Raw genomic sequence first — 56667 nt, forward strand, 5'->3', positions numbered from 1 at the left:
GTGCTGGATCAGACGCTTGATGTAGTTGGTCACCACTTGCTCGGGGCTGATCAGCACATCGACCGGAATCGCTTCGTTCTGAAACAGCTGTTCTTCGCGATTGAGGTAGGACGCTTCGCGCACCCGGGCGATTTTGGTCGGGGTGTGGAACAACGTATGGGCGACCTGGCACGCGACCATGTTGGTCTCGTCGCTGTTGGTCACCGCCACCAGCATGTCGGCATCGTCGGCGCCGGCCTGACGCAGCACCGATGGCAGCGAACCGCGGCCCTGCACGGTGCGGATGTCGAGACGGTCGCCGAGGTCGCGCAGGCGTTCGCCATCGGTGTCGACCACGGTGATGTCGTTGGCTTCGCTGGCCAGGTGTTCGGCCAGCGAACCGCCGACCTGCCCCGCACCGAGGATGATGATTTTCATCCAGTCACTCCATTGAATCCGTTTAGCCGCGCGCGGCAGCGATCTTGATCAGCTTGGCGTAGTAGAACCCGTCATGGCCGCCCTGCTGGGCCAGCAATTGGCGACCATGGGGCTGTTTGATCCCGGCCGTGGTCGCCAGGTCCAGTTCGCGGGCACCCGGCGTGCGTTCGAGGAACGCGGCGATGACTTCGGTGTTCTCGGTCGGTAGCGTCGAGCAGGTGGCGTACAGCAGGATGCCGCCGACTTCGAGGGTTTGCCACATCGCGTCGAGCAACTCGCCTTGCAGTTGCGCGAGGGCGACGATGTCGTCCGGCTGACGAGTCAACTTGATGTCCGGATGACGGCGGATTACCCCGGTGGCCGAACACGGTGCGTCGAGCAGAATGCGCTGGAACGGCTTGCCGTCCCACCAGGTCGCGGTATCGCGGCCATCGGCAGCGATCAGCTCGGCACTCAGGCCCAGCCGCTCGAGGTTTTCCTTCACCCGCACCAGTCGCTTGGCTTCCAGATCCACCGCTACCACGCCGGCCAGTGCCGGTTCGGCTTCGAGGATGTGGCAGGTCTTGCCACCCGGGGCGCAGCAGGCATCGAGCACCCGCTGGCCCGGCGCCAGATCGAGCAAATCGGCGGCCAGTTGCGCGGCTTCGTCCTGCACGCTGATCCAGCCTTCGGCGAAACCCGGCAGGCTGCGCACATCGGCGGCGGCTTCGAGAACGATGCCGTCGTGGCTGTAAACGCATGGCGCGGCGGCGATGCCGGCGTCGCTCAGCAAACCGAGGTAAGCATCGCGGCTGTGATGGCGGCGGTTGACCCGCAGAATCATCGGCGGGTGCGCGTTGTTCGCGGCGCAGATCGCTTCCCACTGTTGCGGCCAAAAGGCTTTCAGGGATTTTTGCAGCCAGCGCGGGTGAGCGGTGCGCACTACCGGGTCGCGTTCCAGCTCGGCGAAAATCGTCTCGCTTTCGCGCTGGGCGTTGCGCAGCACGGCATTGAGCAGGCCTTTGGCCCAAGGCTTTTTCAGCTTGTCGGCGCAACCCACGGTTTCACCGATGGCGGCGTGAGCCGGCACGCGGGTGTAGAGCAATTGATAGAGGCCGACCAGCAGCAGCGCTTCGACGTCGGCATCCGCGGCTTTGAACGGCTTTTGCAACAGCTTCTCGGCCAGTGCCGACAGACGTGGCTGCCAGCGCGCGGTGCCAAACGCCAGATCCTGGGTGAAACCGCGATCACGGTCTTCGACCTTGTCCAGTTGCGTCGGCAGCGAACTGTTCAGCGAAGCCTTGCCGCTGAGCACAGCGGCGAGTGCCTTGGCGGCGGCCAGACGCGGGTTCATTGCGCGTCCACCACGGCGCCGAGCACGGTGCCGACGGCGAACTTCTCACGGCGGCTGTTGAACAGGTCGCTGAAGTGCAGCGCCTTGCCGCCGGGCAGTTGCAGGCGGGTCAGGCACAGCGCCTGCTCGCCGCAAGCGACGATCAGGCCGTCCTTGCTGGCGCTGAGCACTTCGCCGGGCGCGCCTTTGCCTTGCGCGAGCGTTGCGGCCAGTACTTTCAGTGCTTCACCGTTGAGGGTGCTGTGGGTGATCGGCCATGGATTGAAGGCGCGGACCAGACGCTCCAGCTCGACCGCAGGGCGGCTCCAGTCGAGGCGCGCTTCGTCTTTGTTCAGCTTGTGGGCGTAGGTGGCGAGTTCGTCGTTCTGTACTTCGCCTTCGAGGGTTCCGGCCGCCAGGCCGGCAATCGCCTGGACCACGGCGGGCGGGCCCATTTCGGCGAGGCGGTCGTGCAGCGTGCCGCCAGTGTCTTGGGCACTGATCGGGGTGACGACCTTGAGCAACATCGGGCCGGTATCCAGGCCCGCTTCCATGCGCATCACGGTTACGCCGCTTTCGGCATCACCGTGTTCCACGGCGCGCTGGATCGGCGCGGCACCGCGCCAGCGAGGCAGCAGCGACGCGTGACTGTTGATGCAGCCCAGGCGCGGAATATCCAGCACCGCTTGCGGCAGGATCAGGCCGTAGGCGACCACCACCATCAAGTCCGGCTTCAGCGCGGCCAGCTCGGCTTGAGCGTCTGCGTTACGCAGAGTCGGCGGCTGTAACACCTGGATATTATTTTCCAGCGCCAACTGTTTAACCGGGCTCGGCATCAGTTTTTGCCCACGACCGGCCGGACGATCCGGTTGGGTGTAGACCGCAACGATCTCGTAAGGGCTGTTCAGCAGGGCCTTGAGGTGCTCGGCGGCGAATTCCGGGGTGCCGGCAAAAACGATGCGCAGTGGCTCAGTCATGAAAGGAGTCTCATAAAAAGAAAAAGGCTTGCCGCAGCAAGCCTTTGAAGAGGGGCATCAAGCGTTCTGGCGATGGAGCTTTTCCAGTTTCTTCTTGATCCGGTCGCGTTTGAGCGTGGACAGGTAATCGACGAACAACTTGCCGTTGAGGTGGTCGCATTCGTGCTGGATGCACACCGCGAGCAGGCCTTCGGCGATCAGTTCGTAGGGCTGGCCGTCGCGGTCCAGCGCCTTGATTTTGACCTTCTGCGGGCGGTCGACGTTTTCGTAGAAACCCGGTACCGAGAGGCAGCCTTCCTGGTACTGATCCATCTCGTCGGTCAGCGATTCGAACTCGGGGTTGATGAACACCCGCGGTTCGGTGCGGTCTTCGGAAAGGTCCATCACGACGATACGTTTGTGCACGTTGACCTGGGTCGCGGCGAGGCCGATGCCTGGCGCTTCATACATTGTTTCAAACATGTCATCGACCAACTGACGCACTTCGTCGTCCACTACAGCCACAGGCTTGGCGATAGTACGCAGACGCGGGTCCGGGAATTCGAGGATGTTTAAAATGGCCATAGGCTGATTGCTGCACGTATTGAGTAAAGTCGGGTCGATGGCCTGGCAGGTCCGAAGATGCAGGCTACCGTTGTGAAGCGTAGCTAATGCATTTTGCAGTAGCGAGCCACGGGGGCTCTGACGGTTCACGCGAACGCACATGATAAAGGGATTCGCTGCATGAGGAAAACACTACTCGCCCTGCTGCTTCTGGCTTCGACCGGTGCTGCGCAAGGGCAAGTGCAACTCAGGGATGGTTTTCCACAGCAATACACCGTGGTTTCGGGAGATACCCTCTGGGACATTTCCGGCAAATACCTGCGCGAGCCGTGGCAGTGGCCACGGCTGTGGCGGGCCAATCCGCAGATTGCAAACCCCAACCTGATCTACCCCGGCGACACGCTGACACTCAGCTACGTCAATGGCCAGCCGCAACTGACCCTCAACCGTGGCGAGTCACGGGGCACGATCAAACTGTCGCCGCGCATTCGCACCAGCCCGGTGGCCGAGGCGATTCCGAGCATTCCGCTGAAATCGATCAACAGTTTTCTGCTGAGCAACCGCATCGTCGACAAGGCCGAAGACTTCGACAAGGCGCCGTACATCGTCGCGGGTGACGCCGAGCGGGTGCTCAGCGGCACGGGTGACCGGATCTTCGCCCGTGGCCATTTCGACCCCAACCAGCCGGTGTACGGCATCTTCCGCCAGGGCAAGGTTTACACCGACCCGCAGACCAAAGAGTTCCTGGGGATCAACGCCGACGATATCGGTGGTGGCGAAATCGTCGCCACCGAAGGCGATGTCGCCACGCTCGCCCTGCAACGCACTACGCAGGAGGTGCGTCTTGGCGACCGCTTGTTCAGCGGCGAAGAGCGCTCGATCAACTCGACCTTCATGCCCAGCGCTCCGAGCACCCAGATCAATGGCTTGATCATCGACGTGCCACGCGGCGTCACCCAGATCGGCGTGATGGACGTGGTCACCCTGAACAAGGGCAAGCGCGATGGCCTGGCCGAAGGCAATGTGTTGGTGGTGATGAAAACCGGGGAAACCGTGCGCGACCGGATCACTGGCCAGCCACTGAAAATTCCTGACGAGCGGGCCGGGTTGCTGATGGTATTCCGCACCTACGACAAGCTCAGTTACGGCCTTGTCCTCAACGCTTCACGCTCGCTGGCGGTGCTCGACAAGGTGCGTAACCCTTAGCAGGCTTAACAAGTTACCAACAGAGTTATCCACAGCTTGTTCCGAATGGTTCGGGACTTATAACGATCAAGGATGATCCACGATGCTGTCTGCCTGTACGTCCGTTTCCCCTGCGGAACTGGAAGCGCGTTTGCGCCTGCACCGTTTGCCGGATGTCGGCCCGAAACGCTTTGCCAAACTGCTCGAAGCCTTTGGCTCAGCATCAAAAGCCATCAGTGCGCCGGCCAGTGCCTGGCGTGCGCTGGGGTTGCCGGCGACGTGTGCCGAAGCTCGGCGCAGCCCCGAAGTGCGCGACGGCGCCAGCCATGCGTTGCGCTGGCTAGAGCGTCCGCACCAGCATTTATTGATGTGGGATCAAGCGGATTACCCGGCGCTGCTGGCGCAGATACCCGACCCGCCGCCGCTGTTGTTCGTGGCCGGGGATCCGCTGATTCTGGAAAAACCGCAACTGGCGATGGTTGGCAGTCGTAGCGCTTCGCGTCCGGGGATGGATACCGCCGCCGCGTTTTCCCGCAGCCTGGCCGGGGCCGGTTTTGTCATCACCAGTGGTCTGGCGCTGGGTATCGATGCGGCCGCCCATCAAGCGGCGCTGGACGTCGGCGGGCAAACCGTCGGAGTGCTCGGCACCGGGCTGGAAAAATTTTATCCACAGCGCAATCGACGACTGGCCGAGGCGATGATCGCTGCCGGCAGTGCGGTGCTTTCGGAGTTTCCTCTGGACGCCGGCCCGACGGCGAGCAACTTTCCGCGGCGCAATCGGATCATCAGCGGTTTGTCCCTCGGCGTGCTGGTGGTCGAGGCGAGTGTCGCCAGCGGTTCGCTGATCACCGCACGGCTGGCGGCGGAACAGGGGCGCGAGGTGTATGCGATTCCCGGCTCGATCCATCACCCCGGTGCGCGCGGTTGTCACCAGTTGATCCGCGACGGTGCGGTGCTGGTGGAAACCATCGAGCACATCCTCGAAGCCCTGCGCGGCTGGCAGCATTTGCCATTATCCACAGACTCGCCGAACACCGATCATCCCTTGCTGAACCTGCTGCATGCCGCGCCGCACACCAGTGAGGCGTTGGCCGATAGCAGCGGCTGGGCGTTGCCCAAAGTTCTGGCAGCGCTCACCGAGCTGGAAATGGAGGGCCGTGCGGTGTGCGAAAACGGTCGCTGGCTGGCCAGGACACGCTAGGTTTTACAGGGAAGATCGGTAAACTGCGCAAAACCTGTTTGCGGAGAGTTTTTTCATGGTCAACAGTTGGCGTGTGCAACAAGCCGCACGAGAGATTCGCGCCGGGGCGGTGATTGCCTATCCAACCGAAGCCGTCTGGGGGCTGGGTTGCGACCCGTGGAACGAAGAGGCGGTGGATCGGCTCTTGGCGATCAAGAACCGTTCGGTGGACAAGGGCCTGATCCTGGTCGCCGACAACATCCGTCAGTTCGATTTCCTGTTCGAAGACTTCCCGCAAGAGTGGATCGACCGCATGTCCAGCACCTGGCCGGGGCCGAATACCTGGCTGGTGCCGCATCAGAACCTGTTGCCGGAGTGGGTGACAGGCGTGCACGACACCGTGGCTCTACGGGTCAGCGATCACCCGCAGGTCCGCGATCTGTGCTCGATGGTCGGGCCGCTGATCTCGACCTCGGCCAACCCGCAGGGGCGTCCGGCGGCGCGCACGCGGTTGCGCGTCGAGCAGTATTTTCGTGGGCAGATCGACCTGATCCTCGGCGGGCAACTGGGCGGGCGCAAGAACCCCAGCGTGATCCGTGATCTGGTGACCGGCAAGGTCATTCGTCCCGACTGATTCCGCCTGAAACGATTGCAATGTGAGTACTCCTCGGCCTGATGGCGAGGAGTCCTACGCGTGCCTGCGATTTATCCTGCAGCAGGGCTTGTTCGCGTGTCGGAAAAGTCGCTAACTGCCCGTATTCATTGACTTTTCCCACCTGATTATCAGACCTCCTTCCGTGGCGGAATTGCCAAAAGCAACCATCCTTTCCCTGCACTCGAAACACTTCGATAAGTTAAGGTCTGCGGAGAAAGAATGGACACTACGGATTTGCAACTCACGGATTACCTGCAGGCGCTTCAGGTGACGCTGAAGAGTCACCATGATGGTTGCCGTATCGTGATGCTTGAAGCGGGGGCGGATACCCAGGAGTTCGATCGGTTTATCGATCGGCAATTTCGACTTCGACTGCAGCACTACATGCTGACGTCGCGGGCGCGGATGCTCGAAACCAAACTGGCAATCAGGTCGCGCAGTACGCATTTTCTGCTGTATCGGCACGATCAGCTGCTGGCGGTATTGAGGGCGACTCCGGCGCCGTTCGAATGGGTATCGCTGGCGCAGCAACATGTTTCTCCGACCGTGGCGTTGTCGCGCCATGTCGAATTCAGTCGCTTGATCTCGTACTCGACCAATCAACTGCCCATCGCGGTCAACGGTCTGCTGGCGGCCGCTGTCGAGTGGGCAATAAAACGTGGTTATCAGGGCGTCACCGCGCTGTGCAGGTCACAACAGCTGCGCTTTTACCAGCGTTTCGGCCTGATGCCGATCGCTTCCAATCCTTTGCATATCGAACAGCGCGCACGCGGTGATTACTGGGTGTTGTCCGCCGAATGGCGACAGATCCTGGCGGCGGTTCAACAGCCTGATCAGGCCACGGTTGGCCATCTGGTGCAAAAACCGCTGGTGTGTCATCCGCCGGGTTTCTGAAGGTGTTCGAACTGTCTTGCCAGCCTGGTTCTGAAACCCTGACTGGCAAGATGCCGAGGGTTTATCAGGGCAGCAGGATGGTCGAGCCGGTGGTGCGCCGCGCCGACAGTTCGGTCTGCGCCTTCGCCGCATCAGCCAGTGAGTAACGCTGGCTGATGTCGACCTTGATCTTGCCGCTGATGATCATCTCGAACAGCTCGTCGGCCATGCGCTGCAGGTTTTCGGCGTTGTTGGCGTAGGTCGCCAGGGTCGGGCGGGTCACGTACAGCGAACCCTTGGCCGCAAGAATCCCCAGATTCACTCCGTCCACCGCACCGGAGGCATTGCCGAAGCTCACCACCAGGCCGCGCGGCGCCACGCTGTCGAGCGAGGTCAGCCAGGTGTCCTTGCCGACGCCGTCGTACACCACCGGGACTTTCTTGCCATCGGTCAGCTCCAGCACCCGCTGCGCGACGTTTTCATGGCTGTAGTCGATGGTCGCCCAGGCGCCGTTGGCCTTGGCCAGATCGGCTTTTTCCTTCGAGCTGACGGTGCCGATCAGTTTTACGCCCAGTGCCTTGGCCCATTGGCAGGCCAGCGAACCGACGCCTCCGGCTGCCGCGTGGAACAGAATGGTTTCGCCAGCCTTGAGGTCATAGGTCTGGCGCAACAGGTACTGCACGGTGAGGCCCTTGAGCATGACCCCGGCTGCGGTGTCGAAGCTGATCTCGTCCGGCAGCTTCACCAGATTGGCTTCGGGCAGGACGTGCAACTCGCTGTAGGCGCCCAATGGGCCGCTGCCGTACGCCACGCGGTCACCAACCTTGAACCGGGTGACGTCGCTGCCCACCGCATCGACGATGCCGGCGCCTTCAGCGCCGAGGCCGGATGGCAAGGCTGGCGGTGCATACAGACCGCTGCGGTAATAGGTGTCGATGAAGTTCAGGCCGATCGCCTTGTTCGCCACCCGTACCTGATTCGGGCCGGGTGCGGCAGGTTCGTAGTCAACATACTCGAGCACTTCGGGACCGCCGTGGGCGCGGAACTGGATACGCTTTGCCATCTGCCTGCTCTCCTTGGGTCGATTGCGAGCCCCCTATCCAACTCCCCTGCTTGATCTTCGTCAACTGCGGCGCGCGGGTCTGCGGTGTTATGCTACGCGCCCATTTGCGCCGACCCCCGCCTGCGGGGCGCCCGCGTAGCTATGCCCTGATTCAAGGTGAAGCCATGACGACCCGCACCGACGCCGTAAAGGCCTATCTGCTCGACCTGCAAGACCGCATCTGCGCCGCACTGGAAACCGAAGATGGCGGCACGCGCTTCGTCGAAGACGCCTGGGCCCGGCCTGCCGGCGGTGGTGGTCGTACTCGCGTGATCGAAAACGGCACGGTGATCGAAAAGGGTGGCGTCAACTTTTCTCACGTGTTCGGCAGCGGCCTGCCGCCGTCGGCCAGCGCCCATCGCCCGGAGCTGGCGGGACGCGGCTTCGAAGCCCTCGGTGTGTCGCTGGTGATTCACCCGCACAACCCGCATGTACCGACGTCCCACGCCAACGTGCGCTTTTTCATCGCCGAAAAGGAAGGTGAAGAGCCGGTCTGGTGGTTTGGTGGTGGCTTCGACCTGACCCCGTACTACGGCAACGAAGAAGACTGCATCCACTGGCACCGCGTTGCCGAACAGGCCTGCGCGCCGTTCGGGCCGGACGTCTACCCGCGTTACAAGGCCTGGTGCGACACCTACTTCCACATCAAGCATCGCCATGAACCGCGCGGCATCGGCGGCCTGTTCTTCGATGACCTGAACGAGTGGGACTTCGACACCAGTTTCGCCTTCATGCGTGCCATTGGCGACGCCTACATCGACGCTTACCTGCCCATCGTGCAGCGCCGCAAGCATGATGCGTTCACCGCCAAACAGCGTGAATTCCAGGAATTCCGCCGTGGCCGCTACGTCGAGTTCAACCTGGTGTATGACCGCGGCACCCTGTTCGGTCTGCAGTCGGGCGGGCGTACCGAGTCGATCCTCATGTCGCTGCCGCCGCAAGTGCGCTGGGCCTACGACTTCAAAGCCGAGCCCGGCAGCGAAGAAGCGCGCCTGACCGACTACTTCCTGCAAGATCGCGACTGGCTGGCCCAGGCCTGAGGACTGCTGATGGATCGTTACGTCGTTTTCGGTAACCCGATCGGCCACAGCAAGTCGCCGATGATTCACAAACTGTTCGCCGAGCAGACCGGGCAACGCCTCGACTACAGCACGCTACTGGCGCCACTCGACGACTTTAGCGGCTGCGCCACGGCGTTCTTCCAGGAAGGTCGCGGCGCCAACGTTACCGTGCCGTTCAAGGAAGACGCCTATCGTCTGGCCAACAGCCTGACCGCCCGTGCGCAACGGGCCGGTGCGGTGAACACCTTGAGCAAACTCGCCGATGGCTCGCTGCTCGGTGACAACACCGATGGCGCCGGGCTGGTGCGCGACCTGACGGTGAACGCCGGGTTCAGCCTGACCGGCAAACGCATCCTGCTGCTTGGTGCCGGTGGCGCAGTGCGTGGCGCGCTGGAGCCGTTGCTGGCGGAAAAACCGGCGTCGGTGATCATCGCCAACCGCACGGTGGACAAGGCCGAGCTGCTGGCCGAGTTGTTCTGTGATCTGGGGCCGGTGGCGGCCAGTGGTTTCGACTGGTTGCGGGAGCCGGTGGACGTGATCATCAACGCCACCTCGGCCAGCCTGACCGGCGAGGTGCCGCCGATTGCACCGAGCCTGATCGAGCCGGGCCAGACCCTGTGCTACGACATGATGTATGGCAAAGAGCCGACCGCGTTCTGCCGGTGGGCCAGTGAGCATGGCGCAGCGGTGGTGATGGATGGTCTGGGGATGCTGGCCGAGCAGGCCGCCGAGGCGTTTTTCCTCTGGCGCGGCGTGCGCCCGGATACGGCGCCGGTACTGGCCGAGCTACGTCGCCAGCTAGCGCAATAATCCTTGTAGGAGTGAGCCTGCTCGCGATAGCGGAGTGTCAGACACAAATGTTTCAACTGATACTCCGCTATCGCGAGCAGGCTCACTCCTACAGGGGTATGCGGTGTTTATTGGATCAATCCTCAAACCGGATCGGGCATTTCTCCGGCCCTTCCAGCTTGCGCAGCTCCTCCACCACCTGCGGCCGTGCCCGGCGCAGGGTCAGGCTGCGATCCTGGCGCAGCAAGCGCCGCGCTTCCTGGTGCAGCATCTCCACTCCCGAATAGTCGATGAAGTTGATGTGCTGCGCATCGATCACCACCCGTGTGCCGTGTAGCCGTTGCAGACGCACTTGCAGGTAATGGCTGGCGCCGAAGAAGATCGAGCCGCCGACCCGCAGTACGTCGTCTTCGCCATCGCGCCAATGCTGAACCCGCGGTTGCGAAGTGCGCTTGAGGTAGAAGAACAGCGAGGCCAGCACTCCGGCATAAATCGCCGTCTGCAACTCCAGCAGCAAGGTGGCGAGGCAAGTCAGAGCCATGACCACGAATTCGGCGTGGCTGACCCGCAGCAACGAACGGATCCCGCGATGATCCACCAGTCCCCAGGCGATCAACAGAATGCTCCCGGCCATGGCCGGAATCGGAATGTGCGAAATCAGTCCGGCGCCGAAAATCGCGAACAGCGCGACCCAGATCGCCGAAAACACCCCGGCCAGCGGCGAGCAGGCGCCCGCTTCGTAACTCAGGCCGGAACGGGTGAACGAGCCGGCCGACAACGATCCAGAGAAGAACGCGCCGACGATATTCGACAAACCCTGTGCGCGAACTTCCTGATTGGCGTCGAGCAACTGCTGCGAACGTGCAGCAATCGAGCGGGCAATCGAAAGACTGGTGACCAGACCGAGCATGCCCACCGCCACGGCACTCGGCAGCAAGCGCAGAATCAGATCCAGATCCAGCGGCAGCGCACTGAACGGCGGCAAACGCCCGACAAAGGCGCTGACAAGATGCACATGGCCGAACATCGACGGCCATAACCACACCACCGCACTGCCCAGCACCAGCGTTATCAACAGGGTCGGCCAACGTGGCAGCAGTTGTTTGAGCACGAAACCGACGACCACCGTGGTCACGCCCAACACCAGCGAAGGCTTATCCACAGCCCGCAGGTGCTGCAGCAGATCCATCAGACTGGCCAGTGCCGTGGCTTTCGCCGGCAGATCCAGCCCCAGCAGGTTCGGCAACTGGCCGATGGCAATCACCACCGCCGCGCCGAGGGTGAACCCCAGCACCACTGAATGCGAGACGAAATTCACCAAAGCCCCGAAGCGCAGCAAACCGAGCAGCCATTGGAAGATCCCGGCGAGCAAGGTCAGCAACAGGATCAGCATGATGTAGTCCTGCGACGCGGGCACGGCCAGCGGGCTGACGCTGGCGTAGAGCACAATCGAAATCGCCGCAGTCGGGCCGCAGATCAGGTGCCATGACGAACCCCACAGGCAGGCGATCAATACCGGGATGATCGCGGCGTAGAGGCCGTACTCGGGTGGGAGGCCGGCGATCAGGGCGTAGGCGATCGACTGCGGTAAGGCGAGAATCGCGCCGCTCAGGCCAACGACCAGATCCCGTCCAACGCTGGCGCGGGTTTGCCGGGGCAGCCAGTTCAGGAAAGGGAAGAGTGAGTGGCGACTGGGGAAGGCCATGGGGGCTCGCGGTTGAGTTTTGCGAAAGATTAACAGAGGACGACACAGACATTGTGGTGAGGGGGCTTGCCCCCGTTGGGTGGCGCAGCCACCCCTGAATCAGGACAGGTATTCAGTCTGTCAGACCTTATTGTGCGCTTTGGGAGGGCTTCGCCCTCCAACGGGGGCAAGCCCCCTCGCCACAGAGGAACTGCAGGAACTGGATCAGAGCTTGGCTTTCACCGCCGCCAACGCTTCTTTGCCATCGGCAGTTTTGACCCCGTCCAGCCATTTATCCAGTACCGCCGGATTGGCCTTGATCCACGCCTTCACCGCATCGGCATTGCTGACCTTCTTGTTCACCACCTCAGCCATGATGCTGTTCTCCATTTCCTGGGTGAATGACAGGTTGCTCAGCAACTTGCCCACATTCGGGCAGGCCTCGGCGTAGCCCTTGCGCGTCAGGGTGAACACGCTGCCGGTGTCGCCGAAATACTTCTCGCCGCCCTTCAGGTAATGCATCTTCAACTGCACGTTCATCGGGTGCGGGGTCCAGCCGAGGAAGGTGACGAATTTCTGTTTCTTCACCGCCCGCGAAACTTCGGCGAGCATCGCCTGCTCGCTGGACTCGATCAGCTTCCACTGACCGAGGTCGAAGTCGTTCTTCTTGATGATCTCCTGCAGCGAGATGTTCGCAGGCGCGCCGGAACCGATGCCGTAGATCTTCTTGTCGAATTTGTCGGCGTATTTGTTCAGGTCGGCAAAGTTGTGCACACCGGCGTCCCACACGTAGTCCGGTACCGCCAGGGTGAATTCGGTGCCGTCGAGGTTCTTCGCCAGTTGCGTCACGTCGCCGGTGGCGACGAATTTGTCGTAGAAGCCCTGCTGCGCCGGCATCCAGTTACCGAGGAACACATCGACCTGACCGTCCTTCAAGCCGCCGAAGGTGATCGGCACCGCGAGGGTGTCGACCTTGGCCTTGTAGCCCATGCCGTCGAGCAAAAAACCGGCGATGGCGTTGGTTGCGGCGATGTCGCTCCAGCCCGGATCGGCCATTTTCACCGTTTCGCAGCTTTGCTCGGCGAATGCCGAGGCGCTGCCCAGGGCCAGCAGGCCAATCGTCAGTGCTGTGGATAACTTGCGCATGGACTTCCCCTTAACATTATTGGTTTTGGCAGGGTTGTGGATAACGGGCCTTGCGCTCCAGATCGTCGAGGTCGATGTGGTTGCGCATGTACTGCTGACTGGCGTCCACCAGCGGCTGGTGATCCCAGCTCTTCAGCTTGCCGAGGGTCAGCGCCTCGGCAACAAAACGACGGCGACGCTGGCTGGCGAGCACATCGCGGTGGATCGCCGAAATGTCCCACTTGGCTCGCGCTTCGGCGAGAAAATCGTCGAACAGTGGGCGATATTGCGGCGACTGGCTGAGTTCTTCGCATTCACGCGGATCGTTGTGCACGTCGAAGAGCAGACAAGGGTCGCTTTCACTGTAGATAAATTTGTACGCACCGCGCCGGATCATCATCAACGGGCTGATCGTGCCTTCGGCCATGTATTCGCCAAACACTTCGTCGTGTCCGCCCTGCCCTTGCAGATGCGCTACCAGTGAACGCCCATCCAGCGGCAGGCCTGGTTCCAGGGTGCCACCGGCCAGCTCGACAAAGGTCGGTAACAGGTCGGCAGTGGACACGGCGGCGCTGACCCGGGAGGCGGCGAACTGCCCCGGTGCACTGATCAGCAGTGGCACCCGCGCGGCCATCTCAAACCAGTGCATTTTGTACCAGAGGCCCTTCTCGCCAAGCATGTCGCCGTGGTCACCGGAGAAGACAATGATGGTGTCATCGATCAACCCGGTTTCATCGAGGGTTTGCAGGAGTTTGCCGACGTTGGCGTCGATATAGCTGCACGCCCCGAAGTACGCCCGGCGTGCGTCGCGGATCTTATCCACAGGCAATGGCTTATCCCACAGGTCGTAGACCTTGAGCAGGCGTTGCGAGTGGGGATCGAGGGAATGTTGATCCGGGGTTGTCGGCAGAGGGATGTCATTGTCGTCATACAAATCCCAGAACGCCTTGGGAATCGTGTACGGGTCGTGTGGGTGGGTCATCGACACGGTCAGGCAGAACGGCTGGTCGCCGTCCTCGCGGATATGGTCGAACAGATACTGCTGAGCCCTGAACACCACCTCTTCATCGAAGTCGAGCTGATTGGTGCGCACGCACGGCCCTGCCTGCAGTACCGAGGACATGTTGTGATACCAGCTCGGGCGCACGTCCGGTTCGTCCCAGTTCACCGCCCAGCCGTAGTCGGCCGGGTAGATATCGCTGGTCAGGCGTTCTTCATAGCCGTGCAGTTGATCCGGGCCGCAGAAATGCATCTTGCCCGACAGCGCGGTGCGGTAGCCGAGGCGACGCAGGTAGTGGGCGTAGGTCGGAATGTCGGCGGGGAAATCGGCGGCGTTGTCGTAGGCGCCGATCTTGCTCGGCAACTGGCCGCTGACCAAGGTGAAGCGCGACGGCGCGCACAACGGACTGTTGCAGTAAGCGGCATCGAACACCACGCCTTGCGCAGCGAGGCGCGAAAGATTCGGCAGTTTGATCGGCGAGGGGCCGTAGATCGGCAACATTGGCGCGGCCATTTGATCGGCCATGATGAAAAGAATGTTCTTGCGCTTCATGTGATCGCGGCATTCCATAGTGAATATTTATGCGACATTGCTGCGATCGAGCATGGAGTCCATGCTCTGTCGGGTAAAGCCCGCGCCGGACAATGACTAGGATAAGCACAGCTTATGTATGAAGCCCTCGGTAATCTGTCCCTCGATCTGTTGCGTGCTTTCGAAGCGGCGGCGCGCCATCGCAGCTTTACCGCTGCGGCGGTAGAGCTTGGCACCACGCAGCCGGCGATCAGCCAACAGATCAAGCGTCTGGAAGAACAACTGGGGGCGCGGCTGTTTGACCGGATCTACCGGGGCATCGAACTGACCGAGGGCGGGACCCTTCTGTTCGAGCAGGTTCAGCTCGGTTTGCAGCATATCGATGCAGGGTTGAGCGCGATCAGCACACAACAGCAGCATGAGGTGTTGCAGGTCGCCACCGACTTCGCCTTTGCTGCGTACTGGCTGATGCCGCGCCTGCATCGCTTCCACGAAGCCAATCCGCAGGTCGACGTCAGCCTGGTGACCAGCGAACGCAACCACAACATGCTGCGCACCGACATCGATGTCGCAATCTTGTTTGGCGACGGGCGCTTCAAGCAGGGCGAAAGCCATTGGCTGTTCAGCGAAGAAGTGTTCCCGGTGTGCAGCCCGCAATTGCTCAAGGACCGGCCCCTGCCCTTGCCCGCCCAGGCGTTGCTGGAGTTTCCGCTGCTGCACCTGCGCGGTGAAAACAGCAGCAACTGGTTTGACTGGAGCGGACTGTTCCGCGAACTGGGCATCACTACCCCGCCGGCACCCGGGCAATTGCGTTTCGACAATTACACGCTGTTGATTCAAGCGGCGATTGGCGGCCAGGGTGTCGCCATCGGCTGGCGGCACCTTGTGGATAACTTGCTGAGCCAGGGCTTGCTGTGCCGGCCTATCGCCGAGACCACCCTGTCGCGTCTGGGGTATTACGTGGTGCTGCCGCAACGCAAACGTCGTGGTGCGTTGATTCAACAGTTTGTCGACTGGTTGATGGCCGAGCAGACCAGCAGCGCCGAATCCCTGACGGGCATGGCGCTCCCGTCGATTGCGGTTTGAAGATCAAAAGATCGCAGCCTGCGGCAGCTCCTACATGGAGTCGCACTTCAACCCGTAGGAGCTGCCGAAGGCTGCGATCTTTTTACGTATCTGACGTCGCCACAAAATTAACATGCTGCCCGACATGCAGATTCAGCCGCAGCTCATCGGCAATCCCCACCGCGACCCGGTTCAGCCGTTCCAGCGGTTCCGCCAGCCCCGGCTCAAGATTGCCGCCGACCTGGCTGAAATGCTCGATGGTCAGCCCCGCTACACCGTGTGGCGCGTTCACCAGCGTCCATTGCAGTGGGCTGCTTTGCAGGGCTTCGCGGATTTCTTCGGCGGCGTGGCGTTGCAGCCCGTCATCCAGATCCGGTTCGTCGAGGACGGCAAAATTCCCTACCAGAAACAGCCGTGACACGTTGGCCGCCTGCAGGCCGTCGACCAACGCATCGACTGCCAGCACCTGTTCCACCGGCCCGAGCACCACGGACCGCTCCACATGGTCGCTGCTGAACGGCAGGCCCGGCGCGTCCAGCAGACAGATCACCGCCGAGCTGCCCGCTACGCTTTGATTGACCCGCTCGGCGTCGAACAGATCGCCGCTCTTGGTGCGCAGGCCGGGACGTGGCGCGAGCACGTTCAAATCGTCGAGAATCGCGATGACTTCGTGCTGCCTGCGCAGCAATTCAGCCATCAACGCGCCGCCCAGGCTGGCCATGGCACCATACAGCACCACTTTCACCGTCGGGGTTTCGGCATTTTTCATGGCTGAGCTCCTGTTCCTGTCATATGGCGTGTGACCCACAGGGAGCGGTGAGGGTTCGAATCGATTCAGAGGCTTGCAGATGCACACGATCAAGGGCTACCACGCCCATATCTATTACGACGCCAGCACCCTTGCTCAGGCCCGAGCCTTGTGCGAACAGGCGGCACAGACCTTTGCCTTGCAGATGGGCCGAATGCACGAGCGCCCGGTCGGTCCGCACCCGGACTGGAGCTGCCAGTTGGCCTTCGGCCCGGCGCTGATCGGCGAGGTGCTGCCGTGGCTGGCGCTCAATCGCAAGGGGCTGGTGGTGTTCCTGCACCCGGACACCGGCGATGATCTGCTCGACCACACCGAGCATGCGATCTGGATGGGGGCGATACGTCCTTTGGATCTGTCTATTTTTTGATCGGGCTTTGGTAAACCTGCAGGGTTTCTTGCGGCTCGCCCGGCAACTGCTCGTCCAAGTGCAGCCAGGGCAACTGACTGTCGGTCCAGATATGCCGCTCGGCCGGCGCCCGCTCCGGGTGATCCAGCGTGGCGATGGTCACATCAATGCTTTCGGGGCTGAGCAGGGTCACCAGCGCCAGCTGCGCGCCGCACTGCGGGCAGAAATATCGCGCGCAACTGTTCGACGAGTCATAGCGCGACGGCGTCCCGGCCAGCCACTGGAAGCTGGCCGCCGGCAGCGTGATCCATGTGGTGACGATGCCGCCGCTGACCTTGCGGCAGATTGAGCAGTGGCAGTGGGCAATGTCGTGCAATGGCCCGCTGAACTGATAGCGGATGTGTCCGCAGTGGCAGCCACCGCTGTGCAATTCACCCATGTCCGCGCCCTCCCGTCCCCGAATTGTTTGACTCTAGCCGCATCCGACGGCCGGTTGACCATTCACCCCAAGCTTTCTTCAGCGAAAGGTAGCTGAAAGGTTGCCCGATTAGGATCGCCGCCACTACCGGCAACAGACCGGTTGGCCAATGCGTGTGATCGCTCGCACGTCAGGCCCAATTAACAACAACAATGGTGATTCTGATGTCCTCTGTAGCCCGCCTTCTCGCTGAAACTCCGCCCGTACGTCTCGTGCTTCCCGTTCTGTGCTGATCCGTCCGATCCGCTCACTCATCTAGCCGCGCTACGCCTGGAGTATTCCCATGCTGACTTTCCTTGGCTTTGCCATGGTCATCACGTTCATGTTCCTGATCATGACCAAGCGCCTGTCTGCGCTGATCGCCCTGATCATCATCCCGATCCTGTTCGCGCTGTTCGGTGGCTTTGCGCCGAAGATTGGCCCGATGATGCTCGAAGGCATCACCAAGCTCGCGCCGACCGGCGTGATGCTGATGTTCGCCATTCTGTACTTCGCCCTGATGATCGACTCCGGCCTGTTCGACCCGGCCGTGCGCAAGATCCTCAAACTGGTCAAGGGCGACCCGTTGAAAGTTTCGGTCGGTACCGCCGTGCTGGCGCTCGTCGTTTCCCTCGATGGTGACGGCGCGACCACTTACATGATCTGCGTGGCCGCCATGCTGCCGCTGTACAGCCGTATCGGCATGAGCCCGCGAATCATGGCCGGTCTGATCATCCTCGCCGGTGGCGTGATGAACATGACCCCCTGGGGCGGCCCGACCGCCCGTGCCGCGAGTGCGCTGCACGTGGACCCGTCGGACATCTTCGTGCCGATGATTCCGGCGATGGCCGCTGGCGTGGTGGCGATCCTGATCATTGCCTACTTCTACGGCAAACGTGAACGGGCGCGTCTGGGTGAATTGCACCTGATCGGCGACGAGATCGACCACAGTGAAATCAGTGTGTCGCAGTTCCCGGATGCCCGTCGTCCGAAGCTGATCTGGTTCAACGGCCTGCTGACCCTGGCGCTGATGTGCACCCTGATCGCCGGCCTGCTGCCGCTGCCGGTGCTGTTCATGGTGGCGTTCAGTATCGCGATGATCGTCAACTACCCGTGCCTGCAAATGCAGAAGGACCGCGTTGCGGCCCACGCCGGCAGCGTGCTGTCGGTGGTCAGTCTGATTTTCGCTGCGGGTATCTTCACCGGTATCCTGTCCGGAACCGGCATGGTCGACGCCATGTCGAAAAGTCTGCTGGCAGTGATTCCGGACTTCCTCGGCCCGTATCTGGCGGTGATCACGGCGCTGGTGAGCATGCCGTTCACGTTCTTCATGTCGAACGACGCGTTCTACTACGGCGTGTTGCCGGTGCTCTCCGAAGCGGCCAGCCATTACGGTATCACCGCCGTGGAAATGGCCCGTGCCTCGATCGTCGGTCAGCCCGTCCACCTGCTGAGTCCACTGGTTCCGTCGACTTACCTGCTGGTGGCTTTGGCCGGTATCGAATTCGGTGACCACCAGCGTTTCACCTTGAAGTGGGCAGTGCTGGTCTGCCTGTGCATACTAGTGGCCGCCTTGCTGCTGGGAACGTTCCCGCTGTTCAGCACGTTGTAACGGCATTCACTCACCAGGACGCCAGCTGCTTGCTGGCGTCCTGGTTTAACATTCGCTCAAAGGAATACACATGGATTGGCTGACCAACCCCGAAATCTGGGTTGCCTTCTTTACCCTGACCGCCCTGGAAATCGTTCTGGGCATCGATAACATCATCATGATTTCGATCCTGGTCAGCCGCATGCCCAAGCACATGCAGCAGCGCACGCGGATCTTCGGGCTTGGCCTGGCGATGATCACGCGGATCCTGTTGCTGCTGTCGATCACCTGGGTCATGCGCCTGACCGCCGACCTGTTCGTGGTGTTCGGCCAGGGCATTTCCGGTCGCGACCTGATCCTGTTCTTCGGTGGCCTGTTTCTCCTGTGGAAGAGCTCGCAAGAGATGTATCACGGGCTGGAAGGCGAAGACGAAAGCGGCGACGAGCCTTCGGGCAAGGGCGGCAACTTCCTCTACACCATCATCCAGATCGCGATCATCGACATCGTGTTCTCGCTGGACTCGGTGATCACCGCCGTCGGCATGGTGTCCCACGTGCCGGTCATGGTCGCTGCAATCGTCGTCGCGGTGCTGGTGATGATGGCCGCCTCGGGCAAGATCAGCGAATTCATCGACAAACATCCATCGCTGAAAATGCTCGCGCTGTCGTTCCTGCTGGTGGTCGGTACCGTGCTGATCGCCGAATCCTTCGATGTGCACGTACCGAAAGGCTACGTCTACTTCGCCATGGCGTTCTCGCTGGCGGTTGAAGCGATCAACATCAAGATGCGCACCGCGATTGCGAAGAAGAAAAAACAGCAGGACCCGGTGAAACTGCGCAAGGACATTCCGGGGCAGTAATCCACTAGTTCACACGCAACATCCCTTGTGGGAGCGGGTTTGCTCGCGAAGGGGCAGGGTCAGTCGACAGAAATGTTGGCTGATCCAGCGCTTTCGCGAGCAAGCCTGCTCCCACAATTGTTCAAGGGCACTGAAAAACTCGGGCAATCCACAAAACCTGTGACATCGGGTTGATGCCAGAGGAGGCGGACGAAGCTGTTTTTCATGACAGTTTTATTTCAATCAGCACTTTAGCTGTGCAATGCTGGCGCCCAGACCGTTAGCCAACTACAGCTTAAGTATCAAAAACGTAGAAACCGCGCGGGACCGTCAACTTGCCCCTCTGGGGCGCTGCAACTACAGGGGGTCTGCATGCTCACCCTGCTCAATTTGCTCTCTGCCGTGGCCCTGCTGATCTGGGGCACGCACATCGTCCGAACCGGCATCCTGCGCGTGTACGGCACCAACCTGCGCCATGTGATCGGCCAGAACATGTCCAGGCGCTGGCTCGCGTTCGTCGCCGGCATCGTTGTCACAGCGATGGTGCAGAGCAGCAACGCCACGGCCATGCTCGTTACTTCCTTCGTCGGTCAGGGCCTGATGGCGCTGACCCCGGCGCTGGCAACCATGCTCGGTGCCGATGTCGGTACCGCGCTGATGGCGCGGGTGCTGACGTTCGACCTGTCGTGGCTGTCGCCGCTGCTGATTTTTCTTGGGGTGATTTTCTTTCTCTCACGCAAACAGACGCGGCTCGGGCAGATGGGCCGGGTGGCGATCGGTCTGGGGTTGATCATTCTGGCGTTGCAACTGATCGTCGAAGCCGCCGCACCGATCACTCACGCCCAAGGAGTGAAGGTGATCTTCGCCTCGCTGACCGGCGATATCCTGCTCGATGCCCTGGTCGGCGCGCTGTTCGCGATGATTTCCTACTCCAGCCTCGCTGCCGTGCTGCTGACCGCGACGCTGGCCGGCGCCAGTGTGATCAGTCTGCCGGTGGCGATCGGCCTGGTGATCGGCGCCAACATCGGCAGCGGCGTGCTGGCGTTCATGAGTACCAGTATGCAGAACGCGGCCGGGCGCCAAGTGGCGCTGGGCAGCCTGTTGTACAAGCTGATCGGGCTGTTGCTGATCATTCCGGTGCTCGATCCGTTGGTGCACTGGATGGACGGTCTGGATTTCAGCCCGCAGGAAATGGTCATCGGCTTCCACCTGCTCTACAACACTGTGCGCTGCCTGATTCTGCTGCCCAGCGTCTCGCCGATGGCGCGCCTGTGCGCCTGGCTGTTGCCGGAGCGCCCGGAGGTCAACGGCACTGCCAAGCCGCGACATCTGGATCTGACCGCGTTGTCGACGCCAAGCCTGGCGCTGGCCAACGCCGCCCGCGAGACCCTGCGCATGGGCGACCTGATCGACAACATGCTCGACGCCACCCTCGACGTGTTGCGCGGCAAGCAGACCGCCGTTACCCAAGAGATGCGCCGTCTGACCGATGACGTCGAAGCCCTGTACAGCGCGATCAAGCTGTACCTGGCGCAAATGCCCCGCGAGGACCTCGGCGAGCAGGACAGTCGGCGCTGGGCGGAGACCATCGAGCTGGCAATCAACCTGAAACTGGCCAGCGACCTGATCGAACGCATGCTGCGCAAGGTGCAGCAGCAGAAAACCTCACAACGTCGCTCGTTTTCCGAGGAAGGTCTGGAAGATCTGGCCGGGCTGCATCAGCAGCTGATCGCCAATTTGCGCCTGGGGCTGTCGGTGTTTCTCAGCGGCGACAAGGAAAGCGCTCGTCAGCTATTGCGCGAAAAACGTCGCTTCCGCGCACAGGAGCGCCGTTTGGCCCATGCCCATGTCAGCCGTTTGCAACGTAAGATCGTGCAGAGTCTGGAAACCAGTTCGCTGCACCTGGAGCTGATTGCGGATATGAAGCGCTTGAATTCGCTGTTTTGCAGCAGTGCTTACGTGGTGCTGGAAACGGCGGATACCGGGGCGCTGGAAGCGGATGATATTGCCGACATTACGCATTCGCCTTGAACGTCTGGGGCTGGGGTCAGTCAGTAACATTGATTCAGCCTTCAGGGCGCTATCGCGAGCAGGCTCACTCCTACAGGGGGAACGCGTTTCAAATGTAGGAGTGAGCCTGCTCGCGATGAGGGCCTGACTGACGACACGGATCTCCAAATCAGCCGTACGGAAGCCTGTTATGCGTTGCCTGTTGTTCGCCTGTCTGTTGCTCGGTTCCCTGCCCGCCTTCGCCGTTGATCGATTTCAGGTCGAAGGCTATGCGCTGCCTAACGGTTTGCAGCTGTTGCTCAAGCCGGGCACCGAACGCGGGCACGTGGCGATCCGCCTGGTGGTGGGCGTCGGTCTCGACGATTTCGATTGCGATGAAAAAGAGCTGCCGCATCTGCTCGAGCACCTGCTGTTCAGCGGCGTCGACGCCACTGGCGAAGGTGGCCTCGAGGAGCGCATGCAGGCGCTGGGCGGCGAGTGGAACGCGTTTACCAGCAACGCCGACACCACGTTCGTCATCGAGGCCCCGGCGAAGAACCAGCGCAAGGTCCTCGACCTGCTGCTCGACCTGCTGACCCAGACCCGCATCGACGACAACGCGATCAACGCCGCCAAACGCGTGGTCGAGCGCGAAGACGGTGGCCATTACACGCGCCTGCAACGCTTCCTCGACCGCCAGGATCTGGGCCACACCGCGAGCAATCAACTGGCAGTGGAGCTGGGCTTGAAATGCCCGCAACGGGCCGAGGTCGGTCACCTGACCCAGCAGCAACTGGAGAAGGTGCGCAAGACCTGGTATGCGCCGAACAACATGTCCCTGATCGTCGTCGGCGAGCTCGACAAACTGCTGCCGGCCTATCTGGAACGTACCTGGGGCGCACTTGAAGCGGTGGACCCGGCCGAACACCGTGAGCTGCCGGACATCCGCACCAGCGCCGCCCATGAGCGCACCCTCACCCGTGGCGTCATCGGCGACAGCGCCAAGTTGCACTGGCTGGTGCCGGAGCCGGTGCTGGACGATCAGTACGACGAGACGTTCGACATTCTCAAGGACTACCTCGACTGGGCACTGTACCGGCAGATTCGTCTGAACCACGGCTTGTCCTACGGGCCGTGGGCCGAGCGCGAAGTGTTTGGCGGAGTCGGCTTCATGAGCCTCAACGCCGACGTGGATCGCGATGACGTCGCTGAAGCCCAGCAGGTGCTGAAAGACCTCAAGGCCGACCTGCTGAAAAACGGCCTCGATCCCGACACCTTCGCCCGGATCAAACAGGCTGCCATCGCCCATCAGGCCTGGGCGGTGCAAGGCAACAGCGCGATGGCTGATTACTACTGGAGCGCGCTGGGCGACTACGAGGACGGGCGTTTTGCCAATCCTGCCCGGGAGCTGCAAGGCGTGACGCTGGAAACGGCGAACAAGGCCATGCGCGAATTGCTGTTGCAGCCGGGGTATCTGCGGATCGAGAAACCGTTGCTGAGTGATGATGAGGTGCTTTGGCTGATTGCCGGTGGTTTGGGCGTGGTGTTGCTGGTGCTGATTGGCTGGCGCCTGCGCCGCCGCAAGCCAGTCGAACATTGAATCTGTAGGAGTGAGCCTGCTCGCGATAGCGGTGTATCAGGCAATATCAATTGTGGGCGTAAGACCGCTATCGCGAGCAGGCTCACTCCTGCAGGGGAATGTGTTGTGTTCAGGTGACCGCCAACCTCGCCACAGACGCCAGCTGACGGTACTCTGTCGGGGTTTTTTCCTACCCAGTCGTGAACCGCCAAAATGCCGAAAATACCCCTCCTGATCCAGCGCATTCTCGAATTGATAAAGCGCTACCCCGGGGTCATTGCGCTCGGCGGGTTCATCTCCGGGGTCGGCAGTTTCATTCTGGTTGATCGTCAGCAAGGGCTGGCGAGCTGGATCACCCTCATCATGCTGCTCAGCTGGATCTGGCTGATGCTGGAAAACACCCTGACCGGGTTGTTCACCCGCATCTTCAAGCGGGAAATCCCCCAGCCGCTGCTGCGTTACGCAACGCAGATGATCCACCAGGAAAGCCTGTTTTTCGTCCTGCCCTTCTTCTTCATCACCACGACGTGGAACAGCGGCCAACTGATCTTCACCGGCCTGCTGTGCATCGCCGCGCTGATCTCGATTGTCGACCCGCTCTATTACAAATGGCTGGCACCACGGCGCTGGGCGTTTCTTGCGCTGCACACCCTGACCCTGTTCGCCGCCCTGCTCACCGCGCTGCCGGTGATCATGCACCTGACCACCGCACAGAGTTTCAAATGGGCGCTGGGCACAGCGGTGGTGCTGTCGTTCCCGAGCCTGGCGTCGATCTTCCCGATCCGCACCGTGCGCAACGCGCTGGCGATCCTGTGCATCACCGTCGGTATCGGCGCGGTCGGCTGGACCCTGCGCTCGTGGGTGCCGCCAGCCACGTTGTGGATGACCGACGTGGCGATCAGCACCCAGTTGCAGGACCGCACCCCCGGCGACAGCCTCGACGAGGTCAGCGCCGAGCAGATCCGCAACGGCGGCCTCTATGCCTACACCGCAATCAACGCGCCGCGTGGGCTGGATGAGCGGATCTACCACGTGTGGCAGTTCAACGGCCAGGAAGTCGACCGTATCGCCCTCGACATCCATGGCGGGCGCAAGGAAGGCTACCGTGCCTGGACCCACAAGCAGAACTTCCCCGGCAACCCGGTGGGCAAGTGGCAGGTGCGAGTGCTGACCGAAGACGGTCAGGTGATTGGCGTGCTGCGTTTCGAAGTAACGGACAGCACAGCGACCAAAGAAAAGTAATCCGGTTCGTGCTATTACGTATGCCAGCGTATTTAGCCGAACAAGCACGGAGCTTATGACCAGCAGCTCGATGACCGGTAATGCCCAACTGGACACGTCGCTCAGCCCTGCCCGCCTGCGGGTGTCCGGGGACTGGACGCTTGCCCATTACGCCGACCTCAAGCACCTGACCGGAAAACTTAACGGCCAGTACGACGCCAATACCGTGGTTGACCTCAACAGCCTCGGCGCCCTCGACACTGCGGGCGCGTCCCTGCTGGTGGAGTTGCTCGGTTCCGAGCGCCTGGGTAAATCCACCGAACACCCCGACTGCACGATTTCCCCGGCTGACCGCGCGTTGCTGCAAACCGTGTATCGCTCGCTGACCGATTTTTGCGTGCCGATCAAGGAGCCGGAAGTCAGCGTCAGCGTGCAACTGTTGTCCCGCATCGGGCGGGCGGTGGAAACGATCTGGCAGGACACCCTGCAAGTGCTGGGTTTCATCGGCCTGATCCTCGAAACCATCGCCCGCAGCCTGTTCCGCCCCAAGCGCTGGCGCATCACCCCCGTCGTCGCACACATCGAACAGACCGGCCTCGACGCCGCCCCGATCGTGGCGCTGCTGACCTTTCTGGTCGGCGCGGTGGTGGCGTTTCTCGGCGCGACGGTGCTGGCCAGTTTCGGCGCGACGATCTTTACCGTGGACCTGGTGGGGTTCTCGTTTTTGCGCGAGTTCGGCGTGTTGCTCACGGCGATCCTGATGGCCGGCCGCACCGCCAGTGCGTTCACCGCGCAGATCGGCTCGATGAAGGCCAATGAAGAGATCGATGCGATCCGCACCCTCGGCCTCGACCCGATGGAGCTGCTGGTGGTGCCGCGCGTGCTGGCGATGCTGGTGGCGCTGCCGATGCTGACGTTTCTGGCGATGCTCTGCGGCATCATCGGGGGTGGCGTGGTGTGTGCGGTATCGTTGGGGATCTCGCCGGCGATGTTTCTCTCGCTGCTGCAAAGCGACATCGGCATCCAGCATTTTCTGGTCGGCCTGGTGAAAGCGCCGGTCTTTGCCTTTCTGATTGCGACGATCGGTTGCCTGGAAGGCTTCAAGGTCAGCGGCAGCGCCGAATCGGTCGGCGCACACACCACGTCCGCCGTGGTGCAGTCGATTTTCGTGGTGATCGTGCTCGACGCGGTGGCTGCGCTGTTCTTCATGGAGATGGGCTGGTGAGTCGTCTACCCCGCGCGCCCTCGGAGGCGGTGATCGAAGTCCGTGGCCTGTGCAATCGCTTCGGCAGCCAGAGCGTGCACGAGAACCTCGATCTGGATCTGTACAAAGGCGAGATCCTTGCCGTGGTCGGTGGCTCCGGCAGCGGCAAATCGGTGTTGCTGCGCAGTATTGTCGGTTTGCGTCGGCCCAGCGAAGGCAACGTGACAGTCTTCGGCCAGAACCTGCCGAGCCTGTCCGAACACGAGCGCTCGCTGGTCGAGCGGCGCTTCGGCGTGTTGTTCCAGAAAGGCGCGCTGTTCTCCTCGCTGACGGTGACCGAGAACGTCGCCCTGCCCCTGATCGAGCACGCCGGCCTGAGCCGCAACGACGCCGAGCATCTGGCGGCGGTGAAACTGGCACTGGCCGGGTTGCCATTATCGGCGGCGGACAAATACCCGGCCTCGCTGTCCGGCGGCATGATCAAGCGCGCCGCACTGGCCCGGGCGCTGGCGCTGGACCCGGACATCCTGTTTCTCGACGAACCCACCGCCGGCCTCGATCCGATTGGCGCGGCGCAGTTCGATCAACTGATCCTGACCCTGCGCGATGCGCTGGGCCTGAGCGTGTTTCTGGTGACCCACGACCTCGACACGCTCTACACCATCACCGATCGTGTGGCGGTGTTGGCGCAGAAGAAGGTGCTGGTCGCCGGCCCTATCGACGTGGTCTCGGAAACCGATGACGCGTGGATTCACGAATACTTCCACGGCCCGCGCGGCCGCTCGGCGCTGGACGCCGCCAAATTGCTCAACGAGGTCTGACATGGAAACCCGAGCCCATCATGTGTTGATCGGCCTGTTCTCGGTGATAGTGGTGGCAGGCGCCCTGCTCTTCGGCCTGTGGCTGGCCAAGTCCAGCGTCGACACCGAGTTCAAGGATTACGAGATCGTCTTCAACGAGGCGGTCAGCGGCCTGTCCAAGGGCAGCCCGGTGCAGTACAGCGGGATCAAGGTCGGCGACGTGGTCAACCTGCGCCTCGACCCGAAAGACCCGCGTCGGGTGCTGGCGCGGATTCGTCTGGGCGGCGACACGCCGGTCAAGGAAGACACCCAGGCCAAACTGGCATTGGCCGGGATCACCGGGACCTCGATCATCCAGCTAAGCGGCGGCACCCCGGAGAGTCCGAAACTGCGCGGGCATGACGGCGAATTGCCGACTATCGTCGCGGCACCCTCGCCCATTTCCCGGCTGCTCAACGACAGCAACGATTTGATGACCGGCATCACCGCACTGCTGAGCAATGCCAACCAGATGTTCTCCCAGGAGAACGTCGAGCGCGTCAGCAACACTCTGGCGCATCTGGAGCAGACCACCGGCTCGATCAATGATCAACGCGGCGACTTGCGTCAGGCCATGCAGCAACTGGCGAGCGTCGGCAAGCAGGCCGGCAGCATGCTTGAGCAAACCTCGGCGCTGATGCGCAATGCCAACGGCCTGCTCAATGATCAGGGCAAGCAGGCGCTGGGCAGTGCCGGGCAAGCGATGAAGTCACTGGAACAGAGCAGCGCCACCATCAACGACCTGCTGAGCAAGAACCAGAACTCCCTCGACAACGGCATGCAGGGCCTCAATGGCCTGGCCCCGGCCATCCGCGAACTGCGCGAGACCCTGACTTCGCTGCGCGCCATTTCTCAACGCCTGGAGGCCAACCCCAGCGGTTACCTGCTGGGCAGTGACAAGAACAAGGAGTTCACGCCATGAAGCTGACTCGCCTCGCCCTCTTCGCCGCCAGCCTCACGCTGCTCAGTGCGTGCTCGATCCTGCCCAAGGCTGAGCCGTCGGACGTTTATCGCCTTCCCGCCGCGCAAGCGCCCGCCTCGGCCAGCTCAGCGGCGACACAGCGCTGGTCGCTGCGCCTGAACAAACTGCAGGCCAGCGAAGCGCTGAACCGGCCGAGCATCGCGGTGATTCCACAGGGTGACGTGATCAGCAGCTACAAGGCCTCGCGCTGGAGCGATCCGGCGCCGGTGCTGGTGCGCAACCGGCTGCTCGATGGCTTTGCGCGTGATGGCCGGGTGACGCTGCTCAGTACCGATGACAGCAACTTCGCTGCGGATCTGGAGCTGGGTGGCAGCTTGCAGGCCTTTCAGACCGAGTATCAGGGCAATCAGGCCAGCGTTGTAGTGCGGGTCGATGCATTGCTGGTACGCGGTTATGACCAGCGGATTCTGGCGAGCCGGCGCTTTGAAGAGCGTCAGCCGCTGAGCGATGTCCAGGTGCCGGCGGTGGTTGCAGGGTTTGGGCAGGCGAGTGATCGGCTCACCGCGAAGGTTGTTGCCTGGGCGGTAGATCAAGGCCAGAAAGTCGCCCCCAGCCCTTAAGCCTCACACAATCCCTTGTAGGAGTGAGCCTGCTCGCGATAACGGACTGACAGTCACCGATGATGGTGACTGATAAACCGCTATCGCGAGCAGGCTCACTCCTACAGTTTTTGATTTGTGGTTAACCGAAGAACCAGTAGCAGACGCCAATCGCGCCGAGCACGCCAGCCAGCTCAGCCAGCAGCGCACACCCCACCGCATGCCGCGCCCGCTGAATCCCCACCGCGCCGAAATACACCGCCAGCACATAGAAGGTGGTCTCGGTACTGCCCTGCACCGTCGCCGCCACCAGCGCCGGGAAGCTGTCTACGCCCGAGGTCTTCATGGTCTCGATCAGCATCGCCCGCGCAGCGCTGCCGGAAAACGGTTTGACCATCGCCGTCGGCAACGCATCGACAAAGCGCGTGTCCCACCCGGCCCACTGCACCAGATGGCGAATGCCATCGAGGCCGAAGTCCAGCGCTCCGGAAGCACGCAGTACGCCAATCGCGCAGAGCATCGCCACCAGATACGGCAGCAGGTTCTTGGCGACATCGAAGCCCTCTTTGGCGCCCTCGACGAACGCCTCGTAGACCTTGACCTTGCGTAACGCGCCGATCACCAGGAACAGCATGATCAGGCCGAACAGCGTCAGGTTGCCGAGGATCGACGACAGCCCGGCCAGCGCCGTGGCCGACATCGTCGCCAGCAACGCCATGAAGCCGCCGAGGATCAGTGCCCCGGGAATCAGATAGGCCAGCACCACCGGGTCCCAGATGCGCAGGCGCTGCATGAACGCCACCGAGAGGAAGCCGACGATGGTCGAGCAACTGGTCGCCAGCAGGATCGGCAGGAACACCAGGGTCGGGTCCGGCGCGCCTTGCTGGGCGCGGTACATGAAGATCGTCACCGGCAACAGGGTCAGGGAGGATGCGTTGAGCACCAGGAACAGGATCTGCGCGTTGCTCGCGATGGTCGCGCTGGGGTTGAGTTCCTGCAGCGCTTTCATCGCCTTGAGGCCGATCGGCGTGGCGGCGTTGTCCAACCCCAGGCCGTTTGCGGCGAAGTTCAGGGTGATCAGGCCCAGCGCCGGGTGACCGGGCGGGACCTCCGGCATCAGCCGCAGGAACAGCGGCCCGAGGACCTTGGCCAGCCATTCGACGATCCCGGCCTTCTCGGCAATGCGCAGGAAGCCCAGCCACAGGGTCAAGGTGCCGAACAGCAGCACCATCACCTCGACCGATAGCTTGGCCATGGCAAAAATGCTTTCCACCATCGCCGCAAAAATCCCGGCGTTGCCGCCGCCCAGCCACTGCACCAGCGCAGAGATGGCTGCCACGACGAAGAAGCCAAGCCACAGGCCATTAAGCATCAGTCAAATCCCCCGGAAGATGCGGCGAATGATAGCGGGGTCGCCAGAAACGACAAACCCCGGATTTCTCCGGGGTTTGTTTGTTCGGCGTGTATCGATCCCTGTGGGAGGACTGTGGCGAGGGGGCTTGCCCCCGTTCGGCTGCGAAGCAGTCGTAAATCTGCTGATACGGTGTGTCAGAAAATGCCAGGTCGCCAATTCTCGGGGGCTCTTCGCACCCCAATGGGGGCAAGCCCCCTTGCCACAGGGATCGGTGCGAGGGTTTGATCTCAGTTCTTGGAGATTTCGCCAGCCGGCAGTTTTTCCTTGCTGCGCCAGTGCGGCAGGGAGTTCCAGTAGCGCTGGCCCTTGGCGTCGTCGTACATGCCTTCCCAACGCGCGATAACCAGTACCGCCAAGGCGTTGCCGATCACGTTCAGTGCGGTACGGGCCATGTCCATGATGCGGTCGACACCGGCGATGAACGCCAGGCCTTCCAGCGGAATACCGACGCTGCCCAGGGTGGCCAGCAGCACCACGAAGGACACGCCCGGTACACCGGCGATGCCTTTGGAGGTGACCATCAGGGTCAGCACCAGCAGCAGTTGCTGGCTGATCGACAGGTCGATGCCGTACAGCTGGGCAATGAAGATCGCCGCGATGGACTGGTACAGGGTCGAGCCGTCGAGGTTGAACGAGTAACCGGTCGGCACCACAAAGCTGCAGATGGCTTTCGGTGCGCCGTAGGCTTCCATCTTCTCGATGACGCGTGGCAGCACGGTTTCCGAGGAGGCGGTGGAGTAGGCCAGGACCAGCTCATCCTTGAAGATGCGCATCAGCTTGATCACCGAGAAGCCGAACAGCTTGGCGATCAGGCCCAGCACCACGAAGGCGAAGAAGGCGATGGCGACGTAAACCAGGATCACCAGCTTGGCCAGCGGCAGCAGCGAGGCGAAGCCGAAGTTGGCGACGGTCACCGCGATCAATGCGAATACGCCGATCGGGGCGTAGTTCATGATCATGTGGGTGACTTTGAACATGCTTTCCGAAACGCCCTGGAACATCTTCACCAGCGGCTCGCGCAGGTCCGACTGCAGGCTCGACAGACCGAGGCCGAACAGCACGGAGAAGAAGATGATCGGCAGCATCTCGCCGCGGGCGATGGCCGCGAAGATGTTCGACGGGATCAGGTTGAGGATGGTCTCGATGAACGCGTGTTCATGCTGCACTTCGGCGGCGGTCGCCTGGTACTTGGAGATGTCCACCGTGCCCAGGGTGCTCATGTCGATGCCGGTACCCGGATGGAACAGGTTGGCCAGCAGCAGGCCGACGATGATCGCGATGGTGGTGACGATTTCGAAATAGATGATCGTTTTCAGGCCGATCCGCCCGAGTTTCTTGGCGTCGCCTACACCGGCGATGCCGACGATCAGGGAGGAGATGACGATCGGGATCACGATCATCTTGATCAGACGGATAAAGATATCGCCTGCCGGTTGCAGGACGTTGCTGATCCACCAGGCTTTCTCGGCGCTGAAATGGTTGAGCAACGCACCAATTGCAATCCCTAAAACCAGACCGATGAGGATCTGCCAGGCGAGGCTGAGTTTTGCCTTCTTCATTATCTTTACCCTTACTTGCGTTTGACTCAGGCACATGCAGGAACTGGAACGCTCTTTAGCGGAAAAGTCTGTGCATCTGCCTCCGTATAAGGTGCCCCGAAGCGCGTGTTTACGGCTCTTCGGCAGGCGAAAAAAGGCGCAACTATTCCGATGCAAGGTTGCGCCGTCTAATGCCGTAAACGCCTACCCTATGCCGAATCGGCATGAGTTTTTTTAAATGAAACAGGCGTCCCAACCGGTTCGATTACGACATTTCAGCCGCCATAAGTGCCGTGAACCGGCCATTCCAGCTTGGGTTGGTTATTTTTTGAACGAGTAAATTTGGCGAAAAATTTAAGAAAAAGCCTACATTTGCAGACTAGAAGTCCCACTGTTTAAAAGGACTCTTTCTCGATATACGGTCACCAGGAAACACGGCGAAATATTTTCGCGCGCAGTCTGAACCATAAAAAGACGAGCAGAACGCTCTAGATCAATGTTTTGTATCGCAAAAAGCTCAGCGCAAGTCCGTCGAGCCGCCGAGGGCCGGCGAACCTGCGTCGCAGCTTTTACCCTGACCCGGCCCTCGCGCAGGCACTCCCTGTACCCGTAGGTCACTCCGACCCTGCAACAGTCAGAACGTCCCGGCCCCCTGGTCATGCGCCGACCTTCCTCGGGCGGGCGCAATAAAGAACAGCAGGGCGCTGTCCTCATGTTCGAATCAGTACCAGTTCGGGTCTTTCTTCAGGGTTTCCATCAACAGATTCTGCATGCCCTGATCCGGTTTGCCGAGGAAGCGGTAGGTGGCATGTCGCGTTGGCGACTTGTCGGCCGGCAGTCCTTCGGGCACATCGACAAGCATGGCGTAGGCATCCTTCTTGTCGAAGCTGAACGCTACGATCAAGCGGTGGTTGAGGCACTTGTCTGCGGATTCGCAGAGCGGCCCCACCAGATACTTGTCGCCGTCTTCCGTCACGGCATTCATCTGCTGGTCTGGCGCACCGGACAGGTTCATCACCCATTCCGGCAGGCGTTCTTCATGTTTGACCACGCCTTGCCAGGTTTCCCGGTATTGCGGGTCGGAGCTGAGCAGCTCGTTGACCCGCGCCTGGCCATCATTGGCCGCCATCGCCATGGCACTACCGCCCAGAAGCAGGGCGGCTGCCAGTGTCTTTAAAGCACTCATCGTTAACCTCGGCCGCGACGGCCAAAGAAGAAGGAAGCGATAAACATCACCAGGAACACGACAAAGAGAATCTTGGCGATACCCGTGGCGGTGCCCGCGATACCACCGAAGCCCAGTACGGCGGCGATGATGGCAATGATCAAGAATGTAATTGCCCAGCTCAACATGGTGATTCTCCTTACTTCTCTATTTAGGGATGTTGCGTGTCCCGGCGCGATGCGCCCGAATTCGTTGGTTCGTCAGAAAACCCAGCGCTCTTCACGTGGCAGTTGATCCAGCGGCTGTGCCTGATCGACATCCATCATGCGCATCGAGGCGCTTTCGGCCTGGCTGCTGCTGACGGCACTGAAGTGCGTCTGCGTGCTGTATTGAATCGAGATCAGCGGTTCTGGCTTCTGGCTGTTCTCCCAGCTCAGGTATTGCTGGCAGGCGATCAGGGTGATCAACAGTGCAAGTACGCCAAACAGGCCTTGCTGGATATGCAGTGGCGAGATACGCACTTGGGCGGCACGTTGGCGAGTCATCCTGGGTTCCTCACTCTTATTCGGTTGGGGCAGTGGAATCTGCCCGGGCTGAATGAGTTATTGCAGCCTGCATGCCAGTTTTTTATTTGAAAAATAACCAATAAAATCAACAAGTTACTGGTTATCGGGAAAGCATCTGAGACGCATCCTGCACGATGGGCCATCTACGGTCGTGCGAAATGCATGATTATTTCGTAGGAGATTTCATTCTTATTGAATTGAGAGCGAGCCGCGGAGGTCAGAAAAGGACGCAGGCAAGCACCGGTAAATCGGTGTGTGTGCAGAAAACCAACAAAATCAACGGATTGGCTGTGAGGGCGGGAGAGGGCTACTCTGCTATGTCCGGCATCGTTCAGAATCGACCATGCAACTTGCCCGATTTTTCCGGGACTAACCAAGACCAATCACTTATGGAGCGTAGGAAAAATGGAATCTGCCACTGAGCATCAAGGCCGCATTCTGCTGGTGGACGACGAGTCCGCCATCCTGCGAACCTTTCGTTACTGCCTCGAAGACGAAGGTTATACGGTGGCCACCGCCAACAGCGCGGCTCAGGCCGAGGCATTGTTGCAACGCCAGGTGTTCGACCTTTGTTTCCTTGATTTGCGTCTGGGCGAAGACAACGGTCTGGATGTGCTGGCGCAGATGCGTATCCAGGCGCCGTGGATGCGCGTGGTGATCGTCACCGCGCACTCGGCCGTCGATACCGCCGTGGATGCGATCCAGGCCGGCGCCGCCGATTATCTGGTCAAGCCGTGTAGCCCCGACCAGTTGCGTCTGGCGACCGCCAAGCAACTGGAAGTGCGCCAGCTCTCGGCGCGCCTCGAAGCCCTCGAAGGCGAGATCCGCAAACCCAAGGACGGCCTCGACTCCCACAGCCCGGCGATGAAAGTCGTGCTGGAAACCGCGCGCCAGGTCGCGAGCACCGACGCCAACATTCTGATTCTGGGCGAGTCCGGTACCGGTAAAGGGGAGCTGGCCCGGGCCATTCATGGCTGGAGCAAACGCGAGAAAAAATCCTGCGTGACCATCAACTGCCCGTCGTTGACCGCCGAGCTGATGGAAAGCGAATTGTTCGGCCACAGTCGCGGCGCGTTTACCGGGGCCAGCGAAAGCACTTTGGGTCGGGTCAATCAGGCGGACGGCGGCACGCTGTTTCTTGACGAAATCGGCGATTTTCCTCTGACGTTGCAACCCAAGTTGCTGCGTTTCATTCAAGACAAGGAATACGAGCGGGTAGGGGATCCGGTCACTCGCCGTGCCGACGTGCGCATTCTCGCCGCGACCAACCTCAACCTTGAAGACATGGTGCGCGACGGTCGCTTCCGCGAGGACCTGCTGTATCGCCTCAATGTGATCACCCTGCATCTGCCGCCGTTGCGCGAGCGCGCCGAGGACATCCTGACTCTGGCGGATCGCTTCCTTGCGCGGTTCGTCAAAGAGTATGCCCGTCCGGCCCGGGGCTTCAGTGACGAGGCGCGGGAAGCGCTGCTCGGCTATCGCTGGCCGGGTAATATCCGTGAGCTGCGCAACGTGGTGGAGCGGGCGAGCATTATCTGCCCGCAGGAGCGCGTGGAAATCAGCCACCTCGGCATGGCCGAGCAACCGGCAAACAACGCGCCACGGGTTGGTGCTGCGCTGAGCCTGGATGAGCTGGAAAAAGCCCACATCGGTGCGGTGCTGGCGACCGCTGGCACCCTCGATCAAGCGGCCAAGACCCTGGGCATTGACGCGTCGACCCTGTATCGCAAGCGCAAGCAGTACAACCTGTGAGCGCCCGGCGATGAAACTGGCGATGAAGTTGCGGACCCGCTTGTTCCTGAGCATTTCTGCGCTGATCACGGTGGCCTTGCTCGGGCTGTTGCTCGGGCTGGTCAGCGTGATGCAGATGGCCGGGACTCAGGAAACGCTGATCCGCAATAACTTCGTCACCCTTGATCTGGGCCTCAAGCTGCGGCAGACCCTCGGCGATCAACTGATCATGATGCTCGCCGAAAAACCGGATGCCGCTGCGTTCGAAGCGTCGAAGCAGCAGTATTTGCAGCTTCTCGATCAAGGCATTGCCCAAGAAGAGGTTGGCGATGGTCGCCAATACGGCTTCAGCCAAGCCAAGGCCGATTACCAGCGTTTCCTCCAGACGTTCGAACAGGTACGTGACCCGGCCAGTGCCTTGAGTGGCACCGGCGATTTGCGTGAGCGCTTCAATACGCTGCGCAACGGTCTGATTGCCGAACACAAACATGCGCTCGACAACATCAACGCGGTACAGCATGACGCCCGAGACCGGGCGCTGCTGGTCGCTGGCCTGCTCGGGCTGGTAGGGCTGGCAGTGTTGATCATCGGCTTTGTCACGGCCCATGCGATCGCTCGGCGCTTCGGCGCGCCGATCGAGGCGCTGGCGCAAGCGGCGGACAATATCGGCCAGGGCAATTTCGAAGTGACCCTGCCGATTTCCTCGGCGATGGAAATGAACCAGCTGACCAAGCGCTTCGGGCTGATGGCCGAAGCGCTGCGCGAGCATCAGGCGACCAACGTCGACGAGCTGCTGGCCGGCCAGCAGCGTTTGCAGGCGGTGCTCGACAGCATCGACGACGGCTTGCTGATGATCGATCGCGAAGGGCATCTGGAGCACCTCAATCCGGTGGCCCAGCGGCAATTGGGTTGGGACAGCGATCGTCTCGGCCAAGGCTTGGGCACGGCGCTTGAGCGCCCGGAACTCGACGCGCAGCTGCAACTGGTGCTGCGCGGCGGCACGCTGGAGCGTGCTCCGGAAGATTTGAGCATCGAAGTCGATGGCGAATCCCGCTTGCTGACGTACAGCCTGACCCCGGTCAGCCACACGCAAGGGCATATTCTCGGTGCGGTGATGGTGCTGCACGACGTCACCGAGCAACGGGCTTTCGAGCGGGTACGCAGCGAGTTCGTGCTGCGCGCCTCCCATGAACTGCGCACACCGGTCACCGGCATGCACATGGCGTTCGGCCTGTTTCGCGAGCGGGCGAAGTTTCCACCGGATTCACGCGAGGCGGACCTGCTCGACACGGTCAACGAGGAGATGCAGCGCCTGATGCAGTTGATCAACGACTTGCTCAACTTCTCGCGCTACCAGAACGGCTTGCAGAAACTCACGCTGGCACCGTGCTCCATCGAGGACTTGCTGGAGCAGGCGCAATTGCGCTTCGCTGATTCGGCCGCGGGCAAAGGCATTGCCCTGAGCGTCGAAGTGCAGGGGCCGTTGCCGCGCCTGCAGGCTGATCAGGCGCAACTCGACCGGGTGCTCGATAACCTGATCGACAACGCCCTGCGCCATACCGCCCGCGACGGGCAGATTCGCCTGCAGGCGCGCCGACATGGCGAACGGGTGATCATCAGCGTCGAAGACAACGGCGAAGGCATTGCCTACGGTCAGCAGGGGCGGATCTTCGAACCGTTCGTGCAGGTCGGGCGCAAGAAGGGCGGCGCCGGTCTCGGGCTGGCGCTGTGCAAGGAAATCGTGCAGTTGCACGGCGGGCGGATGGGGGTCTATTCGCGGCCGGGGCAGGGCACGCAGTTCTACATGGCGCTGGCGGTCTAGGCTTCGTCGTCCAGCCGGCGCCCGGCAAGGCGCCGTCCACGGGTGATCAGTTCGATGAACTGCACCGCACTCAAGGCCTGGGCGAACAACCAGCCCTGACCGAACTTCACCCCCTCACTGCTGAGAAACACGGCTTGCGCTTCGTGCTCGATACCCTCGGCGATCACTTTAAGATCCAGTGCCTGCGCCATGTGAATGATGTGTGGCGCCACGCCGCTGCTGGCCGCGTCATGTCCGAGCGCGTCGATGAACGCCTTGTCGATCTTCAGGCAGTCCACCGGTAGCGTTTGCAAGTAGGCGAGGCTGCAATAGCCGGTGCCGAAGTCATCGATCAGCACCTGGTGGCCGACATTGCGCAGGGCTTGCAGATTCTCCCGAGCCACCACGACATCGATCAGCCCGCGTTCAGTGACCTCGAAGGCAATCTGCCGCGCCTCAACCCGGTGCAGGGTCAGCAGTTTGGCCATGACCTGGCCGATGCGCGGCACCATCACGTCGCAAGCGGCGAGGTTGACCGAGATGTACAGCTGCGGGTTGGCGCGCAGCACCGGCCCCAGTTGCTCGAGCAGCCGTTGCAGGACGAAATCGGTCATCTGCCGGATCTGTCCGGTGTTTTCCGCCAGGGGAATGAACAGATCCGGGCTGGTCAGCGTGCCGTCCGGTCGGCGCCAGCGCAGCAGGGCTTCGGCGCCCACGCAGTTGCGGTTGTCGAGGTCGAAGATCGGCTGATACAGCACCTGCAGCTCGCCACGCCGGATCGCACCCTGGAGCTCGGCATCCAGCGACTGGCGCTGGCGCACCAGCAAAAACACGCAGAACCCGGAAAACGCCCCCAGTAACAGGCAGACCGGCACCATCCACCACCAGACCGACTGAATGTGCAGGCTGCTGCGTGGGGTGATCAGCACCAATTGGTATTCCGGGTTGTTGGTGGGCATGCGGTAGATCAGCCGTGAGTGGGTGACTTGCAGGGCTTCGCGGCTTTTCGGCGGCCAGGCTTCGGTCGGTGGCCACGCCTGAGCCGAGCCGAGTACCGGAATGGCCCGCTTGCCGTGATCCAGCACCACCAGCAGGCTGCTGTCCGGCGGCAGGTCGACCATGTCCGTCAAATGCCCGCGGGATGTCGCCACACGAAAATTGCCGCGCCCAAGCATCAGCGCGGCACGGTTTTCATCGGGTTCGGTGGTGGTGTTGAGCCAATAGCTGTAAGTCGGACCTTTGATGTCCGGCGCACGAACCACCGTCAACCCTTCCTGTCGGGGCCGGTTGGAGCAGATTCGTGTGCCATCCATGTAGGCCGCTTCATAGACGAAGCGATAGTTGAAGGTGACCTGTTGCAGGGTGGCGATCATTTCGTCATCGCAACTGCGCAACGGCTGCGCCTCAAGGTCATCGAGACTTTCGCGCAGTTGCCCGAACAATTGCTCGAGACGGGCCAGAAAACGCTCGCCCTGAGCGTTCATCTCCTGGCTTTCTTTCTGTTCGATCTGGTGCATGGCGAAGAACATTGCGCCCGTGATCAACAGCGCAGCACTGAGGACAGCCGCGATCATCGCCAAAAAAACGGGGCGATAAAACCAGCTACGCAGCGTCTCTCGGGTAGCAACCATCATGGAATATCCGAAGAGTTACCAATGAGTTATAGCTGCTGATTGCGTTTTCGCCCTGACCGTCGGGCGGGCGTCATTATTTTGTCTGGTTGAGTACCAGCAACAACGCCGCCGTTTGCGCGTCCGGCGTGCCGTCGAAGCGCGAAGGGCGGAAGTGCATCTGGAAGGCCGCCAGTACGTGGCGAGTCGCTACGTCCAGCTCGCCGGTTTGCGGGGTGTCGTAACCGACGCGCGCCAGTTGCGCCTGGAACCAGCTGATGCTCGGCAGCTCGGCGTTGAACTGCGCCTGCTGACGCGCCACTGCTTGTTCATTGGGCCACACGCCCAGGCCTTCGGTGGCCAGACGCTTCCACGGGAACAGCGGGCCCGGATCGAGTTTGCGCAGCGGCGCGATGTCGCTGTGGCCGATGATATGGCGCGGGCTGATGCCCTGGCGCTTGCTGATGTCCTTGAGCAGCACGATCAGCGATTGAATCTGCGCTTCGCTGTACGGATACCACAGACGCCCGGTCGGCGTGTCCTTGAAGCCCGGGTTGACGATTTCGATGCCGATCGAGCTGGAGTTGAGCCAGGTGCGGCCCTGCCATTGGCTTTCTCCGGCGTGCCAGGCGCGCTGGTTTTCATCCATCAGTTTGTAGATGGTGCCGCTTTTGTCGTCGCCGATCAGGTAGTGGCTGCTGACTTCGCCGTGGGTCAGCAATTGCAGCGAGCGCGCCAGTGAGGCGGAGGTGTAGTGCACGATCACGAACTGAACGCGGCTGTCGTGATTGGCCGAAGGATGGCTGGTGTCGTAACGCGGGCCGCTGGCACAACCGGCCAGAACGAGTAGCGACGCGAGGAGGGCAATAAATTTCATGGCAGAAGGCAGTACACGCAAGACAATAATGCAACAGTGTAACGTACTGCCTTGCGTATCGACGGCCAACGGGCTGATTTAAACAAAATGGAACAATTGCTCAGCCCAGCTCGACCCGGTTGCGTCCAGCATTTTTTGCCCGGTACAGCGCCTGATCGGCTCTTTTGAGCACCAGATCGCTGTGTTCTCCCGCCCGGAATGACGCCAGCCCCATGGAAATGGTGATCGTCACCCGTTCACCCTTGAAGTGAAACGGGCAGGCTTCGATCGCCGCGCGCAGGGTCTCCAGCAGTTTGGCGCCCACCGCAGGCGTGGTGGCCGGCAGCAGCAGAACGAACTCCTCACCGCCAAAACGGGCAATGAAATCGGCAGCGCGCAGGCGTTTGCGCAGCACCGTGGCGATGATCTTCAACACCTTGTCGCCGGCCAGATGGCCGTAACTGTCGTTGATTCTTTTGAAGTGATCGAGGTCGAGCATCGCCAGGCTCAAGGTGTTGCCGTGCTGCTGCCACTGTTTGATCTCGTGTTCGAGCCGTTCGCTCCACGCGGCGCGGTTGGGCAGGCCGGTGAGCGGGTCGATCAGGGCTTTCTGGCGTTGTTCTTCCAGGTGTTCGCGGAAGCCCAGGGCTTCCTGCTCCATGTGCGCCACGCGCTCGGCCAGGCCCTTGAGGCGTGCCGCGACTTCCTGCTCGCGGGCGTCACGCTGTTTCTGGTGCTGGTCCATGGTGCCGAGCAGGCCTTCGAGGTGGTTCTCCAGCACTTGCTTGAGGTCATCCAGATCGGCTGCCTCCTGCACGCTGGTCTGCAAGCCGTCGACCTGTTCGCGAATCTGCGTGTCCATCGCCCGCGCCGCCGAGCTGTTGTCGGCGTGGCCCTCGCTGGCGGCCTGCAGATTGCTCTGGAACGCTTCGAGGCGTTCGTTGAGTTGCTGCAGATAGGCTTCGAACTCGTGCTGGCCGCTGTCGGTGATCGCCAGCATCAAGGTGGCAAGATCGTCGAGAATCGGCAGCAGTTCGTACCAATTCAGTCCATTTTTCAACCGATCACGCATTGCCTCGGCTTGCGGTCGGTGGCGCTCGGGCAACGTCAGGTCGTCGAGCAGCCCGATCAGCGTGTCTTCGATGTGTTTGGCCACCGAGCTATAGGACGGCTCCGGCGAGTCGGGCAGGGCGTAGAGAATGTCCTGCTCGGATTGCTCCGGATCGATGGCGGCCAGTGCCTGGGCGATGGGGCCGGGCAGAGGCAGGCTGTCAAGGAGCAGCGGGGTCGGGTTCGGACGGTCGCCGGGATGGATCAGCTCATCGGGGTTGATCGCCGTTACAGGGGCTGGCGGTGCGCTCGGGGCGGCTGTTGGCTCGGGTTTGGTTTCGGGTACCGGCAGCGTGGGGGCGGTAGCTGTGTCGTTGGCTGTCTCGACAGCAATAACCGGCGGCACGCACGTAACCACAGGCGGTTCGGCCTGTGTTTGCGCGGCTGGCGCCTCGGGATGGGTGGCTTCAGGTGTTTGCTCGACAGGGCGCGCAATGGCTGGCGCCGGCGGAATCGGCTCGACGGGCGCCAGCTGCACGGGCTCGGGTGTCGGCGCAGTGCTGGGAGATGGCGCCGGTGCTTGAGATTGATCCGCTGTCGGCGGTGCCACTGGCGTTGCCGGAGTCTCTTCGCTGTCGCGGCTGCCAAACAGGCGCTGCAGAAAGCCCGGGCGGTCCGGTTCGGCGGGTGTTTCCAGCTGGCTTAACGCCTTGCCCTGCAAGCCGCTGAGTTCGCTCAGCAGCAGCGGCATTTCCCGCGCCTGACCGACCCGGCTGTCGAGTTGCTTGGCGAATTTCTTCAGCGGCTGCGCGACTTCCCGCGGCAGCGGCAAGGCTTGCAACTGGGTGACCAGCGCGGTCAGCGCCGTGCTGACCTGATCGATTCGGGTCTCGCGGCGCTGCTCGGAGTCGAGCACGGCTTTTTCCAGGCGTGGCAACAGGGCGGCGAGGCCGGCATCCATGTCGTCGGTGCGCACCACGTCGCGCATCTCTTTCATGCACTGATCAACGGCTTTGTCGGTGCCTTCGGCCGCCAGGGTGCTGCGCACCAGGCCGCGACGCAGCAAGTCGAGCCTGGCGGCCCAGCGACGTTCGAGCTTGTCCTGTTGTTCGATGCTTTTGAGGTACTTCTCTTTCCAGCGCTGGGCGTCGTCGCTCATTCAAGGGTTCCGCGAGGGGCAGGACTCAACGCGGGCAATGCATCGGCCGTGAGCGAACCCGGCAGACGAATCTCTACCGCGACCGGCAGGTGATCGGAAATGGGTTGGGCCAGCACTTCGACCTTTTCCAGGGTCAGGGTCGGGCTGAGCAAAATATGATCAAGGCAACGCTGCGGCCGCCAGCTGGGAAACGTGGCTTCCATCTGCGGGGCCAGCAAGCCGAGATCGCGTAACGGTGACTGTTGTAGCAGATCGCTGGCATGGGTGTTCATGTCGCCCATCAATACCTGGTGCTTGTAGCCACCGATCAGGTCACGAATATAGGCCAGTTGCAGGCTGCGCACCCGTGCGCCGAGGGCCAGATGCATCATCACCACCACCAGTGCCTCCGGGCCTTCGCCGAAGCGCAGCAGGATGGCGCCGCGACCTTTCGGGCCGGGCAGCGGATGGTCTTCGATCGCCCACGGCTTCAGTCGACTGAGCACGCCATTGCTGTGCTGGGCCAGTCGGCCAAGGTTGCGATTGAGTTGTTGATACCAGTAGGGGAAAGCGCCGAGGTGCGCCAGGTGTTCGACCTGATTGACGTAGCCTGAGCGCAGGCTGCCGCCATCGGCTTCCTGCAGGGCGACCAGATCGAAGTCGCCAAGCAGGTCACCGATCTTCTGCAGATTGCCGGAGCGTCCGGTGTGCGGCAGCAGATGCTGCCAGCTACGGGTCAGGTAATGCCGATAGCGCTCGGTGCTGATGCCGACCTGAATATTGAAACTGAGCAAGCGCAGACGATGGTCTGCGGGCAGGCCCGTGGACTCCAGGTGATGCTCGTTGACCTGCGGATCATGCAGGCCAACGATGCGTTCGGTTCCCCAGCGGCGCATGGCGATTACCGCGCTTAGTTGGCAGCTGCCTTGTTGGCTGCTCGCTCTTTGGCTACCAGGTCGTCAGCCAGTTTCAGCGCTTGCTCGGCACCACCGGCGGAGCCGATATCGAAGCGGTACTTGCCGTTGACGATCATGGTTGGCACGCCCGTGATTTCATACTTCTTGGCCAGTTCACGCGCCTTGACGATCTGACCTTTGATGGCGAAAGAGTCGAAGGTGGCGAGGAACTTGTCCTTGTCCACGCCTTGGGTGGCGAGGAAGTCAGCCATGTCGTTCTTGTCAGTCAGCTTCTTGTGTTCTTTCTGAATCGCATTGAATACGGCGTTGTGAACCTTGTGCTCGACACCCATGGCTTCGAGGGTCAGGAACATCTGGCCGTGAGCGTCCCATGGGCCACCGAACATGGCTGGAATACGCACGAAGTTGACGTCGGATGGCAGTTTCTCAACCCAAGGGTTGATCACTGGCTCAAAGGCGTAGCAATGCGGGCAGCCGTACCAGAACAGCTCGACCACTTCGATCTTGCCAGGCTCTGCAACCGGTACCGGGTTGGCCAGTTCGACGTAAGGGGCGGCCGGTGCTTCGGCGGCCTGGGCGGTCACGCCGAACAGGCTGGCAGCGACGAGAGCGGCGCTGATGATCAGATTACGCATGCTTTACTCCTGGACAATTTGGGTCGCCTCGCGCGACCTGTTTTCAGACAGATCCTGGCGGGCATGAGTTCTGTAGTGTAACGGCAGCGGCCACAAAAAAGGGCGGCCAAAGCCACCCTTTTTATACTTGCTGCGACGGATTAATCGAGCGTTAACGTCGCGCGAGATCTATCGCTGCCAGCGCGGTCTTAGTGCAGACCTTGAATGTAGCTGGCGACCGCGGCGATGTCTTCGTCGCTCAGTTTGCGCGCGATGGTGCGCATGGTCATGGCGTCGCCGTCGTTGCTGCGACCGGCGGCCGGGTCTTCCTTGCGGAAGTCGGTCAGTTGTTTGGCGATGTATTGAGCGTGTTGGCCACCCAGATGCGGGAAGCCGGCGGCGGCGTTGCCGGCCCCGTTCGGCGAGTGGCAGCCGGTGCAGGCTGGCAGGCCTTTTTCCAGATTGCCGCCACGGAACAGCGCTTCACCACGGGCGACGATTTTTGGATCAGCTGCGCCGACGCTGCCTTTCTGGCTGGCGAAGTAGGCAGCGATGTCGGCCAGATCCTGATCGCTCAGGTTGGTCAGCAGGCCCGTCATTTCCAGAACGGTGCGCTTGCCCGACTTGGTGTCGTGCAGTTGCTTGGTCAGGTAGCGTTCACCTTGACCGGCCAGTTTCGGGAAGTTTGGTGCCATGCTGTTCCCGTCCGGGCCATGGCAGGCTCCGCATACGGCAGCTTTTGCCTGGCCGGCGGCTGCATCACCTGCAGCATGGGCCATGCCGGAGATTCCCACGGTCAACAGCAGACTCACGATCAATTTGTTCATCAGCTAATCCAACTACGGCTAAGGGTTAAGAGTTATGGACCGGGTTTACTCTCGCTCATCCAAAGGATGATGGCCTGGTAATCCTCGGCACTGCAGTCCATGCACAAACCACGCGGCGGCATCGCCTTGAAACCCTGGGTCACGTGTTGCACCAGCGTCTCCATACCTTTCGCCAACCTCGGCGTCCAAGCTTCCTGATCGCCTCTTTCGGGCGCCATGGGTAGTTGGCCGGAATGACAGGCACCACAAACACGGTTGTACACGGCTTCCGGTTCCTGTGTAGCCTGTGCGCTGTAAAGCGGTATCAGGACTCCGGCAGCCAGCAGCCATTTCGTCATAAAACGACCTTTTCAGGGTTGAGAGCGTTCTGCGTTCTGATGCGCAATCAAGGTCTTTGGCTCTCGTGAACTTCATCCTTCGCTGGGACAAAGCACACACAAAATCTGCGGCATTATATACTGGCGTCACTGAAACGGAAGCGACACCGCGTTCCGCGCCCAATCCCGGCGCCGCCCACATCGGAAATCCCATGCAACTCAAGAATCCCATCCTCGGCCTGTGCCAACAGTCCACGTTTATGCTCAGTGCCGCCAAAGTCGATCAATGCCCTGACGACGAAGGCTTCGAAGTGGCGTTCGCCGGTCGTTCCAACGCCGGTAAATCCAGCGCGCTGAACACCCTGACTCACGCCAGCCTGGCGCGCACCTCGAAAACCCCGGGTCGCACACAGCTGTTGAACTTCTTCAAGCTAGACGATGAACGGCGTCTGGTCGACCTTCCGGGCTACGGTTATGCAAAAGTACCGATCCCGCTCAAGCAACACTGGCAGCGTCACCTTGAGGCTTACCTCGGTGGCCGGGAGAGTTTGAAGGGTTTGATTCTGATGATGGACATCCGTCATCCAATGACCGACTTCGACCTGCTGATGCTCGACTGGGCCGTTGCGGCCGGCATGCCGATGCACATTCTGCTGACCAAGGCCGACAAGCTGACCTACGGCGCAGCCAAGAACACGCTGCTGAAAGTGCAGTCGGAAATTCGCAAGGGCTGGGGTGATCTGGTGACGATCCAGTTGTTCTCCGCACCAAAACGCATGGGGCTGGAAGAGGCCTACACTGTGTTGGCAGGCTGGATGGAACTGGCTGATAAAGGCGCTGAATTGCCTGCTGAGTAAATCGCAGGCAAAAAAAGCCCCGGACTTCATATGGGGAGGGAGAAGTTCCGGGGTTTAAGGTCCGAACCGCTAGGGCGGGGTTCAGATATCTGCCAACACTTAACACAACATAGGAGCATCGAAGGGCTTCACCAGCCATTCAGTATCTCTGAGTAGTGAGTTGTCAGATTAGTTCAGATTTTTTTCAAAAAGCTTTGGAATAACGCCAAGCGCGTTTCGAAATAAGGTCATTTCGGGCGTTTGCCGCGACGATGTGTCGCGGCAAACGCCCGGGCCAGACGCCTTAGTGAGCTTCATCCCAGTTGTTGCCGACGCCGACTTCCACCAGCAGCGGCACGTCCAGTTTCGCCGCTTCGCTCATGTGCAGGCGGATTTCCTGGCTCACCTGATCGACCAGATCCTCGCGAACTTCCAGCACCAGTTCGTCGTGCACCTGCAGGATGACTTTGGCGTCCAGTCCGGACGAAGCCAGCCAGTTATCCACCGCCACCATGGCTTTCTTGATGATGTCCGCCGCGGTGCCCTGCATCGGCGCGTTGATCGCCGTGCGTTCGGCGGCGGCGCGCTCCTGCGGCTTGTTCGAATTGATTTCCGGCAGGTACAGGCGACGGCCGAAGAACGTCTCGACGTAGCCCTGATCGGCCGCCTGCTTGCGGGTGCGCTCCATGTATTCGCGCACGCCCGGGTAGCGGGCGAAATAGGTGTCGATGTAGGCCTTGGCGGTCTTGGTGTCGACGCCGATGTCCTTGCCGAGCTTTTGCGCGCCCATGCCGTAGATCAGGCCGAAGTTGATCGCCTTGGCGCCACGGCGCTGATCGGAAGTCACTTCGTCGAGCTCGACCTTGAACACTTCGGCGGCGGTCGCGGTGTGCACGTCCAGGTTGTTGCGGAAGGCGTTCATCAGGCCTTCGTCTTTGGACAGGTGGGCCATGATCCGCAGTTCGATCTGCGAGTAGTCCGCGGCCAGCAGTTTGTAGCCTTTTGGTGCCACGAAGGCTTGGCGGATGCGCCGGCCTTCAGCGGTGCGCACCGGAATGTTCTGCAGGTTCGGATCGCTGGAGGACAAGCGACCGGTGGACGCCACGGCCTGATGATACGAGGTGTGGATGCGCCCGGTGCGCGGGTTGATCTGCTCCGGCAGGCGATCGGTGTAGGTGCTCTTCAGCTTGCTCATGGAGCGGTGCTCCATCAGCACTTTCGGCAAGCGGTGATCGTCCTCGGCGAGTTTCGCCAACACTTCCTCGGCGGTCGATGGCTGGCCCTTGGCGGTTTTCTTCAGCACCGGCAGGCCGAGTTTTTCGTAGAGGATCACGCCCAATTGCTTCGGTGAGCCGAGGTTGAACTCTTCTCCGGCGATCTCGAACGCTTCGCGCTCCAGCGCGACCATCTTGTTGCCCAGTTCAATGCTCTGGATACCGAGCAGTTCAGCGTCGACGAACGCGCCCTGGCGCTCGATGCGTGCCAGCACCGGCACCAGCGGGATTTCGATATCGGTCAGCACGCTGGCCAGGCTCGGGATCGCGCTGAGCTTTTCGAACAGGGTCTGGTGCAGACGCAAGGTGATGTCGGCGTCTTCGGCGGCGTACGGCCCGGCCTGTTCCAGGGCGATCTGGTCGAAGGTCAGTTGCTTGGCGCCTTTACCGGCGATGTCCTGGAAGCTCACGGTGGTGTGGTCCAGGTACTTCTGCGCGAGGCTGTCCATGTCGTGGCGGGTGGCGGTGGAGTTGAGCACGTACGACTCAAGCATCGTGTCGAAGGCGATGCCGCGCACGTTGATGCCCTGGCTTTGATCGCCGCCGATGGCGCAGTTGGCCAGAATGTTCATGTCGAACTTGGCGTGCTGACCGACCTTGAGTTTGTTCGGGTCTTCCAGAATCGGCTTGAGCGCGCGCAGCACGGTGTCGCGATCCAGCTGCTCCGGCACGCCGATGTAGGAGTGGGTCAGCGGGATGTACGCCGCTTCGTTGGCCTGCACTGCAAATGAGAGGCCGACCAACTGTGCCTGTTGCGCGTCGATGCCGGTGGTTTCGGTGTCGAAGGCGAACAGTTTGGCGTTGTGCAGTTTTTCCAGCCAGACGTCGAAGCGCGCTTGATCGAGGATGGTTTCGTACGCGGCTTCAGCAGGCGCTGCAGGGGCTTCTGCTGCTGGCGCGCTGAACAGATCGTCGGGCGGCGTGAGCTCGGTGGCTGCGCTCAGTTCCTGGCGCTTGGCGTCGCGATCCAGATCATTCAGCCAGCTCTTGAATTCCAGCAGGGTGTAGAGCTCGTAGAGTTTGGCCGGGTCTTCCGGGCCCATGCGCAGGTCGTCGAGGCCGATGTCCAGCGGCACGTCGACCTTGATGGTCGCCAGTTGATAGGAGAGGAACGCCATCTCCTTGTGCTCTTCGAGCTTGGCCGGCAGGGTCTTGGCCCCGCGAATCGGCAGGGTCGGCACGATGTCGAGCTGCGCGTAGAGCTCGGTCAGGCCGCCGTTGACGCCCACCAGCAGGCCGGACGCAGTCTTCGGGCCGATGCCGGGAACGCCCGGGATGTTGTCGGAAGAGTCGCCCATCAGCGCCAGATAATCGATGATCTGCTCCGGAGCGACGCCGAATTTCTCCTTCACGCCCTCCACGTCCATCGAGCTACCGGACATGGTGTTGACCAAGGTAATGTGGCCGTCGACCAGTTGCGCCATGTCCTTGTCGCCGGTGGAGATGATCACCGGGCGATCCGCCGCCGCGCTGCTGCGCGCCAGGGTGCCGATCACGTCGTCAGCCTCGACGCCTTCCACGCACAGCAGCGGGAAGCCGAGGGCGATCACGCTCTGATGCAGCGGCTCGATCTGCACACGCATGTCGTCGGGCATGCTGGGACGGTTGGCCTTGTATTCGGCGTACATCTCATCGCGGAATGTCCCACCCTTGGCGTCGAAGACCACGGCGAACGGGCTGTCCGGGTACTGCTTGCGCAGACTCTTGAGCATGTTCAGCACACCTTTGACCGCGCCGGTGGGCAGGCCTTTGGAGGTGGTCAGCGGTGGCAGTGCGTGGAAAGCGCGGTACAGGTAAGACGAACCGTCCACCAGGACGAGGGGGGCTTGGCTCATGAGCAGAATCAACCTTTTCGGCGGGCCCGGCGCTAGAATAGCGGGACCGTTGACGACAAAGGGACAAGGTTATCATGCGTACGTTAAATCGCTTGCTGCTGGTCAGTTTGATTGCTGTCTCACCGCTGGCCGCGATGGCGGCGGATGATGCGCCGTCGGCGGAGCCGGAAGTTACCATCCGTACCGAGGGTGACCAAACCATCCAGGAGTACCGTCAGAACGGTTTCCTGTATGCGATCAAGGTCACCAAGAAAGGATTCCCGCCCTATTTTCTGGTGCGTGCGGACGGTACCGATGCAAACTTCATCCGTTCTGATCAGCCGGATATGTTGATTCCGGCATGGAAGATTTTCGAATGGAAGTAGTCTCTTAAATTAATCGGCGCCGCTGTGCTGGCGGCGCCCGAACTGAGCAGTTTTTAACCATGTCTGTGTTCACCCCCCTGGCTCGGCCCGAGCTGGAAACCTTTCTCGCCCCTTACGGGCTTGGCCGTCTGCTCGATTTCCAGGGGATCGCCGCCGGCAGCGAAAACACCAATTTCTTTATCAGTCTGGAGCAGGGCGAGTTCGTTCTGACCCTGGTCGAGCGCGGCCCGGTGCAGGAGATGCCGTTCTTCATCGACCTGCTCGACGTGCTGCACGAGGCCGATCTGCCGGTGCCTTACGCACTGCGCACCACCGACGGCGTGGCGCTGCGTGAGCTGAAGGGCAAACCGGCGCTGCTGCAGCCGCGTCTGTCGGGCAAACACATTAAGGTCGCCAACGCCCAGCATTGCGCGCAGGTTGGCGAGTTGCAGGCGCATCTGCACCTGGCGACTCAGGGCGAGCGCATGATCAAGCGCAAGACCGATCGCGGCCTGGACTGGATGCAGGAGGAGGGCACCGAGTTTCTCTCGCACCTGAGCGACGAGCCGCGTGCCTTGTTGCAAAAGGCCCTCGATGAAATCACCGAGCGCAAAGAGAAGATTCTCGCGCTGCCTCGGGCGAACATTCATGCCGACCTGTTTCGCGATAACGCGATGTTCGAAGGCACTCACCTGACCGGGCTGATCGACTTCTACAACGCCTGTTCGGGGCCGATGCTGTACGACGTGGCGATTGCCTTGAATGACTGGTGTTCGGACGATGATGGCCTGATCGACGGCCCACGAGCGCGGGCGTTCCTTGGCGCTTATGCGGCGCTGCGACCATTCACGGCGGCGGAAGCTGAGTTGTGGCCGACGATGCTGCGCGTGGCGTGTGTGCGGTTCTGGCTGTCGCGGTTGATCGCGGCGGAGCAGTTTGCCGGGCAGGACGTGTTGATTCACGATCCGAAGGAATTCGAGCAGCGGCTGGCGCAGCGGCAGCAGGTGCATACACCTCTACCGTTCGCCCTCTAAATTTGTGGCGAGGGGGCTTGCCACCGTTGGAGTGCGGAGCGCTCCCCCAAGGATTCAGGATTGAAAATCTTTGGGGGCTGCTGCGCAGCCCAACGGGGGCAAGCCCCCTCGCCACAGGATTTTGCGGGTTACAGAGATTCCAGGCATCCCGCCAGATCATTGCCGAGCTTTTCCAGCACCTGCTCATAGCCCTGAGCCGTCGCCGGGGTGTACCCGCCCAACGCATCCAGTTCCGCCAGCTTCACCGGTAGCCCAGCCACCAGCGTCTCCGCCAGGCGCGGGCGCAACGGCGGTTCGCTGAACACACAGGTCTTGCCCACTTCCTGCAGGCGTTTGCGCATTGCCGCGACATGCTGCGCGCCCGGCTGCACTTCGGCGGCCACGCTGAACACACCAGCGTGCTTCAGGCCGTAAGCCTCCTCGAAGTAATCGAAGGCCTCGTGGAACACGAAGTACGGCTTGCCTTCAATACCGGCCAGACGCTTCTTCAAACGTGCATCCAGTGCATCGAGGCGTCCATCGAACGCCTTGGCGTTGCTCTGATAGCGCTCGGCGTTGGCCGGATCAGCAGCGCTGAGGTCCGCGGCCATTTTGTCGGCAATTACCCGCGCGTTGACCGGCGATAGCCACAAATGCGCATCCAGGGTACCCGGGCGGTGATCGTGATCATGCTCGTCGGCCTCTTCGGCGTGGGAGTGGCTGTCTTCGGCAAAGCGGCGCAGCTTCATGCCTGGTAGATCCTGCACGGCGACGCTCGGCAGGGTCCGACCGTTCAGCACGCGAGGCAGGAAACCTTCCATGTCCGGGCCGATCCAGTACAGCAGGTCCACCGATTGCACTTTGCGCACGTCGGACGGGCGCAACGCGTAGTTATGCGGCGAAGCGCCCGGCGGCAATAGCACTTCGGGAATGGCCACGCCGTCCTGCACTGCGGTGGCGATCAACTGCAACGGTTTGATGCTGGTGAGGACCTTGACCTCGGCCTGAGCCGAACCGATCAGCAGAAAACTGGCGACAAACGCCACAAAAACAGAAAAAAGTCGGGACACGATGACCACTCAAGGAGGCGAGAACGGGTAACATAATAACGTCTCTATCAAAACTCGTCGCCGCCCATGCCTATTACACCGATTGCCAGCCGTCCCCACGACCACTCTCATTGCGTGCACAGCGCACTGACCGAGGCCGATGCCTTGTGCTCCCAGAAAGGCCTGCGCCTGACTGCGTTGCGCCGGCGGGTGCTGGAACTGGTGTGGCAGAGCCACAAGCCGCTGGGCGCCTACGACATTCTCGCGGTACTCAGCGAGCAGGACGGCCGCCGCGCTGCGCCGCCGACCGTGTACCGCGCACTGGATTTTCTCCTGGAAAACGGCCTGGTACACCGCATCTCTTCGCTCAACGCCTTTGTCGGATGCGTGCATCCCGAGCATGCGCATCAGGGCCAGTTCCTGATCTGCCGCGACTGCCACGCCGCCATCGAGCTGGAACAGAAAGCCATCAGCGACGCGATTATCCAAAGCGCCAAAGACGTTGGTTTCATCGTCGAAGCGCAGACCGTCGAAGTGGTCGGCCTGTGCGCCGGTTGCCAGGGGGCTTGATGAGCAACCCGTTGATCCGTCTCCAGCACGTCGCTGTCACCTTTGCCGGGCAGGCCGTGCTGGACAACATCGAGCTGAGTGTCGAGCCGGGGCAGATCGTCACCCTGATCGGCCCCAACGGCGCCGGCAAGACCACTCTGGTGCGCGCCGTGCTCGGGCTGTTGAAGCCGGACAGCGGCAGCGTCTGGCGCAAGCCGAAGCTGCGCGTCGGCTACATGCCGCAAAAACTGCATGTCGATCCGACCTTGCCGCTGTCGGTGCTGCGCTTCCTGCGTCTGGTGCCCGGTGTAGACCGCCCGCGTGCATTGGCGGCGCTCAAGGAAGTCGGTGCCGAACACGTCATCGACAGCCCGGTGCAAAGCGTTTCCGGGGGTGAGATGCAGCGTGTGCTGCTGGCCCGGGCGCTGCTGCGCGAGCCGGAGCTGTTGGTGCTGGATGAGCCGGTGCAAGGCGTCGATGTCGCCGGGCAAGCCGAGCTGTACAGCCTGATCACCCGCCTGCGCGACCGTCACGGCTGCGGCGTGTTGATGGTGTCCCACGATTTGCACTTGGTGATGAGCACCACCGATCAGGTGGTGTGCCTGAACCGTCACGTCTGTTGCTCCGGGCATCCCGAGCAGGTCAGCGGCGACCCGGCGTTCGTCGAGCTGTTCGGCAAGAACGCGCCGAGCCTGGCGATCTATCACCACCATCACGACCACGCCCACGATCTGCACGGTTCGGTGGTCAAGGCGCCCGGTGCGGGCCACACCCACGTTCACGGAGACCACTGCAAGCATGGCTGATTTTCTGTTGTATGCCCTGCTTGCAGGTCTGGCCCTGGCGGTGGTCGCCGGGCCTTTGGGCTCATTTGTGGTCTGGCGGCGCATGGCCTATTTCGGTGACACCCTGTCCCACGCCGCGCTGCTTGGCGTGGCGCTGGGCTTTCTGCTGGATGTCAGCCCGACCGTTGCGGTGACGGTCGGCTGCTTGCTGCTGGCAGTACTGCTGGTGACGTTGCAACAGCGTCAACCGCTGGCGTCCGATACGTTGTTGGGAATTCTCGCACCGAGCACGCTCTCTCTCGGGCTGGTGGTACTAAGCTTCATGCATGAAGTGCGGATTGACCTGATGGCCTATCTGTTCGGCGACCTGCTGGCGATCAGCCCGACCGATCTGGCGTGGATCCTCGGCGGCAGCGCGGCGGTGCTGGTGTTGCTGGTGACGCTGTGGCGACCGCTGCTGGCGATCACCGTGCATGAAGAGCTGGCCAGGGTCGAAGGCCTGCCAGTGGCGGGTCTGCGCATGGCGCTGATGCTGTTGATCGCGGTGGTGATCGCGGTGGCGATGAAAATCGTCGGTGTGTTGCTGATTACCTCGCTGTTGATCATCCCGGCGGCTGCGGCACAGCGTCACGCCCGCTCGCCGGAGCAGATGGCCCTGGGCGCGAGCCTGCTGGGCATGCTCGCCGTGTGTGGCGGGTTGGCGCTGTCATGGTTCAAGGACACCCCGGCGGGGCCGTCTATCGTTGTGACGGCGGCCGCACTGTTTCTGCTGAGTTTTGTTCTGCCCCGTCGAGGGGTGTAGACTTGCTCGCTTTTTGCGCAATTAGAGAGTCGCAGGAATGAAGCCGTTCGCCTCCCGTTATCTGCTCCTTGTCGCATTTTCCGTGCTGCTGGGCGCCTGCCAAAGCACGCCGCCGGTGGCCGAAGTCCCCGACGCGCGGGCCACGGCCATCGCACAGCTGGAGCAAAGCCTGGCCAGTAGCGAACTGGCCACCGCTGAAGACCAATTGGCCGCCTTGCAGGCACAGAACCCCAACGATCATTCCCTTGAGCAATACCAGCGCCAGTTGGCCGAAGCCTATCTGCGCCGCAGTCAGATCGTGTTGCAAAAAGGTGATGTGAACGCCGCAGCCACCGCGCTGAGCCGTGCCCGCGCCCTGATGCCCAAAGCCCCGGCGCTGACCGGTGGGGTCAACGGCGCCATCACTGAAGCCCGTAAAGCCGAGCTGGAAAAAGCCGAAGCGGCGCTGCTGGCGGCCGAAGCCAGACCGAAAGCCAAGGTGATCGATCCGACCGCCGAGAGCACCACTATTGCGCTGAACATCAACGATAGCCGCAAACTTCGCCGGCAACTGGATGCGATCGCCGCCGATGTAGTGAATTACGAGTGTGCCGTCAGCATTCAGGCACCGCGCACCCACGATTATCCTTGGCTGGCGACGTTGCTGACCAAGCGGGTGAAGAAACTCAATCCGGATTTCGACCTGCAGATCGAAAAGCAGATCCTGCGCACGGTGCCGGCGCAGATGGTCTTGAGCCCTCGTAAACCGTAAAAAAGATCGCAGCCTGCGGCAGCTTTTACATGGGATTGAGGTACACCCTGCAGGAGCTGCCGAAGGCTGCGATCTTTTGCTTTTAGGCCGGAATGGCTTTCGCCTTAGGCTCCCGCGCCCAGACCCGATGCTGTCCGATCGCCGCAAAGAACGGTTTGCTCAACGCCGGCACCTCCTTGCCCTGCAGCAACCCCGCATCCGCCTCCAGCTTCAGCAGATCCTGCAACTGCTTGGCCTCGCCGTGCAGCGCAATCGCCTTCAGGTGCTTGTACGCCTCCAGCAAGTAATGCAACGCGACGCCATCGCCGCTCAACGCCTTGATCGACGCAGCGCCACCCGGCACGAACACCGCATCGAAGATCACCGAAGGCATGCCTTCCATCGACGCATCCACCGCCAGGCTTTTGCCGTCGGACGTCTTTACGGGCGCTGATGTCGGGCCCAGCAATTTGGCGTGCGCACCTTCAGCGGCGAGAGCCTTCTTCATCGCATCAATCGCCGCACCATCAACGCCGTTGGCGGCAAGAATCGCCACTTTGCGGGTTTTGATGCTTTCCGGCAGCAGATTGGCCTGACTCAGCGCCGGCGAATGATCGAACGAGGTTTTGCGCACTTGGACCGTGCCTTTGCTCGGCGCCGGCAGGCCCAGATTGGCCGCGACACGCTTGGCCAGTTCCAGGTCGATGTTGGCGAGAATCTCGTTCACTTCCCGCGCGCGAATGAACTCACGTTCAACCTTGCCCAGCTCGAAGCTGTAGGCAGCGATGATGTGCTCCTTCTCGTGCGGGCTCATGCTGTTGAAGAACAGTCGCGCCTGGGAGAAGTGGTCGCTGAACGATTCGCTGCGCTGGCGGATCTTGTTCGCATCGATGCGTTCCGGGTAACTCTCGAAGCCGCCGTCCTGCGCCGCTGGCGGGGTTTCCTTCGGCCAGCCGCCATCGATCGAATTCGGCTCGTAGGACGCGCGACCCTTGTCGATCACCGTGCGGTGCTGCGCGTCGCGCTGACCGTTGTGGAACGGCGCCACCGGGCGGTTGATCGGCAGTTCATGAAAATTCGGCCCGCCGAGTCGGCTGATTTGCGTGTCGGTGTAGGAAAACAGCCGACCTTGCAGCAGCGGATCGTTGGAGAAGTCGATGCCGGGCACGATATGGCCGGGGCAAAACGCGACCTGCTCGGTCTCGGCGAAGAAGTTGTCCGGGTTACGGTTGAGGGTCATCTTGCCCAGCGGGGTGATCGGCACGATTTCTTCGGGGATCAGTTTGGTCGGGTCGAGGATGTCGAAATCGAAGTCGTGTTCGTTTTCTTCCTCGATGATCTGCACACCCAGCTCCCATTCCGGATAGTCGCCCATCTCGATGGCTTCCCAGAGGTCGCGACGGTGATAGTCGGTGTCTTTACCGGCGAGCTTCTGCGCCTCGTCCCACACCAGCGAGCAGGTGCCGGCGGTCGGGCGCCAGTGGAATTTGACGAAGCGTGATTTGCCCTCGGCGTTGATCAGGCGGAAGGTGTGCACACCAAAGCCCTGCATGCTGCGCAGGCTTTTCGGGATCGCCCGGTCGGACATTGCCCAGATCACCATGTGCGCCGATTCCGGCACCAGCGAAACAAAATCCCAGAACGTGTCGTGGGCCGAGCCGCCGGTCGGGATTTCGTTGTGCGGCTCGGGCTTCACCGCGTGGACGAAGTCGGGAAACTTGATCGCGTCCTGAATGAAGAACACCGGCATGTTGTTGCCGACCAGATCGAAGTTGCCTTCGTCGGTGAAGAACTTCACGGCAAAACCCCGCACGTCACGCACGGTATCGCCGGATCCGCGTGGCCCCTGCACCGTGGAAAAACGCACGAACACCGGGGTCTTTTTTCCCGGATCCTGCAGGAAACCGGCCTTGGTCAGCGTCGAATGGTTCTCGTAGGCCTGGAAGAAACCATGGGCGCCGGTGCCGCGTGCGTGGACGATGCGCTCGGGAATGCGCTCGTGGTCAAAGTGCGTGATCTTTTCACGCATGATGAAGTCTTCCAGCAGCGATGGTCCACGCGGGCCAGCCTTGAGGGTGTTCTGGTTGTCGGCGACCTTCACCCCCTGATTGGTGCGCAGGGCCTGGCCGGTGGCGTCGGAGCGAAATTTCTCCAGGCTGTCGAGTTTGGCGTTGGTGTTGGCGCGATCCTGGGTATCGGTGCCGGCCAGTTGGCTTTTATCGGACGTAGGCTTCTTGCTCATCAGTCGTAAACTCCTCGGTTGACCCCGATACGGGCGGGGACTCTTGAGTGGTTCCCGGGCACGGCACCCGGGGTTTCAAGTCGCTTACTTAATGACTGACGAGGGTTTTGGGCGTTCCTTTTTTATGACCTTTGATCTTGTTATTGCCAAATCGAAGGTTAATTGCGAAATAAATGCTAAGAACCTCTATACGGACAGGCTAAAATGCGCGCCCGGCTAACCGCTGATCCTTTTCTAACGCGCCCCACAAGGTTCGCTACGTGATCGAGTTTCAAAACGTCCACAAAACTTACCGCGTCGCCGGTAAGGACATTCCCGCCCTGCACCCGACCAGTCTTTCGATTGAAAACGGTCAGGTATTCGGCCTGATCGGCCATTCCGGTGCGGGAAAAAGTACCCTGCTGCGTCTGATCAATCGCCTGGAAGATTCCAGCGGCGGCAAGATCATCGTCGACGGCGAAGAAGTCACCGCGCTGGACGCCAACGGCCTGCGCCGTTTCCGCCAGCAAGTCGGGATGATCTTCCAGCACTTCAACCTGCTCGCTTCCAAGACCGTGGCCGACAACGTCGCGCTGCCGCTGACCCTGGCCGGCGAGCTGTCGACCAACGAGATCAATCAGCGCGTCGCCGAGTTGCTGGCGCGGGTCGGTCTGTCCGATCACGCCAAAAAGTACCCGGCACAATTGTCCGGTGGCCAGAAGCAGCGCGTCGGTATTGCCCGCGCCCTGGCGACCAAGCCGAAGATTCTGCTGTGCGACGAGGCCACCAGCGCCCTCGACCCGCAGACCACCGCATCGGTTCTGCAACTGCTGGCCGAGATCAACCGCGAACTGAAACTGACCATTGTCCTGATCACTCACGAGATGGATGTGATCCGTCGCGTCTGCGATCAGGTGGCGGTAATGGACGCTGGCGTGATCGTCGAGCAAGGTTCGGTGGCCGATGTGTTCCTGCATCCGAAGCACCCGACCACCAAGCGTTTCGTCCAGGAAAGCGAGCAGATCGACGAAAGCGAACAGCGTGATGACTTCGCTCACGTGCCGGGCCGCATCGTGCGCCTGACCTTCCAGGGTGAAGCGACCTACGCGCCGTTGCTCGGTACCGTCGCCCGGGAAACCGGGGTCGACTACAGCATCCTCGCCGGTCGCATTGACCGCATCAAAGACATTCCTTACGGGCAACTGACCCTCGCCGTCACCGGTGGCGACATGGAAGCGGCCTTCGCCCGCTTCACCGCCGCTGACGTTCACATGGAGGTGCTGCGTTAATGGAAGCCCTGATGAATTTCTTCACCAATATCGACTGGTACGAAATCTGGCTGGCCACCGGCGACACGATGCTGATGCTCGGCGGTTCGCTGTTGTTCACCGTGCTGCTCGGCCTGCCGCTGGGTGTGCTGCTGTTTCTCTGCAGCCCGCGTCAGCTCCTGGAAAACCGTGGCCTCTACGCATTCATGTCGCTGGCGGTGAACATCCTGCGTTCGCTGCCGTTCATTATTCTGTTGATCGTGATGATCCCGTTCACCGTGCTGATCACCGGCACCTCGCTGGGCGTGGCCGGGGCGATTCCGCCGTTGGTAGTGGGGGCGACCCCGTTCTTCGCGCGTCTGGTGGAAACCGCACTGCGTGAAGTCGATCGCGGCATCATCGAAGCGACCCAGTCGATGGGCGCGACCACCCGGCAGATCATCATGAACGCCTTGCTGCCGGAAGCCCGTCCGGGCATTTTCGCGGCGATTACGGTGACGGCGATTACACTGGTGTCCTACACGG

General features: G+C 61.5%; 53 protein-coding genes (2 of these 53 running past the window's edge). 28 read left to right on the top strand and 25 right to left on the bottom strand.

Annotated features, from left to right (window positions below):
- The 4 genes in view from trkA to def are tightly spaced (at most 57 nt apart) and all read right to left on the bottom strand, a layout consistent with a single transcriptional unit that may run on beyond the window.
- Positions 1-417, bottom strand: the 5' portion of a protein-coding gene (gene trkA / locus NN484_RS06945; protein ID WP_127649476.1) for a Trk system potassium transporter TrkA. It extends 960 nt beyond the left edge of the window; only the first 417 of its 1377 coding nucleotides appear in the window; it begins with the start codon at positions 415-417; its stop codon lies off the left edge, out of view.
- Between the two features lie 22 nt (positions 418-439).
- Positions 440-1750 (bottom strand): 16S rRNA (cytosine(967)-C(5))-methyltransferase RsmB, encoded by a 1311-nt coding sequence (gene rsmB, locus NN484_RS06950; RefSeq protein ID WP_274658780.1) that lies wholly within the window; start codon positions 1748-1750, stop codon positions 440-442.
- Positions 1747-2706 (bottom strand): methionyl-tRNA formyltransferase, encoded by a 960-nt coding sequence (fmt, locus tag NN484_RS06955; RefSeq protein ID WP_215500447.1) that lies wholly within the window; start codon positions 2704-2706, stop codon positions 1747-1749. Before fmt ends, rsmB begins: the two co-directional genes overlap by 4 nt.
- A 57-nt stretch (positions 2707-2763) precedes the next feature.
- Complete coding sequence (def, locus tag NN484_RS06960; protein WP_027610272.1) at positions 2764-3270, bottom strand: peptide deformylase; 507 nt, start codon at positions 3268-3270, stop codon at positions 2764-2766.
- A 159-nt stretch (positions 3271-3429) separates the two neighbouring features.
- Here def and NN484_RS06965 point away from each other — a divergent pair, with 159 nt between their 5' ends.
- The 4 genes from NN484_RS06965 (at position 3430) to NN484_RS06980 (ending at position 7163) form a co-directional block, all read left to right on the top strand.
- Positions 3430-4455 (top strand): LysM peptidoglycan-binding domain-containing protein, encoded by a 1026-nt coding sequence (locus NN484_RS06965; RefSeq protein WP_215500446.1) that lies wholly within the window; start codon positions 3430-3432, stop codon positions 4453-4455.
- Between the two features lie 82 nt (positions 4456-4537).
- Positions 4538-5635, top strand: coding sequence for a DNA-processing protein DprA (gene dprA, locus NN484_RS06970; RefSeq protein ID WP_274658781.1), 1098 nt, complete (start codon positions 4538-4540; stop codon positions 5633-5635).
- Between the two features lie 55 nt (positions 5636-5690).
- Positions 5691-6248 (top strand): L-threonylcarbamoyladenylate synthase type 1 TsaC, encoded by a 558-nt coding sequence (gene tsaC, locus NN484_RS06975; RefSeq protein WP_127649466.1) that lies wholly within the window; start codon positions 5691-5693, stop codon positions 6246-6248.
- 240 nt (positions 6249-6488) lie between these two features.
- Positions 6489-7163, top strand: coding sequence for a hypothetical protein (locus tag NN484_RS06980; protein ID WP_215500444.1), 675 nt, complete (start codon positions 6489-6491; stop codon positions 7161-7163).
- Between the two features lie 64 nt (positions 7164-7227).
- Here NN484_RS06980 and NN484_RS06985 read toward each other — a convergent pair whose 3' ends face one another.
- Complete coding sequence (locus tag NN484_RS06985; protein WP_127649462.1) at positions 7228-8205, bottom strand: quinone oxidoreductase family protein; 978 nt, start codon at positions 8203-8205, stop codon at positions 7228-7230.
- 164 nt (positions 8206-8369) lie between these two features.
- On the opposite strand from NN484_RS06985, the gene hemF reads away from it, so the two are divergent.
- Both hemF and aroE read left to right on the top strand, forming a co-directional pair.
- Entirely contained in the window at positions 8370-9284 is a 915-nt protein-coding gene (hemF, locus tag NN484_RS06990; RefSeq protein ID WP_215500443.1) for an oxygen-dependent coproporphyrinogen oxidase, read from the top strand.
- A gap of 9 nt (positions 9285-9293) precedes the next feature.
- Entirely contained in the window at positions 9294-10115 is an 822-nt protein-coding gene (aroE, locus tag NN484_RS06995; RefSeq protein WP_274658782.1) for a shikimate dehydrogenase, read from the top strand.
- A 115-nt stretch (positions 10116-10230) separates the two neighbouring features.
- On the opposite strand, the gene NN484_RS07000 is transcribed toward aroE, so the two are convergent.
- From NN484_RS07000 to betC, 3 genes are all read right to left on the bottom strand, one after another.
- On the bottom strand, positions 10231-11799 hold the full coding sequence (locus NN484_RS07000) for a SulP family inorganic anion transporter (protein ID WP_274658783.1): 1569 nt from the start codon (positions 11797-11799) through the stop codon (positions 10231-10233).
- Between the two features lie 204 nt (positions 11800-12003).
- A complete protein-coding gene (gene choX / locus NN484_RS07005; RefSeq protein ID WP_127649454.1) occupies positions 12004-12924 on the bottom strand; it encodes a choline ABC transporter substrate-binding protein in 921 nt (306 codons plus the stop codon).
- A 16-nt stretch (positions 12925-12940) separates the two neighbouring features.
- Positions 12941-14455 carry a choline-sulfatase gene (gene betC / locus NN484_RS07010; protein WP_274658784.1) on the bottom strand — a complete coding sequence of 505 codons (1515 nt, stop codon included), beginning with the start codon at positions 14453-14455 and terminating at the stop codon, positions 12941-12943.
- Positions 14456-14569: 114 nt separating this feature from the next.
- Here betC and NN484_RS07015 point away from each other — a divergent pair, with 114 nt between their 5' ends.
- Entirely contained in the window at positions 14570-15520 is a 951-nt protein-coding gene (locus NN484_RS07015) for a choline sulfate utilization transcriptional regulator (protein ID WP_274658785.1), read from the top strand.
- A gap of 82 nt (positions 15521-15602) precedes the next feature.
- Here NN484_RS07015 and NN484_RS07020 read toward each other — a convergent pair whose 3' ends face one another.
- Entirely contained in the window at positions 15603-16268 is a 666-nt protein-coding gene (locus tag NN484_RS07020) for an NAD(P)-dependent oxidoreductase (protein ID WP_215500437.1), read from the bottom strand.
- Between the two features lie 79 nt (positions 16269-16347).
- Between NN484_RS07020 and NN484_RS07025 the strand changes: the two genes are divergently transcribed.
- Positions 16348-16674, top strand: coding sequence for a DOPA 4,5-dioxygenase family protein (locus tag NN484_RS07025; protein ID WP_215500436.1), 327 nt, complete (start codon positions 16348-16350; stop codon positions 16672-16674).
- On the opposite strand, the gene NN484_RS07030 is transcribed toward NN484_RS07025, so the two are convergent.
- On the bottom strand, positions 16664-17092 hold the full coding sequence (locus NN484_RS07030) for a GFA family protein (protein WP_274658786.1): 429 nt from the start codon (positions 17090-17092) through the stop codon (positions 16664-16666). The genes NN484_RS07025 and NN484_RS07030 overlap by 11 nt on opposite strands.
- A 322-nt stretch (positions 17093-17414) precedes the next feature.
- Here NN484_RS07030 and NN484_RS07035 point away from each other — a divergent pair, with 322 nt between their 5' ends.
- The 9 genes from NN484_RS07035 (at position 17415) to NN484_RS07075 (ending at position 27913) form a co-directional block, all read left to right on the top strand.
- A complete protein-coding gene (locus NN484_RS07035; RefSeq protein WP_007954069.1) occupies positions 17415-18722 on the top strand; it encodes a CitMHS family transporter in 1308 nt (435 codons plus the stop codon).
- Between the two features lie 70 nt (positions 18723-18792).
- Complete coding sequence (locus NN484_RS07040) at positions 18793-19560, top strand: TerC family protein (protein WP_127649445.1); 768 nt, start codon at positions 18793-18795, stop codon at positions 19558-19560.
- Between the two features lie 351 nt (positions 19561-19911).
- Positions 19912-21570, top strand: a complete 1659-nt coding sequence (locus tag NN484_RS07045) for a Na/Pi cotransporter family protein (RefSeq protein ID WP_215500434.1) — start codon at positions 19912-19914, stop codon at positions 21568-21570.
- A 169-nt stretch (positions 21571-21739) separates the two neighbouring features.
- Complete coding sequence (locus NN484_RS07050; protein ID WP_274658787.1) at positions 21740-23128, top strand: M16 family metallopeptidase; 1389 nt, start codon at positions 21740-21742, stop codon at positions 23126-23128.
- Between the two features lie 192 nt (positions 23129-23320).
- Positions 23321-24349 carry a DUF5924 family protein gene (locus NN484_RS07055; RefSeq protein ID WP_274658788.1) on the top strand — a complete coding sequence of 343 codons (1029 nt, stop codon included), beginning with the start codon at positions 23321-23323 and terminating at the stop codon, positions 24347-24349.
- Between the two features lie 55 nt (positions 24350-24404).
- Complete coding sequence (locus NN484_RS07060; RefSeq protein WP_127649439.1) at positions 24405-25553, top strand: ABC transporter permease; 1149 nt, start codon at positions 24405-24407, stop codon at positions 25551-25553.
- Entirely contained in the window at positions 25550-26353 is an 804-nt protein-coding gene (locus NN484_RS07065) for an ABC transporter ATP-binding protein (protein ID WP_215500430.1), read from the top strand. The genes NN484_RS07060 and NN484_RS07065 overlap by 4 nt, the downstream gene beginning before the upstream one ends.
- A gap of 1 nt (position 26354) precedes the next feature.
- Positions 26355-27293 (top strand): MlaD family protein, encoded by a 939-nt coding sequence (locus NN484_RS07070; protein ID WP_127649435.1) that lies wholly within the window; start codon positions 26355-26357, stop codon positions 27291-27293.
- Complete coding sequence (locus NN484_RS07075; RefSeq protein ID WP_127649434.1) at positions 27290-27913, top strand: ABC-type transport auxiliary lipoprotein family protein; 624 nt, start codon at positions 27290-27292, stop codon at positions 27911-27913. The genes NN484_RS07070 and NN484_RS07075 overlap by 4 nt, the downstream gene beginning before the upstream one ends.
- 121 nt (positions 27914-28034) lie before the next feature.
- Here the strand turns inward: NN484_RS07075 and NN484_RS07080 are convergent, their stop codons facing one another.
- From NN484_RS07080 to NN484_RS07100, 5 genes are all read right to left on the bottom strand, one after another.
- On the bottom strand, positions 28035-29264 hold the full coding sequence (locus tag NN484_RS07080; protein ID WP_127649430.1) for a nucleoside recognition domain-containing protein: 1230 nt from the start codon (positions 29262-29264) through the stop codon (positions 28035-28037).
- Positions 29265-29533: 269 nt separating this feature from the next.
- On the bottom strand, positions 29534-30865 hold the full coding sequence (gene gltP / locus NN484_RS07085; RefSeq protein WP_215500429.1) for a glutamate/aspartate:proton symporter GltP: 1332 nt from the start codon (positions 30863-30865) through the stop codon (positions 29534-29536).
- A gap of 700 nt (positions 30866-31565) precedes the next feature.
- A complete protein-coding gene (locus NN484_RS07090) occupies positions 31566-32030 on the bottom strand; it encodes an inhibitor of vertebrate lysozyme family protein (protein WP_127649426.1) in 465 nt (154 codons plus the stop codon).
- Between the two features lie 2 nt (positions 32031-32032).
- Positions 32033-32197: a DUF1328 domain-containing protein gene (locus tag NN484_RS07095; protein ID WP_003177151.1), complete on the bottom strand. Its 165-nt coding sequence runs from the start codon at positions 32195-32197 to the stop codon at positions 32033-32035.
- A gap of 72 nt (positions 32198-32269) precedes the next feature.
- The gene (locus tag NN484_RS07100) at positions 32270-32554 is read right to left on the bottom strand and encodes a hypothetical protein (protein WP_215500428.1); all 285 of its coding nucleotides are present in this window, start codon (positions 32552-32554) and stop codon (positions 32270-32272) included.
- Positions 32555-32980: 426 nt separating this feature from the next.
- Between NN484_RS07100 and algB the strand changes: the two genes are divergently transcribed.
- Positions 32981-34327, top strand: coding sequence for a sigma-54-dependent response regulator transcription factor AlgB (algB, locus tag NN484_RS07105; protein WP_016986437.1), 1347 nt, complete (start codon positions 32981-32983; stop codon positions 34325-34327).
- 10 nt (positions 34328-34337) lie between these two features.
- Positions 34338-36128 carry a KinB sensor domain-containing domain gene (locus NN484_RS07110; RefSeq protein WP_127649422.1) on the top strand — a complete coding sequence of 597 codons (1791 nt, stop codon included), beginning with the start codon at positions 34338-34340 and terminating at the stop codon, positions 36126-36128.
- Here the strand turns inward: NN484_RS07110 and NN484_RS07115 are convergent.
- From NN484_RS07115 to NN484_RS07145, 7 genes are all read right to left on the bottom strand, one after another.
- Positions 36125-37738: an EAL domain-containing protein gene (locus NN484_RS07115; protein WP_215500760.1), complete on the bottom strand. Its 1614-nt coding sequence runs from the start codon at positions 37736-37738 to the stop codon at positions 36125-36127. The two genes, NN484_RS07110 and NN484_RS07115, sit on opposite strands and share 4 nt — an antisense overlap.
- A gap of 76 nt (positions 37739-37814) precedes the next feature.
- Entirely contained in the window at positions 37815-38594 is a 780-nt protein-coding gene (locus tag NN484_RS07120; protein ID WP_127649418.1) for an N-acetylmuramoyl-L-alanine amidase, read from the bottom strand.
- A gap of 100 nt (positions 38595-38694) precedes the next feature.
- Positions 38695-40782 carry a diguanylate cyclase gene (locus NN484_RS07125; RefSeq protein WP_127649416.1) on the bottom strand — a complete coding sequence of 696 codons (2088 nt, stop codon included), beginning with the start codon at positions 40780-40782 and terminating at the stop codon, positions 38695-38697.
- Entirely contained in the window at positions 40779-41657 is an 879-nt protein-coding gene (locus tag NN484_RS07130) for an endonuclease/exonuclease/phosphatase family protein (RefSeq protein WP_215500427.1), read from the bottom strand. Before NN484_RS07130 ends, NN484_RS07125 begins: the two co-directional genes overlap by 4 nt.
- A 14-nt stretch (positions 41658-41671) precedes the next feature.
- Complete coding sequence (locus NN484_RS07135) at positions 41672-42313, bottom strand: thiol:disulfide interchange protein DsbA/DsbL (RefSeq protein WP_215500426.1); 642 nt, start codon at positions 42311-42313, stop codon at positions 41672-41674.
- 188 nt (positions 42314-42501) lie between these two features.
- Positions 42502-43119 (bottom strand): c-type cytochrome, encoded by a 618-nt coding sequence (locus tag NN484_RS07140; RefSeq protein WP_274658789.1) that lies wholly within the window; start codon positions 43117-43119, stop codon positions 42502-42504.
- A gap of 32 nt (positions 43120-43151) precedes the next feature.
- The gene (locus NN484_RS07145; protein WP_025112302.1) at positions 43152-43457 is read right to left on the bottom strand and encodes a c-type cytochrome; all 306 of its coding nucleotides are present in this window, start codon (positions 43455-43457) and stop codon (positions 43152-43154) included.
- A gap of 191 nt (positions 43458-43648) precedes the next feature.
- On the opposite strand from NN484_RS07145, the gene yihA reads away from it, so the two are divergent.
- Positions 43649-44293 (top strand): ribosome biogenesis GTP-binding protein YihA/YsxC, encoded by a 645-nt coding sequence (gene yihA, locus NN484_RS07150; RefSeq protein WP_115986479.1) that lies wholly within the window; start codon positions 43649-43651, stop codon positions 44291-44293.
- Positions 44294-44576: 283 nt separating this feature from the next.
- On the opposite strand, the gene polA is transcribed toward yihA, so the two are convergent.
- A complete protein-coding gene (polA, locus tag NN484_RS07155) occupies positions 44577-47381 on the bottom strand; it encodes a DNA polymerase I (RefSeq protein ID WP_127649408.1) in 2805 nt (934 codons plus the stop codon).
- Between the two features lie 74 nt (positions 47382-47455).
- On the opposite strand from polA, the gene NN484_RS07160 reads away from it, so the two are divergent.
- Entirely contained in the window at positions 47456-47746 is a 291-nt protein-coding gene (locus NN484_RS07160; protein ID WP_127649406.1) for a DUF2782 domain-containing protein, read from the top strand.
- A 59-nt stretch (positions 47747-47805) separates the two neighbouring features.
- The gene (locus tag NN484_RS07165; protein WP_127649404.1) at positions 47806-48759 is read left to right on the top strand and encodes a homoserine kinase; all 954 of its coding nucleotides are present in this window, start codon (positions 47806-47808) and stop codon (positions 48757-48759) included.
- Between the two features lie 128 nt (positions 48760-48887).
- Here the strand turns inward: NN484_RS07165 and NN484_RS07170 are convergent, their stop codons facing one another.
- Entirely contained in the window at positions 48888-49808 is a 921-nt protein-coding gene (locus tag NN484_RS07170) for a zinc ABC transporter substrate-binding protein (RefSeq protein WP_127649402.1), read from the bottom strand.
- A 66-nt stretch (positions 49809-49874) separates the two neighbouring features.
- Here NN484_RS07170 and NN484_RS07175 point away from each other — a divergent pair, with 66 nt between their 5' ends.
- From NN484_RS07175 to NN484_RS07190, 4 genes are read left to right on the top strand one after another with little or no spacing between them, the layout of a single operon-like run.
- Complete coding sequence (locus NN484_RS07175) at positions 49875-50357, top strand: Fur family transcriptional regulator (RefSeq protein ID WP_215500425.1); 483 nt, start codon at positions 49875-49877, stop codon at positions 50355-50357.
- On the top strand, positions 50357-51142 hold the full coding sequence (gene znuC, locus NN484_RS07180) for a zinc ABC transporter ATP-binding protein ZnuC (RefSeq protein WP_127649398.1): 786 nt from the start codon (positions 50357-50359) through the stop codon (positions 51140-51142). The genes NN484_RS07175 and znuC overlap by 1 nt, the downstream gene beginning before the upstream one ends.
- Positions 51135-51923: a zinc ABC transporter permease subunit ZnuB gene (gene znuB, locus NN484_RS07185; RefSeq protein WP_042556960.1), complete on the top strand. Its 789-nt coding sequence runs from the start codon at positions 51135-51137 to the stop codon at positions 51921-51923. Before znuC ends, znuB begins: the two co-directional genes overlap by 8 nt.
- Before the next feature lie 37 nt (positions 51924-51960).
- Complete coding sequence (locus NN484_RS07190) at positions 51961-52674, top strand: PA5502 family lipoprotein (RefSeq protein WP_127649396.1); 714 nt, start codon at positions 51961-51963, stop codon at positions 52672-52674.
- 82 nt (positions 52675-52756) lie between these two features.
- Here the strand turns inward: NN484_RS07190 and katE are convergent, their stop codons facing one another.
- On the bottom strand, positions 52757-54898 hold the full coding sequence (katE, locus tag NN484_RS07195) for a catalase HPII (RefSeq protein WP_215500759.1): 2142 nt from the start codon (positions 54896-54898) through the stop codon (positions 52757-52759).
- Between the two features lie 257 nt (positions 54899-55155).
- Here katE and NN484_RS07200 point away from each other — a divergent pair, with 257 nt between their 5' ends.
- Positions 55156-56163, top strand: a complete 1008-nt coding sequence (locus NN484_RS07200) for a methionine ABC transporter ATP-binding protein (protein WP_127649392.1) — start codon at positions 55156-55158, stop codon at positions 56161-56163.
- Positions 56163-56667, top strand: the 5' portion of a protein-coding gene (locus tag NN484_RS07205; RefSeq protein WP_425518800.1) for a methionine ABC transporter permease. It continues 170 nt past the right edge of the window; only the first 505 of its 675 coding nucleotides appear in the window; it begins with the start codon at positions 56163-56165; its stop codon lies off the right edge, out of view. Before NN484_RS07200 ends, NN484_RS07205 begins: the two co-directional genes overlap by 1 nt.

Source organism: Pseudomonas serboccidentalis (genome assembly GCF_028830055.1).
GTDB lineage: Bacteria > Pseudomonadota > Gammaproteobacteria > Pseudomonadales > Pseudomonadaceae > Aquipseudomonas > Aquipseudomonas serboccidentalis.

Bases quoted from the DNA above. Each gene is read 5' to 3' on its own strand.
- rsmB (WP_274658780.1), bottom strand. From the start codon at position 1,750: ATGAACCCGCGTCTGGCCGCCGCCAAGGCACTCGCCGCTGTGCTCAGC.
- fmt (WP_215500447.1), bottom strand. From the start codon at position 2,706: ATGACTGAGCCACTGCGCATCGTTTTTGCCGGCACCCCGGAATTCGCC.
- def (WP_027610272.1), bottom strand. From the start codon at position 3,270: ATGGCCATTTTAAACATCCTCGAATTCCCGGACCCGCGTCTGCGTACT.
- NN484_RS06965 (WP_215500446.1), top strand. From the start codon at position 3,430: ATGAGGAAAACACTACTCGCCCTGCTGCTTCTGGCTTCGACCGGTGCT.
- dprA (WP_274658781.1), top strand. From the start codon at position 4,538: ATGCTGTCTGCCTGTACGTCCGTTTCCCCTGCGGAACTGGAAGCGCGT.
- tsaC (WP_127649466.1), top strand. From the start codon at position 5,691: ATGGTCAACAGTTGGCGTGTGCAACAAGCCGCACGAGAGATTCGCGCC.
- NN484_RS06980 (WP_215500444.1), top strand. From the start codon at position 6,489: ATGGACACTACGGATTTGCAACTCACGGATTACCTGCAGGCGCTTCAG.
- NN484_RS06985 (WP_127649462.1), bottom strand. From the start codon at position 8,205: ATGGCAAAGCGTATCCAGTTCCGCGCCCACGGCGGTCCCGAAGTGCTC.
- hemF (WP_215500443.1), top strand. From the start codon at position 8,370: ATGACGACCCGCACCGACGCCGTAAAGGCCTATCTGCTCGACCTGCAA.
- aroE (WP_274658782.1), top strand. From the start codon at position 9,294: ATGGATCGTTACGTCGTTTTCGGTAACCCGATCGGCCACAGCAAGTCG.
- NN484_RS07000 (WP_274658783.1), bottom strand. From the start codon at position 11,799: ATGGCCTTCCCCAGTCGCCACTCACTCTTCCCTTTCCTGAACTGGCTG.
- choX (WP_127649454.1), bottom strand. From the start codon at position 12,924: ATGCGCAAGTTATCCACAGCACTGACGATTGGCCTGCTGGCCCTGGGC.
- betC (WP_274658784.1), bottom strand. From the start codon at position 14,455: ATGAAGCGCAAGAACATTCTTTTCATCATGGCCGATCAAATGGCCGCG.
- NN484_RS07015 (WP_274658785.1), top strand. From the start codon at position 14,570: ATGTATGAAGCCCTCGGTAATCTGTCCCTCGATCTGTTGCGTGCTTTC.
- NN484_RS07020 (WP_215500437.1), bottom strand. From the start codon at position 16,268: ATGAAAAATGCCGAAACCCCGACGGTGAAAGTGGTGCTGTATGGTGCC.
- NN484_RS07025 (WP_215500436.1), top strand. From the start codon at position 16,348: ATGCACACGATCAAGGGCTACCACGCCCATATCTATTACGACGCCAGC.
- NN484_RS07030 (WP_274658786.1), bottom strand. From the start codon at position 17,092: ATGGGTGAATTGCACAGCGGTGGCTGCCACTGCGGACACATCCGCTAT.
- NN484_RS07035 (WP_007954069.1), top strand. From the start codon at position 17,415: ATGCTGACTTTCCTTGGCTTTGCCATGGTCATCACGTTCATGTTCCTG.
- NN484_RS07040 (WP_127649445.1), top strand. From the start codon at position 18,793: ATGGATTGGCTGACCAACCCCGAAATCTGGGTTGCCTTCTTTACCCTG.
- NN484_RS07045 (WP_215500434.1), top strand. From the start codon at position 19,912: ATGCTCACCCTGCTCAATTTGCTCTCTGCCGTGGCCCTGCTGATCTGG.
- NN484_RS07050 (WP_274658787.1), top strand. From the start codon at position 21,740: ATGCGTTGCCTGTTGTTCGCCTGTCTGTTGCTCGGTTCCCTGCCCGCC.
- NN484_RS07055 (WP_274658788.1), top strand. From the start codon at position 23,321: ATGCCGAAAATACCCCTCCTGATCCAGCGCATTCTCGAATTGATAAAG.
- NN484_RS07060 (WP_127649439.1), top strand. From the start codon at position 24,405: ATGACCAGCAGCTCGATGACCGGTAATGCCCAACTGGACACGTCGCTC.
- NN484_RS07070 (WP_127649435.1), top strand. From the start codon at position 26,355: ATGGAAACCCGAGCCCATCATGTGTTGATCGGCCTGTTCTCGGTGATA.
- NN484_RS07075 (WP_127649434.1), top strand. From the start codon at position 27,290: ATGAAGCTGACTCGCCTCGCCCTCTTCGCCGCCAGCCTCACGCTGCTC.
- NN484_RS07080 (WP_127649430.1), bottom strand. From the start codon at position 29,264: ATGCTTAATGGCCTGTGGCTTGGCTTCTTCGTCGTGGCAGCCATCTCT.
- gltP (WP_215500429.1), bottom strand. From the start codon at position 30,865: ATGAAGAAGGCAAAACTCAGCCTCGCCTGGCAGATCCTCATCGGTCTG.
- NN484_RS07090 (WP_127649426.1), bottom strand. From the start codon at position 32,030: ATGAGTGCTTTAAAGACACTGGCAGCCGCCCTGCTTCTGGGCGGTAGT.
- NN484_RS07095 (WP_003177151.1), bottom strand. From the start codon at position 32,197: ATGTTGAGCTGGGCAATTACATTCTTGATCATTGCCATCATCGCCGCC.
- NN484_RS07100 (WP_215500428.1), bottom strand. From the start codon at position 32,554: ATGACTCGCCAACGTGCCGCCCAAGTGCGTATCTCGCCACTGCATATC.
- algB (WP_016986437.1), top strand. From the start codon at position 32,981: ATGGAATCTGCCACTGAGCATCAAGGCCGCATTCTGCTGGTGGACGAC.
- NN484_RS07110 (WP_127649422.1), top strand. From the start codon at position 34,338: ATGAAACTGGCGATGAAGTTGCGGACCCGCTTGTTCCTGAGCATTTCT.
- NN484_RS07115 (WP_215500760.1), bottom strand. From the start codon at position 37,738: ATGGTTGCTACCCGAGAGACGCTGCGTAGCTGGTTTTATCGCCCCGTT.
- NN484_RS07120 (WP_127649418.1), bottom strand. From the start codon at position 38,594: ATGAAATTTATTGCCCTCCTCGCGTCGCTACTCGTTCTGGCCGGTTGT.
- NN484_RS07125 (WP_127649416.1), bottom strand. From the start codon at position 40,782: ATGAGCGACGACGCCCAGCGCTGGAAAGAGAAGTACCTCAAAAGCATC.
- NN484_RS07130 (WP_215500427.1), bottom strand. From the start codon at position 41,657: ATGCGCCGCTGGGGAACCGAACGCATCGTTGGCCTGCATGATCCGCAG.
- NN484_RS07135 (WP_215500426.1), bottom strand. From the start codon at position 42,313: ATGCGTAATCTGATCATCAGCGCCGCTCTCGTCGCTGCCAGCCTGTTC.
- NN484_RS07140 (WP_274658789.1), bottom strand. From the start codon at position 43,119: ATGAACAAATTGATCGTGAGTCTGCTGTTGACCGTGGGAATCTCCGGC.
- NN484_RS07145 (WP_025112302.1), bottom strand. From the start codon at position 43,457: ATGACGAAATGGCTGCTGGCTGCCGGAGTCCTGATACCGCTTTACAGC.
- yihA (WP_115986479.1), top strand. From the start codon at position 43,649: ATGCAACTCAAGAATCCCATCCTCGGCCTGTGCCAACAGTCCACGTTT.
- polA (WP_127649408.1), bottom strand. From the start codon at position 47,381: ATGAGCCAAGCCCCCCTCGTCCTGGTGGACGGTTCGTCTTACCTGTAC.
- NN484_RS07160 (WP_127649406.1), top strand. From the start codon at position 47,456: ATGCGTACGTTAAATCGCTTGCTGCTGGTCAGTTTGATTGCTGTCTCA.
- NN484_RS07165 (WP_127649404.1), top strand. From the start codon at position 47,806: ATGTCTGTGTTCACCCCCCTGGCTCGGCCCGAGCTGGAAACCTTTCTC.
- NN484_RS07175 (WP_215500425.1), top strand. From the start codon at position 49,875: ATGCCTATTACACCGATTGCCAGCCGTCCCCACGACCACTCTCATTGC.
- znuC (WP_127649398.1), top strand. From the start codon at position 50,357: ATGAGCAACCCGTTGATCCGTCTCCAGCACGTCGCTGTCACCTTTGCC.
- znuB (WP_042556960.1), top strand. From the start codon at position 51,135: ATGGCTGATTTTCTGTTGTATGCCCTGCTTGCAGGTCTGGCCCTGGCG.
- NN484_RS07190 (WP_127649396.1), top strand. From the start codon at position 51,961: ATGAAGCCGTTCGCCTCCCGTTATCTGCTCCTTGTCGCATTTTCCGTG.